Consider the following 57365-nt stretch of genomic DNA (forward strand, 5'->3'; position numbering starts at 1 on the left):
CGCCTCGCCGCGCGCGGCGGTCCGGCTGCCCGCGGCCCGGCGCCCGCCCTGGCCGGCGGAGGCGAGCGCGGAGGCCGAGCCGGCCGGGACCAGGTCCGCGGCCGAGCGGACGCGGTCCAGCAGCGCGGGGGCCGCGGCCACCAACGCCAGTCCGGCGAGGAGTCCTTCGGCGGGCATCAGGCCGCTCCACAGTCCGGAACAACGGGCACATCCCCGGGCATGCCGGGCTATTCGCTTGCGCCACAGCGCCGAGGGGTGGCCGTCCCAGGACCCGAGCAGGCCGTGCAGCTCCTCGCACCGGGGGCGTGAGTCCAGCGCGCGCACCACCACGCGGGCGGCCTCCAGCTGCGCCTTCATCCGCTGCACCCGTACCGCGGTGTGCTGCGGCGACAGCTCCAGCGCCTGGGCCACTTCGGCCCGGGTCAGCTCACCGGCGCACTCCAGCCACCACAGCGACAGCAGGCCCCGGTCGTCGGGCTCCAGCCAGCGCGTGGCGCGCGCGGTCTCCCGGCGCTGCCCGGACAGCTGGAGCCGCACCATGGTCAGATCCACGAAGTCGGCGCCCGGGTCGGCGAGTTCCCGCGCCTCCTCCACCCCGCCGGGAGCGGTCTGCCGGGCGTGCCAGTGGGCGCGCACCTGGTTCATCGCGATCGCCACGAGCCAGGAGCGGAAGCTCTCGGGCGTACGCAGCCCGTCGAGCGCGTCGAGGGCGCGCAGCATGGTCTCCTGGACGACGTCGTCGACGTCGACGGACCCGTTCAGGGCCCTGCCCACGACGTTGTAGACCAGCGGGAGGTACGCGCCGACCAGGGCGTCCTGGGCCGCCGCGTCGCCGTCACGGGCGGCGGTGACCAGGGCCGTCAGTTCCCTCGTGCGCTCTGTACTCATCAATGCTTCCCTGTCCTCGACGCCGGACGGTGGTGTCCGATACCTGGGAGATCGCTCGGCGGGCCTCGGATAACGGTTCTTCGAAGAATTCGCCGGACCGTTTCTCCGGACGGGGCTGGGTGGTGACTGGAAGGTCTCGGACGGTTCAGGCCGCGCGCTGTCCGAGAGACTCACGAGCGCCGCCCGGACGCGCAATGGGGAACATCACACCGGGTACGGAGTGCGGGGGAACGTCGGCGAATCTCCCGAATGGGGCGGTCGGCAGCGCGGATTCCGATATGCGCACCCGGCCGGACGGTGCCCGGCGGGTGCGAACTACCCTGACCGCACACCGGCTTGCCGGGCCCGGCCCCGGCGGAGCCTCGCACCCTGGGGAGTGGACCCGCTGTGACACCCGACAGCTACTTCGAAGCCATCGACGACCGCCGCTACAAGCCGACGCCGCATGTCGGCGGCGCCTGGCACCGCGACGAGCAGCACTTCAGCCCGCTCGGCGGGCTCGTCGTGCACGCCCTCGACCGGCATCGCGCGGCGTCACCGGACGACGGTCTCGTGCTGGCCCGCGTCAGCTACGACATCCTGGGCCGGCTCGCCGTCGACGAGTGCGAGATCGAGGTGGAGACGGTCCGTCCCGGGCGCACCATCGAACTCCTGGAAGCCGTCGTGCGGATCGCCGGCCGCCCGGTGCTGCGGGCCCGCGCCTGGTACCTGTTGGCCCTGGACACCTCGGAGGCCGCGGGCGGCACGGCCGAACCCCTCACCCCGCCCGAGTCGCTGGAGCGGTGGCCGATGTCCGAGCTGTGGTCCGGCGGCTACATCGCCTCCCTGGACGTCCGTCCCGTCGCACCGCCCCGGGCGGGCCGGACGACGGCCTGGGTGTCCACACCGCTGGACCTGGTGGCCGGGGTGCCCGTCAGCCCGCTCGCCTCGTATCTCGCGCTGGTCGACACCGCCAACGGCATCGCCGTCCTGCGTCCGCCGGCCGAGTGGATGTTCCCCAACGTCGATCTGACCGTCCATCTGCACCGGCAGCCGCACGGCCGCTGGACCGGCCTGGACACCACGGTCTCCTTCGGCCCCTCCGGGCAGGGGCTGACCAGCACCGTCCTGCACGACGTCGACGGCCCCGTGGGCACGGCGCAGCAGATCCTCACGGTCCGCCCGCGCCCTGGGGCGTGAGGCACTTCGTGCGTCAGGCGCCGTCGCGGGGAGCGGTGGCCGGCGCGGGCGGGACGGGTTCGGCGGCGCCGTGCCGGCGCTGGCGGCGCGTGTACTCGGTGATGGCCCGCCACAGGTCGCGCCGGTCGACGTCGGGCCAGTAGCCGGGCGTGAAGTGGAGTTCGGCGTACGCCGTCTGCCAGGGCAGGAAGTTGGAGGTGCGCTGCTCGTTGCCGGTGCGCCACAGCAGGTCGACGTCCGGCATGTCCGGCCGGGGCAGGTGCTCGGCGAAGTCCTTCTCACCGATCAGGTCCGGGTCGAGGCGGCCGCTGCGCGCCTGCCGCGCGAGGGCGGCGGCGGTCCGGGCGATCTCGTCCCGGCCGCCGTAGTTGACGCAGGTCGTCACCGTCAGTGCGGTGCGGTCGCGTGTGCTGCGCTCGCGCATGTCGAGCAGGTCGACGAGGTCCTGCGGGAGGCTGTCGGCGCGGCCGTGCCAGCGCATCCGGACGTCGAGGTCCTGGAAGGGGTACGCGCGCGTCTCCTGGCGCAGCAGGTCGAGGATCGCGCCGGTCTCCTCGGGGTCGCGTTTCCAGTTCTCGGTGGAGAAGGCGTACAGCGTCAGATGCCGCAGGCCGATCTCCAGGGCGCCGTGGACGACGTCGCGCACGGCGGCGGCGCCGGCGCGGTGGCCCTCGTGCCGGGGCAGGCCGTGCCGCTGCGCCCAGCGGCCGTTGCCGTCCATGATCACGGCCACGTGTTCCGGCATCCGGTCGGCCGGGATGCGCGGCGGCCGCTCCCCGCTGGGGTGCGGTGGCGGGGTGCGGAAGGCCGGGCGGCGCAGGGGGCGGGGCGGGACCGGCGGGAGGTGCGGCTCGACACGGCGTGCGGGCGGCGCCTGCACGGGGGTCAGGGACCAGGCGAGGGCGGCGCGCGCCCGGGCGGGGGCCAGCAGCCGGGCGGTGGTGAGGAACGGGGGCCGGGGCCGGGCGCGCAGCAGGGCGGGGCCGGCGGCGTCGACGGCGTCGAGCTGGGCGAGCAGCAGGTCGGCCAGGGCGGCGACGACCGTCGCGGGGCCGGGGTGCATCCCGCGGGTGAGCGCGGGCTGGCTCACCCACCGGCGGCCGAGCTCCGTCAGGTGGGCGACCAGCTCGGCGACGGCCGGGCTCCAGCGCAGACCGGTCAGGTCCTCCTCGGCTCCGGGGCAGCGGTCGAGGGCTTCGGCGGGCAGCAGGAGGTCGCCCTGGGGGAGGTCGGCGGACAGGTCGGTGAGGATGTCGGTGAGACGCATCCCGTCGAGGAGCCGCTCGTAGGACTCCTGCCGGTCCAGGCGCAGGGCGACGGGCACGCCGGCCCGGTCGAAGAGGTCGCGGACCTGCTCGAACCAGGGCAGCAGATTGCCCCGGCCCCAGGCACGCCAGCCGCTCCAGTCGGCGAAGCGGCGGCCGTGCGCGTCGACCGCGACCTCGGTCATGGCGTCGTGCAGCCCGCTCAGGTCCAGACGCCAGCGGGCCGCGGTGTCGACCAGGGCACGACGGACGGGGTCGGGGCTGGTCCCGGCGGTCAGTTCACGCTGCAGCGCGTCGATCCACCGTCGCGTCCGGGCGGCCCGCTCGCCCGCGGTGGCCGTGCGGTCGTCGGCGAGGTCGTCGATGGCGTTGGCGGCGGCCCACAGGGCCCAGCAGGCGGGGCGCAGGGCGGCGGGCACGAGCTGGATCAGCGCGTACTCCGCCGGGTCCTCACGCCGGGTGCGGTCACGGCACAGCCGGTACGCCGACCGCAGCGCCGGGTCGTCACCGATCACCGCCGCTACGGATCTGGTCGAGCGGTGGGCCGTTCGCGGGGCGTGCCGCCGCCGGCCTGAAAAGGTGAAGGACACGCAGTTCCCAACGACTGCGGCAGGCCGAGGTTTTTCCGCTGATGAACGGGGCGCGTGCGAGCGTGAGTTGTCAGGGGTGCGGAGGGGGGAGCCCACGGCGGCGACCGCGGCCCACGGGTGGGTGGCGCCGGTGCCGGGTCCGGCGCGGGCCGGGACGCCGCGGTCGCCGTCCCACCGATCCGCCGGGGCGGCCACGTGTTCGCCCGGGTCAGATCCAGCCTCGGCGCGTCGCCTCCATGGCCAGCTGGAAGCGGGTCTGCGCGCCGAAGCGCCGCAGGAGCCTGGTGATGTGGCGTTGCACCGTGCGTTCGCTCCATCCCAGGGCGCGGCCCGCCGACTTGTCGGTGGCTCCCGACGCCAGCAGGGTCAGCAGCTTCTCCTCCTCCGCCGTCAACCGCTCGAGGACGTCCTCGGCCGTGGGCGGCGCCGACGGCCTGATCTGCACGCTCCGTTCCCACATCGCCTCGAACAGGGCGACCAGCGCGTCGAGCAGAGGCGACGGGTGGATGACGTACGAGGCGGTCACCGCGTTGTCACCGGGGCGCAGGAGAGGGAGCATGGCGATCCGCTCGTCGGATATCGCGAGCTTGGTCGGCAGTCCGGTGGCGATGCGGGCCTGCTCCCCCAGGCGTATCCCCGTCGACACGTCCTCCAGCCACCCCGGCAGCTCCAGCACCGAACTGTCGTACAGCACACGGTATTTGATGCCTCTGGCGAGCAGTTCGAGCTCGACCGGGTTGGGTTCGGAGTGGCCGGCCGCCGCGGCGTACGGCGGGCAGTCGAAGCCCCGTACCTGCGTGCGGGACGCCCGCTGCACCTGCGCCCAGTTCCGGTTCACCTCGTCGCGGCCCGAGATGACCTCCACGAGTTCACCGGGATGCGCGAAACGGCTGCCGGCGCGGTACAGGGACATCAGCCCCGAGAGATGGGAGCGCACGCCGTTCAACGCCCGCTCCCGCTCACGCAGTACGGCCTCCAGGGCGCTGTCGGGCGGCAGCGCGGCGTAGACGACGGGACGTCCCTGCGCGGTGGAGGCGAGACCGAGGTCGACCAGTGACCGCAGGGCGCGGCTGGTGACGCGTGGAGGGAGGTTGCAGTCCGACGCGAGATCGGCGGCGGTGGCGCGCGTCCTTCGGATCAGGGCGTCGTACACGGCTTCGTCCCGCTCGTCCAGGCCGATCGACTCGAGCACGGTGGGTGCCCTCGCTTCCTGTCCTCGACACCTGTCGTCTTCCTGACGGCTGACGGGAAGTCGCCGCCGGTCGATCTTGTCAGGAGTTCGCGGCGGATGTCAGCGTTCTCGAGCCACGTGATCGGCTCGACCCCACGACGCGGACACGCGTCGCAGAAGGAGTGCCCCATGCCGCTCCCGGCCCGTCCGCCCCGCGGGCAACACCGGTACAGATCGCTGTTGTCCGTGCTCGGCATATGCGCCACCGCTCTGACCGCCGCTCCTGCGATGGCGCAGGACTCACCTTCCCCCGCGTCCGTCACGGCGGCCGCACGATCGAAGATCGACCCCACGGTGCTCAAGCGGATGAACGCCGCCGAAGCGCGCGGCGACGGACGCGTCGAGGCGGCCGTCGTCCTGCGCGGGAGCGACGCGAAGCTCGCCTCGGGCGCCGGCGGCGCGGAAGTGCGCCGCGCGCTCGCCCGGGACACGAAGACGGACCAGGCCCCGGTGGCCGACCTGGTCGAGGCCCGGGGCGACCGGGTGCTCAACACGTTCTGGCTCAAGAACATGGTGCTGGTGAAGGCCACACCGGACACGCTGCGCGAACTCGCGGCGCTCTCCCCGGTCGAGCGGGTCATCCCCAACTTCACCCTGCAGACCCCGCCCGGTGAGACCGTGGACAAGGGCGCCAGGGCCGTCGCCCGTGCCACGGCCGGAACGACCACCTGGGGCCTGGCCAGGATAGGCGCCGACAAGGTGCAGTCCGACCGGAAGATCACCGGCGCCGGTGTCCGCGTCGCCGTCCTCGACACCGGCATCGACGCCGGCCACCCCGATCTCGCGGGCAAGGTCACCAGCGCCGACCCCGGCGACCCCACCCACCCGGGCGGCTGGATCGAGTTCGACGCCGACGGCCGGCCCGTCCCCGGTTCCGTGCCGCACGACAGCGCGTACCACGGCACCCACGTGGCCGGCACCGTCGCCGGCGGCGACGCCTCCGGCACCAGGATCGGCGTGGCACCCGGCGCCGATCTGATGGGCGGGCTCGTCATCCCCGGTGGCCGCGGCAGCCTCGCCCAGGTCATCGCCGGCATGCAGTGGGCGATCGCCCCGTACGCCGCCGACGGCACCCCCGCCGGGAAGCCCGCCGACGTGGTCAGCATGTCCCTCGGCTCCGACGGCTACGCCGACGAACTCGTCGAGCCGGCCCGCAACATCGCGCGCGCCGGCGTCTTCCCGGCCTTCGCCATCGGCAACGAGTGCCTTCAGGGCTCGGCCAGCCCCGGCAACGTCTACGAGTCCGTCTCGGTCGGCGCGACCGACGCCGACGACAACGTTGCCGACTTCTCCTGCGGCGAGGTCGTCCACAAGAGCAACTGGAGTGCGCCGCCCGCGGAGTGGCCCGACACCTATGTGGTGCCCGACGTCTCCGCCCCCGGTGTCGACGTCCTGTCGGCGCTCCCCGACGGCGGCTACGGCACGCTCGACGGCACGTCGATGGCGACCCCGCACGTCTCCGGGACCGTCGCCCTGATGCTCCAGGCCCAGCCGGACCTGACCGTCGACGATGCCCTCGCCATCCTCACCGGCACCTCCCACGCCGACGACCGCTACGGCGCGCTGCCCAACCCCCGTTACGGGCACGGCCGTATCGACGCCTACGCGGCGGTGAACGAGGCCGCGCAGCGCAGCGGGGTCCGCGGCACGGTCACCGACGAACGCAGCGGCAAGCCGCTGGCGGGTGTCACCGTCGCACGCACCGACACCGGCCGCACGGTCACCACGGACGACTCGGGCCGCTTCTCGCTCCGCCTCGCGCCCGGCACCCACGAACTGGCGCTGTCCCGCTTCGGGTACGTGGACACCACGACCCGGCAGCGGGTGCGCGCCGACCGCTACACCGACGTCCGTCTGGAGCTGCCCCGCACCCGGTGGGCCACGGTCAGCGGGACGGTGACGTACGGGCCGACCGGGACGACCGTGCCGGGCGCCACCGTGACGATCCAGGACGTACCGGACACCCTGTCGGCGGTGACCGACCGGAAGGGCCGCTACACCATCCGCGACGTGCCCGCCGGTGAGCGCCGCGTGGCGGCGACCGCCCCCGGCATCTCCCGGTCCCGGCCGCTGTCCGTGACCGTGGACGGCCGTTCCGGCGCGCGGCACGCCGATCTGGCGCTGCCCCGCCCGTCCGCCACCGAGCGCGTGTCCCTGACGAGTCAGGGCAAGCAGCCCAACAGTGACGCCTGGTGGGCCGACCTGAGCGACGACGGCCGGGTCGTCGCGTTCGCCAGCCCGGCCTCCAACCTGGTGGCCGGGGACACCAACGGCACGCTCGACATCTTCGTCGCCGACCGGGACAAGCAGACCACCGCACGCGTGTCGGTGGCCTCGGACGGCACCCAGGGCGACGACTTCTCCCTGACCCCGACCCTCAGCGCGGACGGCCGGTACGTCGGGTTCAGCAGCGGCGCCACCAACCTGGTGCCGGGCGACACCAACCGGGAGACGGACGCCTTCGTGCACGACCGGACGACCGGTGTCACGGAGCGGGTGTCGGTGGCCTTTGACGGCACGCAGGCGAACGGCCTGAGCTCGGCCCCGTCGCTCAGCTCCGACGGGCGCTACGCGGTCTTCAACAGCGAGGCCGACAACCTGGTGGCCGGGGACACGAACGACACCACCGACGTGTTCCTCCGCGACCGGAAGACCGGCACCACCGTCCGGGTCTCCGGAGCGGCCGACGGCACACCGGGCAACGGCCCCTCGCGGGAGCAGACCGTCAGTGCCGACGGCCGGTACGTCGCCTACCAGAGCACGGCGGACAACCTGGTCGCGGGTGACACCGACGGGACCGCCGACGTCTTCGTGTTCGACCGTCTGACGGGCACCACGACCCTGGTCGACGGACCCGACGGCGCGAACACCGCGCCGCGCATCAGCGGCGACGGCGGCACGGTCGCCTTCGACAACGACTGGCGGCTGTTCGTCCACGACCTGCGCACGGGTAAGAACGAACGGGTCGACGTCGCCGGCGACGGCACCCCCGGCGACCAGTGGTCCTTCGCGCCCTCCCTGAGCGCGGACGGCACGAAGGTGGCCTTCTACAGCTACGCGGCCAACCTCGCCCCCGGTGACGCCAACGGGCAGGTCGACGTGTTCGTGCGCGACCGGAAGGGCGGCACCACGATCCGGGTGTCGGACGGACCCGAGAAGGCGGGCGGAGACGGCTCCTCCGCGCTTCCCGCCCTCAGCGGCAACGGGCGGTACGTCGCCTTCGAGAGCACGTCGGCCAATCTGGTCGGCGACGACACCAACCGCCATTCGGACATCTTCGTCCACGACCTGGTCGCCGGCCCCGAGGCCCGCTTCGCGCCGAACGACCTGGCGGTGACGCCGTCCCGGGCCCGTCCCGGGGCGCCGGTACGGGTGTCCGCACGCGTGAAGAACGTCGGCGAGGCGAAGGGGACGTACACCGCGGTCCTGACGGTGGCGGGTGAGCCCGAGCAGCGGCAGGATGTCACGGTCCGTCCCGGTGAGGAGGTGACGGTGCGGTTCACCGTCCGCCGCGACACCGTGGGCACGTACTCCGTCGGAATCGGCCCGCTGGCCGGAGAGTTCGTCGTGCGGCGATAGACGCGACGGACGACCCGGACGCGTCACCGACTGCCGCCCGCGACCACCGGTCGCGGGCGGCAGCCATGAATATGGCGAATGCGCGCATAGCTCGACCCGAAACTATGGGGTCCAACCACATACGCCTCTGATCTGCCCGTTCCTACGGTGTGGCGACACGCAAACATCCCGTCGAACGTCAGGAAGTGGTGCCGATGTCGTCGCCCGCGACTGCTCCGCCCGCCCCGAACAACCTCAAGCGCATCGTCGCCGCGTCCCTCATCGGCACCACCATCGAGTGGTACGACTTCTTCCTCTATGGTTCGGCCGCCGCTCTCGTCTTCAACAAGCTGTTCTTCCCGGAGGAGGACCCCCTGGTGGGCACCCTCCTGTCCTTCCTCACCTACGCGGTGGGCTTCGCCGCCCGGCCGCTGGGCGCGCTGGTCTTCGGGCACTACGGCGACCGGCTGGGCCGCAAGAAGCTGCTGGTGCTCAGCCTGCTGATGATGGGCGGGGCGACCTTCGCGATCGGTCTGCTGCCGACGCACGCGAGTGTGGGCAGCGCGGCGCCGGTGCTGCTGACGGCGCTGCGCCTGGTGCAGGGCTTCGCGCTGGGCGGTGAGTGGGGCGGTGCGGTGCTGCTGGTGTCGGAGCACGGGGACGCGCGCCGGCGCGGCTTCTGGGCGTCGTGGCCGCAGACCGGGGCGCCCGCCGGGCAGTTGCTGGCGACCGGTGTGCTGTCGCTGCTGACGGCGGTGCTGTCGGAGAGCGCCTTCGGCAGCTGGGGCTGGCGCGTGCCCTTCCTGCTCTCCGGTGTGCTGGTGATGGTCGGTCTGTGGATTCGTCTCTCTGTCGACGAGTCCCCGGTGTTCAAGCAGGCGCTGGCGCAGGCCGAGGCCCGCAAGAGCTCCGCGAGCGCCACCGCCGAGAAGATGCCGCTGGTCGCCGTGATGCGCCATCACTGGCGGGACGTGCTGGTGGCGATGGGCGCGCGCATGGCGGAGAACATCAGCTACTACGTCATCACCGCGTTCATCCTCGTGTACGCCACGACATCGGCCGGCGTGTCCAAGCAGACCGCGCTGAACGCGGTGCTGATCGCCTCCGCGATCCACTTCGCCGTCATCCCGGCCTGGGGCGCGCTGTCCGACCGGCTCGGCCGCCGTCCCGTCTATCTGATCGGCGCGGTCGGAGTGGGCCTGTGGATGTTCCCGTTCTTCTCCCTCATCGACACCGGCGGCTTCGGCAACCTGCTCCTCGCGGTGACCGTGGGCCTCGTGCTGCACGGCGCCATGTACGCGCCGCAGGCCGCGTTCTTCTCCGAGATGTTCGCGACCCGGATGCGCTACTCCGGTGCCTCCATCGGCGCCCAGTTCGCCTCCGTCGCGGCGGGCGCGCCCGCTCCGCTGATCGCCACCGCGCTGCTGAAGGAGTACGACAGCTCCACACCGATCTCCCTGTACGTCATCGCCGCGGTGCTGCTGACGGTCGTCGCCATCGTCGTGGCCAAGGAGACCCGCGACCGGGATCTCACCGACGTCGAGCCCTCGGACGGTGAGGTGCACGCCAAGGCCCCGGCGGCCGGCGCGCCCCTCGTCTGACCCGGCCGACGCCCGGTCGGGCCGACCCCCGTACCCCGAACGCCGGGGGTGCGGGGGTCAGCGCTGTGCGGGTCCGGAGAGGCGGTGCAGCCGCAGCGCGAGCTGGATCTCCAGGGCGCGGGCCGGGCTCTGCCAGTCGTCGCCGAGGAGGCGGCCGACGCGCTCGAGGCGCTGGGCGACGGTGTTCACATGCACGTGCAGGTCGTCCTTGGTGCGGGCCGGGCTCATCCCGCAGGAGAAGTAGGCGTCGAGGGTGCGCAGGAGGTCGGTGCCGCGGCGTTCGTCGTAGGCGACGACCGGTCCGATCGTGCGGCCGACGAAGCCCGCGACGTCGCGGTCGCCGGCCAGGAGCAGGCCCAGGAACCCGAAGTCCTCGGCGGCCGCGCCGTCCCCGGGGCGGCCGAGCAGCCGCAGGGCCTCCAGGCAGCGGCGGCCCTCCTCGTAGCCGGCGGCCACGGCGTCCGGGTGGGCGGCCAGGTCCTCGACCGGGGCGGAGGCGCCGACGGTGACCGCCTCGTGGACGGCCGTGCCCAGATGGCGGGCGGTGCGGCGGGCGAGCGCGGTGGCGGTGTCGTCCCCGGTGAGGGGCAGCAGAAGCACGGTGCCGCCGTCGCGGGCGGCGGCCAGGCCGTGCCGGGTCGCGGCGAGGTGGGAGGCGGCGGACCACAGGCGCCGGCGGGCGTCCGCCTCCTGTTCGGCGTCGGCCGCGACGGCGTCGAGGCGGGCGGCGAGGACGACGTGCCGGGCGTCGAGGTCGGCGTGCAGCCGGGCGGCGCGCTCGCGCAGCAGGCGCGGGTCGCGGTCGCGGGCGTCGAGCAGGTCGTCGAGCAGTTCGCCCCGGACGCGCTGCTCGGCCTCGGCGGCGGAGCGCCGGGCGAGGAGCAGCAGCGAGGTGACGGTCGCCGCCCGCTCCAGGGTGCTCTGGTCGACGGGGTCGAGGCCGGGCTGGCCGCGCAGCACGAGGGCGCCGAGCAGTTCGCCACCGGCCACGACGGCCGCGACCCAGTCGTCGCGGTACCGGACGGCGTGGCCTTCGGCGCGGGACGCCTCCAGGGCCGCGGCCGGCACCGCGGTGGCCTCGGTGAACTCGACGGTGCCGTCGAGCACTTCGGAGACGGCGGCCGCCACGTCGTGGACCCCGCCGCCGTGCAGGACGAGCTGCGCGAGCCGGTCGTGGACGTCGGAGGCGCGCTCGATGACTCCGCTGCGGTCGCGGATGATCTCGTTGGCCCGCTCCAGGTCGGCGAGGGCCGAGCGGGTCTCGGAGAGCAGGTTGGCCGTGTCGATGGCGGCCGCGGCGAGCGCGGCGAAGGAGCCGAGCAGCGCGATCTGCTCCCGTTCGAAGACCCGGGCGCGCCGGTCGGCGGCGAAGAGGACGCCGATGACGTGGTGCCCCAGGGTCAGCGGGACGCCGAGGATGGCGACCAGTCCCTCGTCGCGGACCCCGGCGTCGATGGCCAGGGTGTGCTGGAACCGGTCGTCCTTGAAGTAGTCGTCGGTGACGTAGGGGCGGGCGGTCTGGGCGACGAGTCCGCCGAGGCCCTCCCCCATGCCGAGCCGCAGCTGCTGGAAGCGGGCGGCGACCGAGCCTTCCGTCACCCGCATGTAGGTGTCGCCCCTGGCCGGGTCGTTGAGGCTCAGGTAGGCGACGTCCGTGCCGAGGAGGGACCGGGCGCGCTGCACGATGGCCTGGAGGACGGCGTCGAGGTCCCGCAGGCCCGCGAGGTCGTGGGCGGTCTCGAAGAGGGCCGACAGCTCGGCCTCGCGTCTGCGCCGGCCCTCCAGCTCCGAGCGCACGCGCAGCGCGAGCAGCTTGGCCTGTTCGAGGGCGACGATCTGCTCGGTGGGGCGGCCCTCGGCGCGGGCGAGCAGCACCGGCTGCTCGTAGGCGTCGGCGGACGCGCCCCTGGCCAGCAGTTCGAGATACGGGGTCTCGGCGCCGGTCAGGGGCGCTCCGGCGGCGGAACGCTCGGTGGAGGGCTGCACGTGATCGCTGGACATGCCGACAGGATTGCTCATCGCACCGTCACCTCGTCAGCCCTGTGGACAACTCCGGATTCCGCCGGTCCGGGGCGTCGCCGTGCCACGGCTCAGTGCGCGGTCCAGCCGCCGTCGAGCACGAGCGAGGTCCCGGTGACGAAGGAGGCCTGCGGGGCGCACAGATACGCGACCGCCTCGGCGACCTCCTCCGGCTCGATGAGCCGCTTGACCGCGCTGTCCTGGAGCATCACCTCGGCCAGCACCCGTTCCTCGGGGATGCCGTGCGCCCGGGCCTGGTCGGCGAGCTGCTTCTCGACCAGGGGGGTGCGCACATAGCCCGGATTCACACAGTTCGAGGTCACCCCGTGGGAGGCGCCCTCCAGGGCCGCGACCTTGGACAGGCCCTCCAGCCCGTGTTTGGCGGCCACATAGGCCGACTTGAACGCGGAGGCGCGCAGCCCGTGGACGGAGGACACGTTCACGATCCGGCCCCACCCCTGCCCGTACATATGGGGCAGGGCTCCGCGGATGAGCCGGAACGGCGCCTCCAGCATCACGGTGAGCACGGTGTGGAAGGTGTCCGGCGGGAACTCCTCGAGGGGGCGGACCAGCTGGAGCCCGGCGTTGTTCACCAGGACGTCGGTGCCGGCGGCGGCCTGCTCGGCGGCGTCGAGGTCGGTGAGGTCGAGGACATGGGGCTCGACGGCGCCGCCGAGGTCCTGGGCGTGCTCGGCGAGCGAGTCCAGGCCGGCCGCGTCCCGGTCGACCGCTCTGACCTTGGCCCCCGCGGCCGCGAGCCGGAGCGCGCAGGCGCGCCCGATGCCGCCTGCGGCACCGGTGACCAGGGCGGTGCGCCCGCCGAGGTCGAGCGGGGAGGGCGAGGGCGAGCCGTGGGCGGGAGGGATGCTGGGCGAGGTCATGGGCTCGACCCTAGGCAGCACCCCTCCCCGGCCACATATGGCCACGACCCATACTTCAGTCGGATTCCATAGGTTCGGCTTCCATAGGTTCGGCTTCCATAGGTTCGAACCACGTGGGTTCGTCGGCCAGGGCTTGCTTGATCCGGAACAGCTGGCTCTCCTTCATCCGGGGCAGGGCGTCCACCTCGAACCAGCCCACCTCCAGGGACTCGTCGTCGTTCACCCGTGCCGCACCGCCGACCGCACGGCAGCGGAAGGTGATGTCCATGAACTGGCACATGTCGCCGTTCGGGTAGGTGACCTCCTGGCCGGACCGGACCAGGACGACCCGCTCGGTGACGCACCGGACGCCGGTCTCCTCGTACACCTCGCGCACGGCGGCCGCCGCGGGCTGCTCGCCCGGTTCGGGGATGCCGTTGACCACCGTCCACTGCTGGTTGTCGGCCCGCTGCCCGAGCAGGACCCGCCCCTCGTCGTCGAACACGACGGCGCTGACGCCGGGGAGCCACAGCAACTGGTGGCCGGCGGCGGCGCGGATCGTCCGGATGAAGTCAGGAGTAGCCATGCCCCGACCCTAATGGCGCCGCCCCCGCCTCCGGGGTGCCGGCAACGGGGGCGGAACGGGGAAGCGGACGGTCAGGCGGTGCGGGTGCGCCGGGTGCGGAGGCCGGAGCCGATCGCCCAGCCCAGTCCGCCGGCGGCGACCAGTACCAGGGCGATCTCGGGCAGGACGCCGAGCCGGGTGGCGGGGGTCTCGGTGGAGCGCAGCGGCACCTTCTGGACGAGGGAGTCGGCGACGAACATGCCGGTCCGCTGGGTGATGGTCCCGTCCGGCATGATGATCGCGCTGACGCCGCTGGTCACCGGGACGGTGACGGTCCGGCTGTGCTCGACGGCCCGCACGCGGGACATGGCGAGCTGCTGGTAGGTCATCTCGCTGCGGTCGAAGGTGGCGTTGTTGCTGGGCACGGAGATGATCTGGGCGCCGTCCTCCACCTCGGAGCGCACCGCCCAGTCGAAGGCGGCCTCGTAGCAGGTGACGAGGCCGACCTGGGTTCCGGCCATGGTGAACACGCCCGGTTCGCGGCCCCGGCTGAAGTCCTTGCGGACCATCGAGGTCCAGTCCTCGTTGATGGCCCCGACGAGCGAGCGCAGCGGCAGGTACTCGCCGAAGGGCTGGATCTGCCGCTTGTCGTAGGTGTCCACGGGCCCCTTCTCCGGGTCCCACAGGATCTGCTCGTTGAGCAGCCTGCCGTCCCGCTCGACGACGCCGCCGACCGAGACGGGCACGCCGATCGCCTTGGCGGCCGTGTCGATGACGGCGCGGGCGTCGGCGTTGGCGAAGGGGTCGATGTCGGAGGAGTTCTCCGGCCACAGCACGAAGTCGGGCCGGGGGACCTTGCCGCCCTTCACCTCGGCCGCCAGGCGCTCGGTCTCCCGCGCGTGATGGTCGAGGACGGCCCGGCGCTGGGCGTTGAAGTCGAGTCCGGCGCGGGGCACGTTGCCCTGGATGACCGCGACGGTGGCGGTGCCGTCCTCCGCCGTGTCGCTGACCAGGGGCCGCGCGGCCACGGCGCCCACCACGGGCACCGCCACGCTCAGCAGGGCCACGGCCGCGGCGGACCGCCGTACGGCGCGGGTGCGCCGGTGGTCGACGGCGAGCCGTACGACCTCGTGGAGACCGAAGCCGCACAGGACGACGGCGAACCCGAGCACCGGGGTGCCGCCCACGGCGGCCAGCGGCAGGAAGACTCCGTCGGCCTGGCCGAACGCGATCTTGCCCCAGGGGAAGCCGTTGAACGGCGCCCGCGCGCGGGCCGCCTCCCCGGCGATCCACAGGGCCGCCGCCCAGAGCGGTGAGCCCGGGAGCTTCGACACCGCGGCGATCCCGGCGCCCACCAGCGCCACGAAGACCGCCTCGATGGCCACGAGCGCGAGCCACGGCCCCGGGCCCACCTCCACACCGGTCCACACCAGCAACGGCAGCAGGAAGCCGAGGCCGAACAGGTAGCCGAGGCCGAGTCCCGCCTTCCAGGTGCGGCCGCGCAGCACCCAGCCGAGGCCGGCGAAGGCGGGCAGGGCCAGCCACCAGAGGGTGCGGGGCGGGAAGCTGATGTAGAGCAGCACTCCGGAGAGCGCGGCGGTGAGGGCCGGAACCAGACGCATGAGCCGTGCCGCGCGCGGCGAGGGCGCGATCGGCGGCTTGAGCTGGTCCGACTCGTCCACGGAGGTTGCGGTGACGGTCACTCCCGGAGTGTACGGCGGCCGGGCGCGCGGCCGACAGTTCGGCCGGGACGGCGAACGGCCCACCGGCCTGGCGCCTTCTCCCCCGCCGCCGGCCCTCTCCGGCGGCCCCGCGTCGGATGGCCTGTGCACGAGACGTCCACAAACCGGCCGCGTGCCGTTACGGTATGCCGCAGCCCCGGTCGCATCCGGTTCAGGTCCGGTGGGACGGGGTCCGTCACAGGTCGGGGGACCGGGTTCAGGGGGCGGGGTGGGTTCCACGGGGATGACGTCCGGGACGGGTCCGGACGAGGACGGCGACAGACGAAACGTTTCTGACGCGACGGGCGTCGTGGTGCTGGGGGCCTGCGCCGCCTGGTCGCTGATCTCGGCGGCCGTCCACGGCGGGCGCCCCGAGGGCGTCCTGCTGGCGGTGCTCGCGGTCGCGGCCGGCTACGCGGTGGGGCGGATCGGCGGCGCGCTGCTGCCGGTCGCCGCACCCTGCGCCGGCGCGCTGGCCGGGGTGACCCTCACCCTGGCGGTCCCGCAGCTGGCGCCCGGCCCTCAGCTGGTCGCCCCGCTGGGCCACGCCGGGGCCACGGCCGCCGTGCTGACCCTCTCGGCGGGCGCCGCCTGCTGCGCGGCCTGGTCGGCACGGTCACCGCTGCCGCGCCTCGGCCTGCGCGTGCTGGCCGCCGGGATCGCGGTGACGGCGGCCGTGCTGGGCTCCACCAGCGGCTTCATCCTCTGTACGGCCGTCCTGCTGTGCTCGCTCGCCGCCGCCCAGGTGCGCCGGGGCGTGGGCATCGCGGGGCTGGCCGTGGTGGCGCTCGCGGTGACCGGGCTGACCTGGGCGGTCGCGGCCAGGGCGGTGCCGGGCGGGCTCGGCGGCTGGCTGGAGGGGCAGCTGACCCGGCAGCGGGTCGAGCTGTGGCACGAGGCCCTGGGACTGGCCGGCCACGATCCCGCCCTGGGCGTGGGTCCTGGCCGCTTCGGGGAGGCCGGCGGGACGACCGGTGGCCTGGTGCTCGCGGACGCCCGGCCGCACTCGGCGCCGTTGCAGCAGGCAGCGGAGCAGGGGCTCGTCGGTCTGCTGCTGCTCGCGGCGGCCTTCTGCTGGATGCTGTTCGCCCTGTGGCGCACCCGGCGGCCGACGCCCGTCGCCCTCACGGCGGGCGCGACACTGACGGCCGTGGCCGCGATCGCCGCCGTCGGCAACGCGCTCAGCTTCACGGCGGTGTCGGTGGGCGCGGGGCTGCTGGCGGGGCTGGCGACGGCACGGCCCCTGACGCTCGAATCCTCCCGGAGCCGTGAGGCACCCGCACGCGCGAGGGACGGTCATCCCGTGCCGTGAGCCGGCGGGGTCAGAGCGCGGTGCCCGCCGTCCGGGCGCGCAGCCGGTCCTCGATGACCCGGACGGCGTCCTCGGCGTCGTCCACGGTCACGGTGAAGGAGTGCCCGTCCCCCAGTCGCAGGACCAGCCCCTCACCCCGGCGTACGACGACGGCGGTGCCCTTCTCCGGTCGCCATCGGTAGCCCCAGCCGCCCCAGTGGCGCGGGGTGACCATGGGCACGAAGTCGGCGCCGACGACCTGGGAGAGGGGGATGCGGCGGCGGGGCACGCCGATGTGCCCGCAGCGCACCTCCAGGCACTCCTGGTCGACCTTCAGCGCGACGTGCACGAAGGCGAGGGTGCCGAACAGGACGAGCAGTCCGGCCGCGATGCAGCCGACGACGGCCATGACGAGGGGGGCGAGGCCACCCGTCCACGCGGAGTCGACCGCCAGCTCGATACCGAGCGCCATGCAGGCGGCGCCGACGAGCGCGAGCAGCCACTGGACCCTGTTGGTCGCCCGCCCGGTCCAGACATCGGGATGCGGCTTCCTGCCGTGGGGGTGGTCCCTCATGGCTATGAGGTTACTCAGATTCCGCTGCGGTGGTACCGCGCTGCACAGCGTGACTGCTCCGACCGGCCCAGAGCGGACCCGGCCGGTCCGCGCGGCGGCGGGCGGTCAGCCGGCCGGGCTGGTCGCCTGGAGCAGACGGCCTTCCGCGTAGGTGAGGGCGGCCTCCGGCAGGGTGCCCTCGCGACCGCTGAGCAGCACGGTCAGGGTGCCGGTGGCGGCGGCCCGCGGGGCGGGCTGCTCGCCGAGCCGGCGCAGTGCCTGCGCGGCGACCGCTCCGGCGGAGCCGTGCAGGACGAGCGGCGGGAAGCCGGGGCGCTGGACGGCGGTGCGGATGCGCTCGGCGACCAGCTCGTAGTGGGTGCAGCCCAGGACGACGGTGGTGACGTCCTCGGGGGTGAGCGCGGCGGCCGCGGCGACGGCGGCGTCGATGGCCGTCTCGTCCGCGTGTTCGACGGCCTCGGCCAGTCCGAAGCAGGGGACCTCGGTGACCGGCACCCCGGCCGCGAAGTCCCTGATCAGCCCGCGCTGGTAAGGGCTGCCGGTGGTGGCGGGGGTGGCCCAGATGGCGACGGGACCCCCGCCGGCGGCGGCCGGCTTGATCGCCGGGACGGTGCCGACGACCGGTATGCCGGGTTCGAGGCGGGCGCGCAGGGTGGGCAGGGCGTGCACGGTGGCGGTGTTGCAGCCGATGATCAGGGCGTCGGGGCGGTGCGCGGCGGCGGCCTCGGCGACGGCCAGGGCACGCCCGGTGAGGTCCTCGGGGGTCCTCGGTCCCCAGGGCATGCCGTCGGGGTCGAGGGAGAGGACGAGATCCGCGTCGGGTCGCAGCCGCCGTACGGCGGCCGTCGCCGCCAGCAGGCCGATTCCGGAGTCCATCAGCGCGATCTTCACCCGGCCACGATAGACGATGGGCCCTTACGGGCGGCTGTCGTGGGGCAGACTGCGCGCGTGAGCGCCTTCGCGTGGATCGCCGCCGGCTCCCTGTCCGCCTGGCTGTGGCTGCTGCTGTGCCAGGGCTTCTTCTGGCGTACGGACGTCAGGCTCCCGCGGCGTACGGATCCCGGTGAGTGGCCGTCCGTCTGTGTGGTCGTGCCCGCGCGGGACGAGGCGGTGGTGCTGCCCGCGAGTCTGCCGTCGCTGCTCGCCCAGGACTATCCGGGGAACGCGGAGGTCTTCCTCGTCGACGACGGGAGCGGGGACGGCACGGGCGAGCTGGCCCGGCGCCTCGCGCGCGAGCACGGTGGCCTGCCGCTGACCGTGGACTCCCCCGGCGAACCGCCGGCCGGCTGGACCGGCAAGCTCTGGGCCGTGCGCCATGGCATCGCTCTGGCCCGCGCGCGGGAGCCCGAGTACCTGCTGCTGACGGACGCGGACATCGCCCATGCCCCGGACAGTCTGCGGGAGCTGGTGGCGGCGGCCCGCGCGGGCGGCTTCGACGCCGTCTCGCAGATGGCCCGGCTGCGGGTGGACAGCCTGTGGGAGCGGCTGGTGGTGCCGGCGTTCGTGTACTTCTTCGCCCAGCTCTATCCGTTCCGCCGGATCGGCCGGAGGGGAACGCGGACGGCCGCGGCGGCGGGCGGCTGTGTGCTGCTGCGGACCGACACGGCCGTCCGGGCGCGGATCCCGGACGCCATCCGGGGCGCCGTGATCGACGACGTGGCGCTCGCGCGCGCGGTCAAGCGCGGCGGGGGCCGGATCTGGCTGGGGCTGGCGGACCGGGTCGACAGTGTGCGGCCGTATCCGCGGCTGGCCGACCTGTGGCGGATGGTCTCGCGCAGCGCCTACGCGCAGCTGCGGCACCAGCCCCTGCTGCTGCTCGGGACGATCGCCGGGCTCGCGCTGGTCTATCTGGTGCCGCCGGCGGCCCTGGCCTGGGGCGCCGCCACCGAAGAGGGCGTGACGGCGGTCCTGGGCGGCCTGGCGTGGCTGGTGATGACAGGGACCTACGTGCCGATGCTCCGCTATTACCGGCAGCCGCTGTGGCTCGCTCCGCTGCTGCCGGTGACGGCCTTCCTCTATCTGCTGATGACGGCGGATTCCGCCGTCCAGCACTACCGGGGGCGCGGCGCGGCCTGGAAGGGCCGCACCTACACACGTCCCGGCGCGGTGCCCGACGAGGGCTGACGCCCGCGCCGGCTACTTGCGGCCCGGGGTCCAGTTCATGCCCCAGCCGTAGGCGTGGTCGACGGTGCGCTGGGGGCTGACGCCGCGTTCGGGGACCAGGTAGCGGGCCTCGCGCTGGACGACGAGGTCGTCGCCGTCGCGGGTGATCAGGGCGAGGGCGCACACCGTGGAGGGGACGGTGCACTCGTCGAGGGAGAAGTCGACCGGGGCGCCGTGCTGCGGGGTGAGGGTGACGGTGGCGTTCAGGTCGGCGAAGGAGCGGGCGCCCTGGTAGATGGTGACGAAGACCAGGATGCGGCGGAAGGCCTGCTTGTGGTCGAGGTTGATCGTGAGGTTCTCGCCAGTGGCCATGGCGCCGGTGCGGTCGTCGCCGTCGAGATGGATGTACGGCGGCTGGTGCAGCGCTCCGTAGGCGTTGCCGAGTGCCTGGATGACTCCCTTGCGCCCGTCGGACAGCTCGTACAGGGCGCACAGGTCGAGGTCGAGGTCGTCGTGCATGGCGACCGGGCGGCCCAGTTTGCTCGCCCAGCCGGAGAACTGCTTGCGCACCTGCCAGTTGAGGTTGACGCGCATGGCGCCCGAGGTGCCGCCCTGCTTGGTCAGGGAGACGGACGGGGACGACTTGGTGAGCGTCACCTTGCTCAGGCTGACGGGGGGCGCCTGGGGGGCGGGCGGCGGGACCGGCGGCATGGCGGGCGGGGCCACGGTCACCGGCGGCGGGGGCATCGTGACGGGCGGGGCCGGCGGGGTCAGGGGAGCCGCGGGCGCGGCGGCCTGCTGGGGTTCGTCGACGGTGATGCCGTAGTCGGTGGCGAGGCCCGCGAGGCCGGTGTCGTAGCCCTGGCCGACGGCGCGGAACTTCCAGGCACCCTGGCGGCGGTAGAACTCGCCGAGGACGAAGGCCGTTTCCACGGTGGCGCCGGTGCTGTCGAAGCGGGCGACGACGGTGCCCCGCGCGGCGTCCCTGACCTCGATGTAGAGGCCCGGCACCTGGCCGAAGGCACCGCCGTCGGCGGACGCGGCGAGGATGACGGTCTCGATGGCGGGTTCCACGCGCGGGAGGTCGACGACGAGGCGGTCGGTGACCCGGCCGCCGGCGTTCGTCTTGCCCTCGTGCCGGACGGCCCCGGAGGCGTGCGCGGGCTGGTTGTAGAAGACGAAGTCGGCGTCGGAGCGGACCTTTCCGCCGACCAGCAGCAGGGCCGAGGCGTCCACGTCGGGGGTGCCCGGCGCCGAGTGCCAGCCCAATTCGACCGTCAAAGCCGCGGCCGGCACCGGAACATTGGACCCTTTCGACATTGTCATGTCCGCCCCCATCACGTGATCTTCGCGCACCGGGGGTGTCCCGGCGGCCCGTCGAGTTCTCCAGGGACAACCTATTCCGCGCACCCGGGAACCCTGGAGAGGGGGAGGGCAAGACCGGAGGTCAACCGCCGGTAACGCCCTCGGAACTCGGCCTTTACCTGATCCGAACGCCGAATGCCGTCCCTTTTTGCCAAGTTCGCTCGCATTGGGGATCCGGCGTCACTCGGGAACCGTAAAACAACCCTCTTATCGGTCTCCCCAACCAGCACATCGTGGGCTTACCTTATGTGCCATGACCTCCCCCCGCTCCACGTATGGCGGCGGCTACTACTCCGCCTCCTTCCCGGACACTCCGATCTACGACTCGCTCGTGGCCGAGCGGGGCACCCCGCAGATCGCCCCGATCCGGGTCCCCGCCGCGTACGACAGCCCGGCCAGTCATCTGCCCGCGCTGCCGTCCGCGCTCCCCGCCCTCCCGGCGGGCCCGTCCCAGCCCTCCTACGGTTACCCGCAGACGCCGCAGCCCGCCCCGCTGCAGCAGGCACCGGCGGCGTACATCCCGCAGCAGGCCGCCCCGCGGGGCTACCCCGGACCGCAGGCTCCGCAGCAGCCTCGCCCGGTGGCTCCCGGCGGCATGGGCTACGAGGCCATGCGCCCCGCGGCTCCCCGGCCCGCCGCGCAGCAGTACCAGGACCCGTACAACAACCAGCAGCAGTACCGCGGCTACTGATCCGTCCCGGGGTCGTCGGTGCCACCTGGCACGATGACCCCATGGGACACCCACAGCTGCAGTCGATCCACGTCCACCCGGTCAAGGCGTTCCGGAGCATCGAGCTCCGGGAAGCCGTCGTGGAGCCCTGGGGGCTGGCCGGCGACCGGCGCTGGGCGCTGATCGACGCTGGGGGAAAGGTCGTGACACAGCGCCGGCACCCGCTGCTGGCGCGCGCCGCCGCCGAGCCGATGCCCGGCGGCGGCGTCCGCTTGTCCGCGCCCGGCATGGACACCCTGACGGTGGCCGTGCCGCGCGCGACGGGCACCGTGCCGATGGAGATCTTCGGCGACAAGGTGGAGACGGTCCCCGCCGAGGACGACGCCGCGCACCACTGGTGCAGCACCTACCTCGGCACCGAGGCGCGCCTCGTGCACCTGGACTCCCCCGCCACGCGCCGGCCCGTCGACCCGGACCACGCGCTGCCCGGCGAGACGGTGAGCCTGGCCGACGGCTACCCGCTGCTGCTCACCACCACGGCGTCCCTAGACGCCCTCAACTCCCTGATCGCCCGCGGGGACCACGCCGCCGAGGGACCGCTGCCCATGAACCGGTTCCGGCCGAACGTCGTCGTCTCGGGCACCGCCGCCTGGGCCGAGGACGACTGGACGCGCCTCGCCATCGGGGAGGTCGCCTTCCGGGTCGCCAAGATGTGCGGGCGCTGCGCGGTCACCACCACCGACCAGCGCACGGGCGACCGCGGCAAGGAACCCCTGCACACCCTCGCCGTACACCGGCGCGTGGGCGGCAAACTGATCTTCGGCCAGAACCTGGTTCCCTTGGGCCCGGGCACGATCCGGGCCGGTGACCCGGTCGAGATCCTCGGCTGAGAAGATCTGTGCGAGTCCGGCGGATCGCGGGAACCGGCGCCGGGGGGCCGCGCGTTGGGCATGCTGTGAGATGTGTGTGAAGCGCGCGGGGGCGTGACGGAGCCGGAAGGGGGGTGACCGACGATGCGGGCGATCACAGGACTGTGGCGCTGGCGGCACAATCCGCTGCGCCGCCGGACCGACGTGGCCGAGGGCTGGGTGGCCCTGCTGGCGATGCTGTTCATCGTCGTCGCCGCGCCCACGGCCGGCTCCGTGGTCGGCGGCCTCGCCCAGGATTCCCTCCAGGAGTCCGTGCGGCAGCAGCGCGCGTCCCGGCACCAGGTGTGGGCGACCGTCGTCCGCAAACTCGACGGGACACGGCTCGACGTGGACCCGGAGACCACCACGGGACGCGGGGTGCGGGCCCGTGTCCTCGCCGACTGGACCGCCGCGGACGGCACCGCGCGCCAGGGCGCGGTCACCGTGGACCTGGCCGGCCCCGACCCGGGCACCCGCTTCCCGCTGTGGATCGACCGTCAAGGCCGCGTCGTGTCGCCGCCGCTGGACTCCGCGACGGCGTCGGCGCACGCCGTGATCGCCGGGTTCGGCGCCGCGCTGCTCGCGATCGCCCTGATAGAGGCCGCCAGACGCCTGATCGTCTGGCGCATGGTCGTCGGCAGATACCTGAGTTGGGACCGCGCCTGGGACAAGGCCGGGCCCGACTGGGGCCGGACCGGCGCCGGCAGCTGACCGCCTTCCGGCTCTGGTCAACCCACCGTCCGCGCGCACGCTACGGTGGACCGGCCGAAGTCCTCGGCAGGCAGACCCGCGTACTACGAGGTGGGGGCACGTCAACACCATGGCACAGGGCACGGTCCAGGTGACGCACACCGGCACTTCGCGGTGGCGGCGCCGCACGGGTGAGTACGCGTCGCTCGCCGCCGCCCTGGAGGCCGCGGCCGACGGTGACGTCCTCACCGTCGCCCCCGGCACCTACCGGGAGAACCTCGTGGTGCAGCGGGCGGTCACCCTGCGCGGCCCCGAGGGCTCCCCCGGCTCGGTGCGCATCGCGCCCCTGGACGGCGTGCCGTTGACGGTGCGCGCCTCGGCGGTGGTGCTGGACCTGCATGTGGAGGGACAGGACGCGGCGGCGCCCGCGCTGCTGGTCGAGGAGGGCACTCCTGAGCTGTCCGGCATGCGGATCGTCACCCGCTCCTCGGCCGGGATCGAGGTGCGTGGCGGCGCCCGGCCCACGGTGCGGCGCTGCACCGTCGACAATCCGGCCGGCGTCGGTATCGCCGTGCTCGACGGCGGCGGCGGGGTGTTCGAGGAGTGCGAGGTCGTGGCGGCCGGCCAGGCCGGCATCGCGGTGCGCGGCGGCGGGCATCCCCGCCTGGACCGCTGCCGGGTGCACCACGCCTCCGGCTCGGGCCTGACGGCGACCGGGGACAACTCCGCGCTGGAGGCCGTCGGTTGCGAGATCTACGAGGTGCGGGGCTCCGGGGTGCAGATCACCGGCCGGGCCACCGCCCACCTCACCGACTGCGACGTGCACCGCACCACGTCCGACGGGGTCACCCTCGACACGGACGCCGTGCTGACCCTGGCGGACTGCCGCATCCACGACGTCCCGGAGAACGCGGTCGACCTGCGGTCGCGCTCGGTGCTCACCCTCACCCGCACGACGGTGCGTCAGTTCGGGCGCAACGGCCTGTCCGTGTGGGACCCGGGCACCCGCGTCGACGCCAACCAGTGCGAGATCTTCGACAGCACGGGCGACTACCCGGCGGTCTGGGTCAGCGACGGCGCCACCGCGGTGCTGGACTCCTGCCGGGTGCACGACGTGCCGGACGCGTTGTTCGTCCTCGACCGGGGCTCGCGCGCCGACGTCGTGGACAGCGACCTGTCCCAGGTGCGCAACACCGCGGTGTCCGTGAGCGACGGCGCCACCGCCCAGCTCGACGACTGCCGTATCCGGGACGCCGCGACGGGCGCCTGGTTCCGTGACCACGGCAGCGGCGGCACGCTCAACAACTGCACGGTGGACGGCACACAGACCGGGGTGATCGTCACCAAGGGCGCCGACCCGACGATCGAGCGCTGCACCGTCGACTCCCCGGCGGAGGCCGGCTTCTACGTCTCGGCGGGCGGCCGCGGCACCTTCCTGAACTGCCGGGTCCGGGGCAGCGCCGGCTACGGCTTCCATGTGATCGACGGCTGCCGTACGACGCTGCGCAGGTGCCGCACCGAGCGCTGCGCGCGCGGGGGTTACGAGTTCGCGGAGGGGGGCGCCGACGGGCCGGGGTCGGGCCCGGACGTGGAGGACTGCACGAGCGACGAGAGCGCGGGCCTGCGGCAGCCTCCCTCGGCGCCGGAGCCCGTGGTGCAGACCGCGCACCAGTCGCCCGGCGGCCTCCTCGGCTCCGTCCCGGTACCGCGCGCCGTCGACGAGGAGGCGGCCGCCACCGTCCCGCTTCCCGAGCAGGCGACCCGGACCTCCCAGGACGTCCTCGGTGAACTGGACGCGCTGGTCGGCCTGGAGAGCGTCAAGCGCGAGGTGCGGGCGCTGACCGACATGATCGAGGTGGGCCGGCGGCGCCGCGAGGCCGGGCTGAAGGCGGCCTCGGTCAAGCGGCATCTGGTCTTCACCGGCTCCCCCGGCACCGGCAAGACGACGGTCGCCCGTCTCTACGGCGAGATCCTCGCCTCCCTGGGCGTGCTGGAGAAGGGGCACCTGGTGGAGGTGTCCCGGGTCGACCTGGTGGGCGAGCACATCGGCTCCACGGCGATCCGCACCCAGGAGGCGTTCGAGAAGGCGCGCGGCGGGGTGCTGTTCATCGACGAGGCGTACGCGCTGTCTCCGGAGGACTCGGGCCGGGACTTCGGCAAGGAGGCCATCGACACCCTGGTGAAGCTGATGGAGGACCACCGGGACGCGGTCGTCGTGATCGTCGCGGGCTACACCGCGGAGATGGAGCGCTTCCTCCAGGTCAACCCAGGCGTGGCGTCCCGTTTCTCACGGACCATCACCTTCAGCGACTACGGCCCCGAGGAGCTGCTGCGCATCGTGGAGCAGCAGGCCGAGGAGCACGAGTACCGGCTGGGCCCGGGCGTAGCCGAGGCGCTGCAGAAGTACTTCACGGTGCTCCCGAAGGGCCCCGCGTTCGGCAACGGCCGTACGGCCCGGCAGACCTTCGAGGCGATGGTGGAGCGGCACGCGGGCCGTGTCGCCCAGCTTCCGGAGCCCAGCACGGACGATCTGACGCTGCTGTACACCGAGGACCTGCCGGAGCCGGCCTGACCCGGGCGGGACGCCGGCCTCCGGTCAGCTCTCGGGGCGCTGCCCCGGCACCTCCGGGTGCAGCCGGCCGAGCAGCCGTTCCCGTTCCTCCGCGAAGGCGGGGTCGGCCTGGTAGTCGCTGTGGCCGTGGATCGGCGCGGGCAGCGGGTGCTCGGGGGTGCGCCCGTAGGCCAGCGGATCCCTGAGGGCCTCGCGGTCCACGGCAGGGCCCGTGTCGCCGGGCAGCCGGACCGGCCCGCCGATGGGGTCGGTGCGCCGGTACAGGTTGCGCCAGCAGTCCACCTCGGCGTGCAGCGAGGCGAGCGCGTCGGGGCCGAAGTGGGCGGGGAACCAGCGGCCGTAGAGGCGTTCCAGCGGGGAGCCGTAGGTGAGCAGCGCGACCCGTCTCCGGTCGGCCGGGGTGAGCTGCCAGGCCGCGGCCGCCGCGAGGACGCTGCCCTGGGAGTGCCCGGAGAGGACCAGGCGGCGGCCCTCCTCGGCACGGGTCCAGGTGGCGATCCGCCAGGTCAGGTCGGGCACCGCGCGTTCGGCGTAGCAGGGCGGCGCGAAGGGATGGGCGGCGCGCGGCCAGAAGGTGCCGACGTCCCAGAGGATGCCGATGGTGCGGCGGGCGGAGGCGTCCTTGTAGGCGCGCCGGCCCCAGGTGACGAACAGCAGGAAGCCGAAGCCGATGAGCCAGGAGCCGAGGGCCTGCGCGGTCTGGGCGGCACCGTGCACGACGGCGTAGGAGTCCTCCGCGGTCTCGCCGGGGGTGTCCCCGGTGGTCAGCGCCCCGACGAGGGCTCCGGCCCCGAGCAGCAGGGTCGCGACGGCGGTGACGGCGACGACGAGGGGCGCGCGGTCGGTGAGGGTGGCCATGGCGCGGGTGCTCGCGATCCGGCGGGTGCGCACGAGGTCGTGCGGTTCGTCGGCGTAGTCCGCCTCGACGGCGGCGAGTTCGGCGCGGCGCAGCAGGAAGGCGCGCCGCGCCAGCAGGCCGAGGAGCAGCAGCAGGAGGACCAGCAGCGGAGGGATGACGGACGCCTGCCAGGTCAGCACGACGGGCGGGCCGGGGATCGACGCGCCGGTCCCGTCCAGCCAGTCCGCGACGCGCTGGGAGACGCCGCCGGACATCACGCCGCCGAGGGCGCAGGCCAGCATCACGACGGCGGGTCCGCCGAGGCCGCGCATCGCGGCGCGCGGGTCGGGTGCCGTGCGGTGCAGGAGGTGCGCGACGACGGCGAGGGTGACGGCGGTCAGGCCCTGGAGGAGGGCGAGGGCACCGAAGGTGGCGTCGCCCGGGAGGCGGCCCGCCGACTGCCAGCCGGGCCGCTCCCAGCCGGCGTAGACGAGGGTGAGCACGAGCAGGGCGAGGGCGGCGAGCGGCAGGCGGCGGACCAGGTGGGCGTCGAGTTCGCGGTCGATCCGGTTCTCGCTGCGGCCCCGGCGGCCCACCACCCACACCACGGCGGCCACGCCCACGACGAGGGCCGCGTCGAGGAGCCGGCCGAGCACGTCGAGCAGCGGGGGGCCGCCGGGGCGGCGGTCGAAGCGGGCCGCGGCGGAACCGACGGCGGCGGCCACCGTCAGCAGTCCGGCGGCGGTGTGCGCGGCCCGCAGCCGGGCGACCAGGCGCCGGCCGTACCAGAAGCCGGGCCGGCCCAGGGCGGTGCCGCCGGCCGTCTCGTCGGGTTCGGGCTGCTGGGACATGGGCTGCTGGGACTCGTACGCGCTCCAGGTGCGCCGGGAGAGGTACCAGAGCAGTCCGGTGAGGGCCGTGGGCACGACGGCGGCCAGGGCGAGTCTGCGGCCGGGTCTGCTCCACCAGCCGCCGTCCGACAGGAAGCCCAGCCAGCTGTGCCGGTCGGCGCAGGCGTCGGTGCCGGCGCACTGCCAGGCCGTGAGGTCCAGGGCGACCTCGCAGGCGGCGGCGACGAGGAGCACGGTCAGGGTGAGCCCCGCGAGCCGGACGAGCAGGCCGTACAGACGGATCGTGCGGGCGCGGTCGCGGGCGGCGGGGCGCATCCAGTGGGCGAGGTTGACCACCATGAACGGCAGGAGCAGGAGCCACAACGCGCGGGCGCTGTTGCCGGAGGTGAGGTTGCACCAGACGTACGCCTCGGGCACCGGCCGGCCCCGGTAGTCATCGGGCCGGTCCTCGGCGTCGACGTCGTCGGCGCGGCGGAAGACGGCGGCGGTGTCGTCGCCGGTGATCCGCTCGGTCCGCGGGTCGTCGAGCATCTGCTGCGGTGTGGTGCCGCCGACGCCGTGGACGAGGAGCTCCAGGGCGATCCTGGCCTCCCCGGCGCCGGGACCGCAGGTGTCCGGCGGTCCCGGCGCCGTGTCCTCGCTCTTCGTCGAGGCGGGTCGCTGTGCACGATCCATCTCCGGCACCTCCCCCGTGACGAGCCTTCGCGTGTGTCCGTGCGGGCACAGGATCTCCGTTCCCGAGCCCTCGTACACCTGCCGTCACGGAATCTCCCCGGAGCGTGTGCGGCCCGGGGTGGACGGCCCGCCGGAATGTGGCATGCACGCGTCGGGGCGGCCGGTGGCGCGGGTGGGCGCGGCCCGTGCGAGGATGGGTCGTCCCGCGCCCCGGCAGGGGCGAGAATGTCCTTGTCGGACAGGGTGGCGGGGCAGGTCGGACGGCAGCGGCGAGAGGACCGGAGCGTACGTGAGCGAGAATCAGAACCTCCTCGCGGAGCAGCGACGCGCCCTGATCCTGGACGAGGTACGGCGCCGCGGCGGGGTGCGGGTCAACGAGCTGACCCGCAAGCTCGGCGTGTCGGACATGACGGTGCGCCGGGACCTCGACGCGCTCGCCCGGCAGGGCGTGCTGGAGAAGGTGCACGGCGGCGCCGTCCCGGTGGTCGAGGCGAGCACCCACGAGCCGGGCTTCGAGGCCAAGTCGGGGCTGGAGCTGACGGCGAAGGAGGACATCGCGCGGGCGGCGGCCGAGCTGGTCGCGCCGGGCAGCGCGATCGCCCTGTCGGGCGGCACGACGACGTTCGCGCTGGCGCATCGGCTGGTCGACGTCCCCGATCTGACGGTGGTCACCAACTCGGTGCGGGTGGCCGACGTCTTCCACGCCGCGCAGCGCACGACCGGCCCCCGGCAGGGCGCGGCCACGGTCGTGCTCACCGGCGGGGTGCGCACCCCGTCCGACTCGCTGGTGGGCCCGGTCGCCGACCAGGCGATCGCGGCGCTCCACTTCGACATGCTGTTCCTCGGTGTGCACGGCATATCGGCCGAGGCGGGCCTGTCGACGCCGAATCTGGCGGAGGCCGAGACCAACCGGCGTCTGGTGCAGTCGGCGCGGCGTGTCGTGGTGATCGCCGACCACACCAAGTGGGGTGTGGTGGGGCTGAGTTCGTTCGCGGGACTGGAGCAGGTCGACACCCTGGTCACCGACTCCGGGCTGGACGCGGGCGTCCGCGCGGAGATCGCGGAGCATCTGCGGCTGGTGGTGGCGGGCGAGCCCGATGAGGGTGCAGACATCTGACGAAGCGCCAACTAGGGTGACGCTGCCCGGTGCAGCATCACCCACAGGGGGTTGTCGTCCATGGCTCATCTGCTGCGTGAAGTGGGGCTCGACTTCGTCGGGGCCGCTCCCGTACGGCATGTCTTCGCACGGGAGACGGCCGCGCCGCCCGAGGCGGTGTACGCGGCGCTCGCCGAGGACGTGGCGGGCTGGACGCGGTGGTTCTCGGCGGTGACGCTGGCGCGGCCGATCGACGGCGGGGCGCGGCGGGAGATCCGGCTCAGGGGCGGCGGCCGGTTCGAGGAGACGGTGCTCGCCGCCGAGCGCCCCGCGGTGTACGCCTACCGCGTCGATCTGGCGAACGCGCCGGGATCGCGGGCGATCGTCGAGGAGTGGCGGCTCACCCCGTCCGGTGCCGGCACCCGGGTCCAGTGGACCGTCGCGGTGGACGGCACGGCCCCCTTCCGGGCCTCGGTGCGGCTGGCGCGCGCCGGTTTCGCCCGGGCGTTCCGGGGCGCGGTGACCTCCCTGGACCGGCGGCTGGCCGCCTCGGCGTCCTGAAGCGCGCCCTGAACCGGCGCCCCGCGCGGGCTCACTCGGGCCAGACGCCCGTGGCGAGCATCTGATCGAGGGCCGCCGCGTACGGCGTGATGTCGAGGCCCTGCTCGGCGAGCCAGGCGTCCGAGTAGTACTTGTCGAGGTACCGGTCCCCCGGGTCGCACAGCAGCGTCACCACGCTGCCCCGGCGCCCCTCGGACACCATCTCGGCGACGATCTTCAGCGCGCTCCACAGGCCGGTGCCCGTGGAGCCGCCCGCCTTGCGGCCGATGGCCCGCTCCAGGGCGCGTACGGCGGCGACGCTGGCGGCGTCGGGCACCTTCATCATGCGGTCGACGGCGCCGGGCACGAAGCTCGGCTCCATCCGGGGCCGGCCGATGCCCTCGATCCGGGAGCCGCAGTCGCAGGTGACATGGGCGTCGCCGGTCGTCCAGCCCTCGAAGAAACAGGAGTTCTCCGGGTCGGCCACGCAGATGCGGGTGTCGTACTGCATGTAGTGGACGTACCGGGCGAGGGTCGCCGAGGTGCCGCCGGTGCCGGCCGTGGCGACGATCCACGCGGGCTCCGGGAACCTCTCGAGGCGCAGCTGGCGGAAGATGGACTCGGCGATGTTGTTGTTGCCCCGCCAGTCCGTGGCCCGTTCCGCGTAGGTGAACTGGTCCATGTAGTGGCCGCCCGTCTCCCCCGCGAGGCGGGCCGACTCCTCGTACATCCGCCGGGAGTCGTCCACGAAGTGGCACCGGCCGCCGTGGAACTCGATGAGACGGCACTTCTCGGCGCTCGTCGTGCGGGGCATGACCGCGATGAAGGGCACGCCGATCAGCTTGGCGAAGTACGCCTCGGAAACGGCCGTCGAGCCGCTGGACGCCTCGATCACCGGACGGTCCGGCCGGATCCAGCCGTTGCAGAGGCCGTACAGGAACAGCGAGCGGGCCAGCCGGTGCTTGAGGCTGCCGGTGGGGTGCGTGGACTCGTCCTTGAGGTACAGGTCGATGCCCCACCGCTCGGGCAGCGGGAAGCGCAGCAGATGCGTGTCGGCCGAACGGTTCGCGTCCGCCTGCACCTTGCGCACGGCGTCTTTCAGCCAGGCGCGATAGGCGGGATCGCTGCGGTCGACGTCGAGGGTCACGCCGGACGGGGTCTGCTGGACGGTGCTCACGGCGCTGCTCCTCGGGCTCGCGGCAGCGGCGGACCACGCTGCCGTCCCTTCGAGCATAAACATCTTCCGCACGCTTCTCACCTGCATAAACACACCTTTGAGAGCCTCAAAGGCACCCCTGGGTGGGCGCTCGCGGCGCACCCGGTGGGGGCGCATCCGCACGAGTGCTCCGAGCGCCCCCGGCGAGGGGCACGCGCGCACTGGTGCGCGACGCGGGACGGGGGCAGACTGCACCCGACGGGGTGCACACTGGATCACGACCGGGGACCCGGACCGGTCCCGCGCGGAGCGGGCCGGCCACCGAGACGCACGAGGGGGCGGGGCATGGCGGAGGACGAGTTCACGGCCAAGGGCGTGCGGATCGGGAAGCGGCTGCGCTCCCTGACCCGGGCCGGACAGGTGCGGATAAGCGACGGCCGGGTGCAGCTACTCACCAGCTACGGCAGCGAGATCGACAGCGCGCCGGTGCAGTCGGTCCGCGCGTCCCGGCCCTGGTTCGCGCCCGACGACCGGGCCCTCGCCGACCTCAACGGCAAGCGCTACTCACTGACGTTGGGGGATCACGACCCCGCCCCGGGCGAGCCCGGACCGCCGGCCGCGCGCCGGTTCATCGAAGCCGTCCGAAGGGCTGCGGGGCGTGACGACTGAGTCACCAAGAGTTGCGTCCCCGCGCCTCCTGCGCCACGCTGGTCTCACGTCACTCTGGGTTTACCGGCGATAACGCTGCGAACCAGCCCGCCGGCCACGACAGCAGGCGGCCGTTTCCTTCAAGCACCCTGCTGGATCCGTACTCCGTGTTCTTCCGGACCTCTTCAGTCGGGGAGTCGCAGCCGTGATCAGTTACCCAAGCAGGCACTGCGCGGTGGAGCTCCAAGCCCTGCCGTCGCGGATCGGCCAGGTCCGCAGAATCGTATCGGCGCAGTTGCGCTACTGGCATCTGGACCCGTTGATAGACCGCGCTGCGCTCGGCGTGACCGAGCTGCTGACCAACGTCCATCAGCACGCACGGCCGGACAAGACGTGCACCGTGGAGATCGAGCTGCTGCTCGACCGCCTGACGGTGTCCGTGCACGACCACGACCCGCGGCTCCCGGTCGCCGCCGGCCCCGGGGACACCGAGGCGCTCGCCACCTGCGGGCGCGGGCTCGCGATGGTCGCGGCCCTCAGCGAGAGCTGGGGCGTGCGGCCAAAGGGCGAGTCCGGCAAGGTCGTGTGGTTCTCGCTCCCGACGCCCGGTGCGGCGCCGTCCGCGACCGCGCGGCCCCCGCGCCGCGTCACCGTGGAGCAGCCCGTGCGCCGTCTCGCGGCGGTCGGTCCGCCGGTCGACCTGCGTCGGCCGGAACGCGCTCCCGCCCGGTCGGCCGTTGCCGGCTGACCGGGCGGTGAGGGGGGACAGAGGGCCGCCACGCCGGGGCGTCACACGGGGCCGTCCTTGCCCGTGCGGCCGAACTCCTCGTTGAGGACGGACAGGCGGCGCCAGTACTCGTCCTCGTCGATCTCGCCGGAGGCGAACCGGTGGCCGAGGACGGTGATCGGCGAGCTGTCGTCGGGACGGGTGGGCCGTGGGCCACGGCGGCCGCGCCACGCCGTGCGGCGCAGCAGCGTGATGCCGCCGATCACGACGGCCGCCCAGATCAGCGGGAACAGCAGGATCCACGGGCCGGGCCCGCCGTCGGCGAAGTGTGCGAGGGTCTGCATCTGGAGTCATCTCCCGGGTCGGTCCGCACGTTCTGCGGTGATGACTCGAGCGTCGCGCCGCGAGGGTGCCCGCGTCGTCGTACGGCCAGCGGCACCGTGCGTACCCCCCGGGGAGTACGCCGTCAGCTCCCGTCGGGCCCTTCGAGGTACGCCACGTTCTCCCGGTCCTCGGCGTCGGTGCCGGCCCCGGTGCCGAACCAGGCGTCGAGGATCTCCTCGAGCAGCGGCCCCGAGGTCAGGCGCAGACTGAGGGCGAGCACGTTGGCGTCGTTCCAGCGGCGGGCGCCCTGCGCCGTGTACGCGTCGGTGCACAGGGCCGCGCGGACGCCCGGCACCTTGTTCGCCGCGATGGACGCCCCTGTGCCGGTCCAGCAGCACACCACCGCCTGGTCGGCCGTGCCGGCCGCGACCTCACGGGCCGCCGCCTGCGAGCAGACGGCCCAGCGCACGTCGTCGCCGGGGCTGAGCGCGCCGTGCGCGAGCACGTCGTGGCCCCGGTCGCGCAGCTCGGCGACGAGGAGCCGGGCGACGGGTTCGTCCATGTCCGAGGAGACGGCGATCCGCATGGCAGGAAGCCTACGACGCGAGGGCGGCGAGCGGGTCGTCGAGCACGGGCTGCCACGCCAACTCGGCGGCGCCGACGAGGCTGTTGTGGTCCAGGCTGCACGCGAGGACCGGGACGCCGCCGCTCTGGCCCCACAGGCTGCGGTCCGCGACGACCGCGCGCAGCCGTCCGGGGTCGGCGTCGAAGAGGGTGCCGTGCAGACCGCCGAGGATGATGCGGTCGGGGTTCAGGATGTTGACCAGACCCGCCAGGCCGAGGCCGAGCCGGTCGATGAGGGCCTCGGTGGCGGTGCGGACCGTCGGGTCGTCGTAGTGGCCGCGGATCAGGTCGTTGGCCTGCTGGAGCAGCGACACCACCGGGCCGGGTTCGCGGCCGGCCGCCGTGAGGAGGGCCAGTGGGTCGGCCTCGACGTCCAGGCAGCCCCGGCTGCCGCAGTGGCAGGGCCGGCCCTCCGGGTTGACGGTGAGGTGGCCGACCTCCAGGGCCAGACCCGAACTGCCGGTGTGCAGACGGCCGTCCAGGACGAGCGCGCCGCCGACGCCCCGGTGCCCGGTGGCCACGCACAGCAGGTCGCGGGCGCCCCGACCGGCGCCGTGCCGGTGCTCGGCGAGGGCGGCGAGGTTGACGTCGTTGCCGGCGAACGCCGGTCCGGTGATCCCGGCCGCGCGTACGCACTCGGTGAAGATACGGCGGACGGGGGCGCCCGCCGGCCACGCCAGGTGCAGCGGGTTGAGGGCGAGGCCGTCCGGTTCGGCGACGGCGGACGGGACGGCGAGCCCCGCGCCGACACAGCGCCGACCGGTCTCGTTCAGCAGGTCCGCGCCGGCCTCGACGACCGAGCCGAGCACCTTCGCCGGGTCGGCGTCCACGGTCTCGCAGCCCGGAGCGGTGGCGACGATCCGGCCGCCGAGGCCGACCAGCGCCGCCCGGAACCCGTCGGCGTGCACCTGGGCGGCGAGGACGACCGGGCCGTCCTCGGCGACGGACAGCCGGTGCGAGGGCCGCCCCTGGGAGCCGGCCGCGGCGGCCGGCCGGGCGTCGACCCTGATCAGCCCGAGCGCCTCCAGCTCGGCGGCGACCACCCCGGCCGTCGCCCGGGTGACCCCGAGTTCGGCGGTGAGGACGGCGCGCGTGGGGGCGCGTCCGGTGTGCACGAGCTCCAACGCGGGTCCGAGCGCACCGCGCCCCCGCTCCAGTCGCGTCCTCGGGGTGGTGGTCCCTTCCCCCGCAGGCCGGGGGTCCGCCTTGCCGCTCATGAGGGCGAGTCTCCCATGATCCCGGAACGCGGTGACCTACAGCCCGCTCACTCTCAGCGTGACGTTCAGCCGCCCCGTGAGCCCCAGCTCCGGGGGCGCGGTGCCCGGGTGCACCTTGGGAACGCCGTGGTAGACGAGCCGCGAGGGTCCGCCGAACACGAAGAGGTCGCCGCTGCGCAGTTCGAGGTCCGTGTACGGCCGGGTCCGGGTCCCGGTGTTGCCGAAGCGGAAGACGCAGGTGTCGCCGAGGCTCAGGGACACCACGGGTGCCGTGGACCGCTCGTCGGCGTCGCGGTGCATGCCCATGAGGGCGTCGGAGTCGTAGAAGTTGATCAGCGCGATGTCGTACGGCCCCGCCTCCTCGCCGAGGGCGTCGCGCACCGCCCGCCGGGCCAGGGTGCCGAGCCGGTCGGGGAACGGTTTGACCGGGGCGCCGTCGCCGTCGACGACCGTGCGGGCGTAGGCGTACGGATACCAGTGCCAGCCGAGGCACACCTGCCGGGCCGTCATGGTGCCGCCGCCGGGTGTGCGGACGGTGCGCAGTCCGGCCGGGGGGCGGGCCCACGCACGGCAGGCGTCCAGCAGCTCGCGCTGGGCCCCGGCGTCCAGCCAGTCGGGCAGGTGCACCGCGCCGGGCGCGACGACGGCGCGCTCGCGCGGGAACAGCTCGGCCTCCATGTCCCCCATCCTCCCCCACCGCACGCCGTCACGGCCGGGGGGCGGGCGGGCGGCCGTGGTCGCTTAGCCTTGACGCACGATGAACGACCGGATGACGACGCCCTGGGGCGATCTCGCGCTGACCCGTTTCCCCGAGGACCCCCGCGACAGGCTGCGCGCCTGGGACGCCTCCGACGAGTACCTCCTGGCGCACCTCGCCGAACAGGACGTGCCGCTGTCGGGCACGGTCGTGGCCGTCGGCGACCGCTGGGGCGCCCTGGTCACGGCGCTGGCGGCGCACCGGCCCACCCAGATCACGGACTCGTGGCTCGCCCAGGAGGCCACTCGGGCCAACCTCGCCCGGCACGGCGTCGAGCCCGGCACGGTCCGGTTGCTCACCACGCAGGACCCGCCGCCGGAGCGCGTCGACGTGCTCCTGGTGCGGGTGCCGAAGAGCCTGGCACTGCTGGAGGACCAGTTGCTGCGGCTGGCGCCCTCGGTGCACGAGGGCACGGTCGTCGTGGGCGCCGGCATGGTCCGGGAGATCCACACGTCCACGCTGGAGCTGTTCGAGCGGATCCTCGGTCCGACCCGGACGTCGCTGGCGAGGCGCAAGGCCCGGCTGATCTTCTGCACGCCGGAGCCGGCGGCGGAGCGCCCCGTGAACCCGTGGCCGCGCACCTACACGCTGCCCGACGGGGTCGGGGCGGCCTCCGGGAGCACGGTCGTCAATCACGCCGGTGTGTTCTGCGCGGACCGTCTCGACATCGGCACCCGGTTCTTCCTGGCCCATCTGCCGGGCGGGCGGGGCCCGCGGCGGGTGGTGGACCTCGGCTGCGGCAACGGCGTCGTGGGCACGGCGGCGGCGCTGGCGAACCCGGAGGCCGAGGTGCTGTTCGTCGACGAGTCCTTCCAGGCCGTGGCCTCGGCGGAGGCCACGTTCAAGGCGAACGGGGTGCCCGGGCACGCCGAGTTCCGCGTGGGCGACGGGATGGCGGGCGTGCCGGACGGCAGCGTCGACCTGGTGCTGAACAATCCGCCGTTCCACTCCCACCAGGCCACCACCGACGCGACGGCCTGGCGGATGTTCACGGGAGCGCGGCGGGCGCTGCGGCCGGGCGGCGAGCTGTGGGTGGTCGGCAACCGGCATCTCGGCTACCACGTGAAGCTGCGGCGGCTGTTCGGGAACAGCGAAGTGGTCGCCTCCGACCCGAAGTTCGTGGTGCTGCGGGCGGTCCGCCGGTAGCCGCCGTCAGCGGGTGCGGCGCAGCACCGAGATGATCCCGGCGACCGTGCTCACCATCGCCTCCCGTCCCACGCTGAGGTAGGTGCGCGAGTCGACGGCGTCCGGGTGGGCCGCGAGGAAGTCACGGATCGCGGTCGTCATCGCGATGTTGAGGGCGGTGCCGACGTTCACCTTGGCGATGCCGCCGACGACCGCCTCGGTCAGCTCGCCGTCGGGGACGCCGGAGGAGCCGTGCAGGACGAGGGGGACGTCCAGGGCGGCGGACAGACGCTTGAGCAGGGCGTGGTCGAGGGCGGCGGTGCGGGTCGTCATGGCGTGCGAGCTGCCGACGGCGACGGCGAGGGCGTCCACTCCGGAGTCGGCGACGAACGCGCTCGCCTCGGCAGGGTCGGTGCGGGCGCCGGGGGCGTGCGCGTCGAGCGGCGGCTGCCCGTTCTTGCCGCCGACGCGCCCCAGTTCGGCCTCGATCCACAGGCCCTGCGCGTGCGCCCAGTCCGCGGCGGCCTTGGTCGCGGCGAGATTGTCGAGGTAGGGCAGCCGGGCCGCGTCGTACATCACGGAGCTGAACCCGGCGGCGGGCGCCTGGCGCAGCAGGTCGTCGCTCTGCACATGGTCCAGGTGCAGGGCGACGGGGACGGCGGCGCGTTCGGCGGCGGCGACGGCCGCGCGGGCGAGCGGCATGAGCCGTCCGTAGCGGAACTTGACGGCGTTCTCGCTGACCTGGAGGACGACGGGGGAACCGGCGCTCTCCGCACCGGCGACGACCGCCTCCACGTGTTCCAGGGTGATGACGTTGAACGCGGCGACGGCGGAGCGGTCGGCGGCGGCGCGGGTGACGAGCTCGCCGGTGGTCACGAGGGGCACGGCCTGTCCTTTCTGGGCGGACGGCGGACGCCGGCCGGGGGCGGGCACGCCAGGAGGGGCGGGCGCGTCGGGGGAGGGCGGGCGCGTCAGGGCGCGAGGATCACCGAGCGGGTGAGGTGGCGCGGCCGGTCGGGGTCGAGGCCGCGGGCGGCGGCGACGGCGACGGCGAGCCGCTGGGCGCGGACCAGTTCGGCGAGCGGGTCGAGCCGGCCCTCGATCCACCGGGCGCCGGTGGCGCCGACCTGGGCGGCCAGCCCTTCGGGGGCCTCGCCGAACATCCAGGTCGCGGTGTTGGTGGTGGTGACGCTGATGGGGCCGTGCCGGTACTCCATCGCCGGGTACGCCTCCGTCCAGGAGAGGGACGCCTCGCGCATCTTCAGGGCGGCCTCGTTGGCGAGGCCGACGGTCCAGCCGCGACCCAGGAAGGTGAACTGCGCGCATCCGGCGAGCCCGTCGGGGAGGGCGTCGGTGAGCGCGGTGCGGGCGTCGGCGACGGCGGCCTCGGGGTGGAGTCCGAGGTGGGCGCGGAGCAGGGTGAGCGCGGTGGTGGCGAAGCGCGTCTGCACGACGGAGCGTTCATCGGCGTAGTCGAGGACGACGAGGTCGTCGGCGGCCGTCATGACGGGGGTGTCCGGGTCGGCGGTGATCGCCGTGGTGCGGGTCCGCCCCTTCGCCCGCTCCAGCAGGTCCAGGACCTCGGTGGTGGTGCCGGACCGGGTGAGAGCGACGATCCGGTCGTAGGCGCGCCCGGCCGGGAACTCGGAGGCGGCGAAGGCGTCCGTCTCGCCCTTACCCGCCCCTTCGCGCAGCGCGGCGTACGCCTGCGCCATGAAGTACGAGGTGCCGCAGCCGACGACCGCGACCCGCTCCCCCGCCTCCGGCAGCCTCCCGCCGGTGGCGGAGGCGTCCGCCGCGGCACGGGTCCAGCACTCCGGCTGGCTGTTGAGCTCGTCCTCGACATGCGTCATGCCGTCACCCTCCCGGCCAATCGACCTGAATGCTCGTTCCTGCAAGATAGAGCGAGCTTTCGAGCAGAATCAAGCAAATGACGGGAACGAGCGTGCGCTAAGGTCGCGGGAGATCGAGGAACGGAGGGCGGATGTCGCGCGACGCCCGGTGGAAGGCGCTGTTGGACCTGCTGGTGGAGCGGGGCCGGCTGGACGTCGAGGAGGCGGCCGCCGAGCTGGAGGTCTCCGCCGCCACGATCCGCCGCGACCTCGACCAGCTCGCCGCGCAGCAGATGCTGGTCCGCACGCGTGGCGGCGCGGTCGTGCACGGGGTGTCGTACGAGCTGCCGCTGCGCTACAAGACCGCGCGCAACGCCTCCGAGAAGCAGCGCATCGCCGGTGCGGTGGCCGATCTCCTCGCGCCGGGCGAGGCGGTCGGGCTGACCGGCGGCACGACGACGACCGAGGTGGCCCGCGCCCTCGCCGTGCGCGACGACCTCACCTCGAACACGCCCGCGCTGACCGTCGTCACCAACGCGCTCAACATCGCCAACGAGCTCGCCGTACGGCCCCAGTTCAAGATCGTGCTGACCGGCGGGGTGGCGCGACCGCAGTCGTACGAGCTGATCGGCCCGCTCGCGGACGGCGTGCTGTCCCAGATCACCCTCGATGTGGCGGTGCTCGGTGTCGTGGCCCTCGACGTCACGTACGGGGCGGCCGCGCACGACGAGGCGGAGGCCGCGATCAACCGGCTGCTGTGCGAGCGCGCCGAGCGGGTGATCGTGGCGGCGGACTCCAGCAAGCTCGGCCGGCGGGCCTTCGCCCGGATCTGCGCGGTGGACACCGTGGACACCCTGGTCACCGACACGGCGGCCGACCCGGACCTGGTGCGCGGCTTCGAGGAGGCCGGCCTGCGGGTCCTCACGGTCTGAGCGCCCGCGCCTCCGGTCGTCCGACGAGGCCCGTCCGCCCGTTTCCTTCTACGCTGGGGAGCGAGCGCATGGCGGGCCGAGGAGGCTGCGATGAGCACGACTCCCATCGAGGCGGACGCACCCGGGGCGAAGGGGTACGTGCCGATCGCCGACCACGGGCTGATCGGCGATCTGCGCAGTGTGGCCCTGGTGGGCATGGACGGCACGATCGACTGGTACTGCTGCGGGGCGTTCGACTCCCCCAGCGTCTTCGCCTCCATCCTGGACACCTCGCGCGGCGGATGCTTCGAGCTGTCGGCCGCGGTCCCGGCGCGGACCAAGCAGTTCTACTTCCCCGACACGAATGTGCTGATCACCCGGTTCTTCACCGAGGACGGGGTCGGGGAGATCCAGGACTTCATGCCGGTCGGCATGGGGCCGGCCGAGGCGGACCGGCACCGGCTGATCCGGCGTGTGGTGTGCGTCCGCGGATCGATCCCGTTCCGCACCCGTATCGCGCCGCGCTTCGGCTACGGCGCCGACCCGCACACCGTGCGCATGATCGACGGCGTGGCGGTCTTCGAGTCCGCGAAACTGTCGCTGGGCCTGACCTCGACCGTGCCGCTGGAGATCGACGGACCCGACGTCCACGCCGAGTTCAAGATCGCCGAGGGCGAGGGTGCGGTCTTCGCGCTGGACCAGGTCGGCGGCGAGGTGACCCCGCGGCGCTGCGCGTGGACCGAGGCGGAGGAGGACCTGCGCGGCACCGTGGCGTACTGGCGGCGCTGGCTGGCCTCCTCCAAGTACCGGGGCCGCTGGCGGGAGATGGTGCACCGCTCGGCCCTCACCCTGAAGCTGCTCACCTACGCCCCGACCGGCGCCATCGTGGCCGCGCCGACCACGAGCCTGCCCGAACAGCTGGGCGGCGAACGCAACTGGGACTACCGGTACACGTGGGTGCGTGACGCCGCCTTCGCGGTGTACGCGATGCTGCGGCTGGGGTTCACCGACGAGGCCGAGGCTTTCATGCGGTTCCTGAGCCGGCACATCACCCCGGGCGACGGCCGGGGCTCGGGGCCGTTGCAGATCATGTACGGCATCGACGGCCGCGCCGACATCCCCGAGCGGGAACTCGGCCACCTGGAGGGACACTTGGGGTCGGCGCCGGTCCGGGTCGGCAACGCCGCCGTCGACCAGCTCCAGCTCGACATCTACGGCGCGCTGATCGACTCGGTCTATCTGTACGACAAGTGGGCGCAGCCGATCTCCAGCGACCAGTGGGACGACGTGTGCGCACTGGTCGACTGGGTGTGCGCGCACTGGGACCAGCCCGACGAGGGGATCTGGGAGACGCGCGGCGGACGCAAGAGGTTCCTGTACTCCCGGCTGATGTGCTGGGTGGCGATCGAGCGGGCCATCCGTATGGCGAACCGGCGCGGTCTGCCCGCCGACCTGATCCACTGGCAGAGGTGCCGGGACACCATCTACCGGCGGATCATGAGCCACGGCTGGTCCCCGTCCCGGCAGGCGTTCGTGCAGCACGAGGACACCGACGTACTGGACGCGGCCGTCCTGATGATGCCGCTGACGAAGTTCATCGCGCCGACCGACCCCAAATGGCTGTCCACGCTGGACGCTCTCGCCGGGGAGCTGGTCTCCGACTCGCTGGTCTACCGGTACGACCCGAGGATCAGCCCGGACGGTCTGCACGGCGCCGAGGGCACGTTCTCCATCTGCTCCTTCTGGTACGTGGAGGCGCTGGTGCACGCGGGCCGGCTGGACGAGGCGCGGCTGGCCTTCGAGAAGATGCTGACGTACGCCAACCATCTGGGCCTGTACGCCGAGGAGATCAGCCACACCGGCGAGCAACAGGGCAACTTCCCGCAGGCGTTCACGCATCTGGCCCTGATCAGCGCCGCGTACAACCTGGACCGGGCGCTGGGCTGAGCGTCAGTGCCCGTGCCCGGACGCGTCGTCGTGCGGCGCGGAGTGGTCCTCCGGGGGCGCCGGGGTGCCGGTCCGGACCGTGAAGGCCGCCGTGTGGACCCTGCCCTCGTGCTGGAAGTCGAGGAAGAGCCGGTAGGTGCCGGTGCTCGGCGCCGTGGCCGTGAAGGAGATGTCCGGGCCGGGCTTCGTGGTGCCGTCGCCGGGTTCGCCGTTGGGGTGGACGTGCAGGTAGGCGAGGTCGCCGGAGCGCAGGGCGACCAGGTGGCCGTAGGCGCCCAGGTAGGGCTGGAGGTCGGTCACCGGGCGGCCGTCCCGGGAGACCTTGAGCTTCAGCTCGCCCGCCCTGCCCGGTCGCAGGGCGCCGTCGAGGCGGACCTCGTAGCCGTGGACCTTCGCGGTGCGCCGGGGCGCGGGCAGCGGCTGGGGCTCGTACGGGCCGGAGGCCGCCAGGTCCGCGCCCAGGGTGAGGCTCTCGGCGCCCTTCTTCGCCGGGGTGAAGTCGGCGAAGACCCGGTAGCCGCCGGCGCGGGGCAGGTCGACCGGGATGCTCCAGGTGCCGTCGGCGGCGCGGGCGGGGTGCAGATGGCGGTAGGTCCCCAGGTCGCGTGAGGCCACGATGAGGTGCAACTCCTTGTCGTGCTCGCGCTGGTAGGCGGTCACGGCGCGGCCCGCGCTGTCGCGGATGACGAAGCGGAGCTCGGAGCGCTCGCCGGCGGCGACCCGAGCGGTGGTGAGGTCGAGGGTGTAGCCGTTCTCCGAGATCTGGAGGCCCCCGGCGGGCTCGGCCTCGTGCCCGCCGTGGCCGCCCTGGCCGTCACCCTCGCTCTCCGGCTCCGAGGAGGCCCGCGGGTGGGTGTCGTGGCGGGCGGGCGCGGGGTCCTCGACGACGGGGTCGAAGGCCTCGCCCACGCCGTAGGCGGTGCCGAAGGTCGCGGCCAGCGCGGCGGTGAACGCGGTGATCCTCAGTCCGGCATGCATGGCGGTCTCCTGCGGGTCAGGTACGGCGTCGTGGTCGTTCGATGCACTTCACCATACCCCTGGGGGGTATCAAGTCAAGTCGGGGTCAGACTTGCTACGGCTACCCCCTGGGGGTATACATGGACTCCCGTAAGGGTACCCCCACCCCGTATCGGGGCCGATCTCGGCCCGCCGATCAAAGAGCGCAGGAGGACCTCATGTCCACGACCACGTACGCCGTCTCCGGGATGAGCTGCGGCCACTGCAGGGCCACGCTGACGGAGGCCATCGGAGGGATGGACGGCGTCACCGGTGTCGACATCGATCTCGCCACGGGTCACGTCACCGTCACCAGCGCCGCCGAGCCGGACGACTCCCGTGTCGCCGCGGTCGTGGACGACGCCGGCTACCGACTCACCGGCCGCGCCGCCTGATCCACTTCTCCCTTGGGGCCCGGAAGACACCGGGCCCCGACCGCATCCCGCACCAGGAGCAGCGATGACCACCACCGCGACCGGCCCGACGAGTGACGTGGAGCTCGTCATCGGCGGCATGACGTGCGCCTCGTGCGCCGCGCGCGTCGAGAAGAAACTGAACCGGATGGAGGGCGTGAGCGCCACCGTCAACTACGCGACGGAGAAGGCCAGGGTCAGTTTCGCCGCCGGGGTCACCGTCCCGGATCTGATCGCCACCGTGGAGGCGACCGGGTACACCGCCCGCGAGCCCGCGCCGCCCGCCCCCGAGGTGCCGGCGGACCAGGGCCGCGAGGAGGACGACGCCCTGCGGCCGCTCAGGCAGCGGCTGGTGACCGCGGTGGTCCTGGCGGTGCCCGTGGTCGCGATGGCGATGGTCCCGGCGCTCCAGTTCACGTACTGGCAGTGGCTGTCGCTCGCCCTGGCGGCGCCCGTCGTGACCTACGCCGCCTGGCCCTTCCACCGGGCCGCGTTCACCAATCTGCGGCACGGCGCCGCCACGATGGACACCCTGATCTCGGTCGGCACCTCGGCCGCGTTCCTGTGGTCGCTGTGGGCGCTGTTCCTGGGCACGGCGGGCGAGCCGGGCATGACGCACCCCTTCGAGCTGACGATCGCGCGCGGCGACGGCTCGGGGAACATCTATCTGGAGGCGGCGGCCGGTGTCACCGCCTTCATCCTGGCCGGGCGCTACTTCGAGGCCCGCTCCCGGCGCAAGGCCGGCGCGGCCCTGAAGGCCCTGCTGGAGCTGGGGGCCAAGGACGTCACCGTCCTGGGCCCGGACGGCACCGAACGAACCCGTCCCATCGCGGAGTTGGCGGTCGGCGACCGCTTCCTGGTCCGCCCCGGGGAGAAGATCGCGACCGACGGCACGGTGGTCGAGGGGTCGTCCGCGGTGGACGCCTCGATGCTGACCGGCGAATCCGTGCCGGTGGAGGTGACCGTGGGCGACCGGGTCACGGGCGCGACGCTCAACGCGGGAGGGCGGCTCGTCGTCGAGGCGACGCGGGTCGGGGCGGACACCCAGCTCGCGCGCATGGCCCGGCTGGTGGAGGACGCGCAGAACGGCAAGGCCGCCGCCCAGCGGCTCGCGGACCGGATCTCCGCCGTCTTCGTGCCCGTCGTCATCGCCCTCGCCCTGGGCACCCTCGGCTTCTGGCTGGGCAACGGCGCCGGACCCGCCGCCGCCTTCACGGCCGCCGTGGCCGTGCTCATCATCGCCTGCCCCTGCGCGCTGGGGCTGGCCACGCCGACCGCGCTCCTGGTGGGCACCGGGCGCGGCGCCCAGCTCGGCATCCTGATCAAGGGGCCCGAGGTGCTGGAGTCGACGCGCCGGGTCGACACCGTAGTCCTGGACAAGACGGGCACGGTCACGACCGGCAGGATGACGCTGCTCGCCGTGCGCACCGCCGCCGGCATCGCGGAGGAGGACGCCCTGCGGCTGGCGGGGGCGCTGGAGCACTCCTCCGAGCATCCGGTCGCCCGCGCGGTGGCCGAGGGGGCCCGGGCGCGGCTCGGTTCGCTTCCCGCGCCCGAGGACTTCGCGAACGTGCCGGGGCTCGGCGTGCGGGGTGTCGTCGAGGGACACACGGTGCTCGTGGGCCGCGAACGGCTGCTGGTGGAGCAGGACATGGAGCTGCCGGAGGAGCTGCGGCAGGCCCGGGAGGGCGCCGAGGCGGCCGGCCGTACCGCGATCGTCGTGGCCTGGGACGGGGCGGCGCGGGCTGTGCTGGAGGTCGCCGACGCGGTGAAGACGACCAGCCGGGAGGCCGTCGCGCGGCTGCGGGCCCTCGGTCTGACGCCGATGCTGCTGACGGGTGACAACCGGCGCGTTGCCAGGGCGGTCGCCCGTGAGGTCGGCATCGCGGCCGAGGACGTCATCGCCGAAGTGCTGCCGCAGGACAAGGCCGACATCGTCAAGCGCCTTCAGGGCGAGGGGCGTTCGGTCGCCATGGTGGGCGACGGCGTCAACGACGCGGCCGCGCTGGCCCAGGCCGACCTGGGGCTCGCGATGGGCACCGGTACGGACGCGGCGATCGAGGCGGGCGACCTCACCCTGGTGCGCGGCGACCTGCGCGCCGCCGCCGACGCCATCCGGCTCGCCCGCCGTACGCTCGGCACGATCCGGTCGAACCTGTTCTGGGCGTTCGCCTACAACGTCGCCGCGCTGCCGCTGGCCGCGGCCGGACTGCTCAACCCGATGATCGCGGGGGCGGCGATGGCCTTCTCCTCGGTCTTCGTGGTCGGCAACTCCCTGCGGCTGCGGTCCTTCCGGGCGGTGGACTGAGCCGGCCGGGAACGGGACGGGCGGGGAGCGAACGGAGGGGCGCCGTGGGAGCGGCGCCCCTCCGCCGTGCGCCGGCGGCTCAGCCGAAGGCCTTCACGGCCTGGTAGTAGGTCCACGCCGTGCTGTTGCAGGCGGTCTTGGAGGCGCCGCTGTAGCCGGCGCACACACGCTTGAGGTCTTCGTAGAAGGCGCTGTCCAGGCGGGACTTGTTGGCGCTGAACGTGCCCTGTGCCTTGTAGTTGCGGTAGCCGAAGTCGTGCCGGGCACAGGACGTGGAGAACGGGAAGCCGAAGGGGTTGTCCGGGGACGTGGAGCAGTAGTCGGTGGACCAGTCGAAGCCGTAGGCGGCCCAGGCCGACTGGTTGGAGCGGGCGGCGACCCAGGCGTTGTAGCTGGACGCGGACGTCTGCGTCCAGCTGGACAGGACCTGGGGCTTGTCCGCGGGGGCGGCCTGGGCGGCCGGTGCGAGGACGACGAGAGTCGCCACGGACACGGCCGAGGCGGCGAGAGCGGTGGTGAGTGTGCGGCGCATTTCCACACCTCCATGAGGCTGCGACCCGCCCGTCGGACCGCAGGTTCATGACAAGATGATTGACACCTGAACGGTCGTTTACTCCGTGAGCACTCAACAAACCGTCAACTCGCGGTCTTGACAGGGCCCTGGGGACCGGGCGTCACCGGTGAAGGAACCGCCGCAGCCGCTCCAGCGGCCAGGTGTTGACGACGTCGTCCGCGGTGAGCCAGCCGCGCTGGGCGGTGCCCACGCCGAACCGCAGGTTGCCCAGGTGGGTCACGGCGTGGGCGTCGCTGTCGACGGCGAACCGCACCCCGTGCCGCCGGGCCCGCAGGACGTCCTCGTCGCGCAGGTCGAGCCGGTCCGGATGGGAGTTGATCTCCAGCGCGGTGCCGGTGCGCGCGCAGGCCGCGAACACCGCGTCGAGGTCGGCGTCGATGCCCGGGCGCCGGCCGATGAGCCGGGTGGTGGGGTGACCGATGATGTGGACGTGCGGGTTCTCGCAGGCCCGGACGAGGCGGCGGGTCATCGTGTCGCGGTCCTGGTCGAAGTGCGAGTGCACCGAGGCGACGCACACGTCGAAGCCGGCCAGGAAGTCAGCGGGCCAGTCGACCTCGCCGTCGGGCCCGATGTTCAGCTCCACGCCGTGCAGCAGCCGCATCCCGCCGTACGTGCCGTCCAGCGCGCGGACCCGGTCGCGCTGGGCGAGCATGCGCTCGGCGGTCATCCGCTGCATCGCCATGTCCGGGCCGTGGTCGGTGACGGCGTAGTAGGCGTATCCCCGCGCGGCGGCAGCCGCGGCCATGTCCTCCAGCGGGGCGAGCCCGTCGGTCAGGTCGGTGTGCGTGTGCAGATCGCCCCGGAGGTCCTCCTCCTGGAGCAGCGCGGGCAGTTCGCCGCGCAGTCCGGCCTCGATCTCGCCCCGGTCCTCGCGCAGCGGGGGCGGGATCCAGGGCAGACCGAGCCGGGCGTAGACCTCCTCCTCGGTCCCGGAGACGATCAGGGCACCGCTGTCGACGTCGAACAGCCCGTACTCGGAGAGCTTGAGCTTCTGCCGGACGGCCAGTTCGCGGACGCGGATGTTGTGCGCCTTGGAGCCGGTGAAGTACTGCAGCGCGGCGCCCCAGGACTCCGGCGGGACGACCCGCAGGTCGATCTGGAGGCCCTGGGTGGTGCGGACCGACGTCTTCTTGTCGCCCTGTGCGATGACCTCGTGGACGTCGGGCAGCGCGGTGAAGGCCCGCATGACCGGGCCGGGTTCGGTGGCGGCGACCAGGATGTCGACGTCGCCGATCGTCTCGCGGACGCGGCGCAGCGAGCCCGCGTAGGCGCAGCGCTCGCATCCGGGCAGCCGGGACAGCGCGGCGACGACGTCCTCCGCCACGTCCAGCGCGACGTCGACGAGGACCCGGCCGCCGAAGGAGCGCAGCAGGCCGATGCCGTGGAGGATCTTCTCCTCCGTCCGGGGCCCGAAGCCCTTGAGGCCGCGCAGTCTCTCGTCGGCGATGGCGTCGGCCAGCTCGTCGACGGTGGAGACGCCCAGTTCCCGGTGGAGGACGAGGGCCTTCTTGGGGCCGAGCGTCGGGATGTCCATCAGCTGCCGGACCCCGGCGGGGACACGCGCCCGCAGTTCCTCCAGGGCCGCCATCCGGCCGGTGGAGACGTACTCGACGACCTTCTCGGCGGTGGACCTGCCGACGTTCGGGATCTCCTTGAGCCGCTGGACGTCGAGGGTGGACACGTCGGCGGGGTGGGCGGCCAGGGCGCGGGCCGCCTTCTCGTGGACGCGTGCCCTGAACGCGTCCCCTCCGGTGAGGGAGATCAGGTCCGCGTACTCCTGGAGGAGCGCGGCCACCTCATCGTTGGACCGGGCCACCTGTCCAGCGTAGGCACGGACGGGCCGGGGCGGCACGGGCGGGAGCCGCGCGCACCGCCGTCCGGCGGCTCGGACGTCACTGGCCGAGAGGGGCGGGCGGGGTCGGCGCGGCGTCCGTCTCGCCCGCGCGGGGCGTGAGCGGCGGGTGGGCGGGGGTGACCCGCTCCCTGGTGAGGGCGGCGGCGATCCCGCGGGCCAGGAGGGGGTCGGCCGGCAGGACGTGCCCGGCGAACCAGCGGGCCGCCGAGGGGTCCGGCGACGGTTCGACGAACTCGGCGCCCGCGTAGTCGTCGAGCGGCGGGTCGTAGATGTACCCGGTCACCACACCGCGGTCGACGAGCCGGTCCACCAGCGTGTCGCGGTCGTGGACCAGAAGCGGGACCCGGAAGAGGGCGGGCGGGCCGTCGTGCGCGGTCCGCTCCCGCAGCGCCGGGCTGGCCCAGGTGGTGCCCGCGAGCCGGGAGACGCCGTCCCGGCGGCGGGCGAGGTCGCCGTCGAGCAGGGCCATGCGCAGCTCCAGCTGCCCGCGCACCAGCGCGCCGTGCCGGGCGCGGAAGCCGTGCAGATCGACCCGGACCCAGGGCTCGTACGCGGCCAGACTGGGGGCGCGGCGGGCGCTGGCGGTGAGGCGGGAGGTGTGCAGGGCCATCCGGAAGTCGTCGCGCTCCATCAGACCGAGCCGCTGCATGGTCCGCCAGACGGGCCGCACCAGATGGAGGGAGCGGACCGCGGAACGGGCCAGGGGGCGCAGGGTGACGGTCAGGTCGGCCCGCAGCCTGCGCGGGGTGAGCAGGTCGTCGCGCAGCCGTTCCAGCTCGCGGCGGGTGCGCGCGTCCTCGACGGCGAGGAAGCCGCCGGCGGTCGCCGCGACGTGCTTGGAGAGGCTGAACGCGGCGGCCGTGCCGAAGGTCCCGATGGGCTGTCCGTCCACATGGGTGCCGATGGCGTGCGCGGCGTCCTCGATCAGCGGGATGCCGAGCGCGTCGCAGCGGCGCCGCAGCTCGACGACGCGGTCCGGCAGGCCGTACAGGTTGGTGGTCAGGACGGCGTCGATCTCGCGCCAGGTCGAATCCGGTACGGCGTCCGGGTCGATGTTGCCGTCCCAGCGGGAGACCGGGGCCTGCACGGGGCGCAGTCCGGCGGCGAGGACGACGAAGAGGATCACGTCGTCGTTGACCGGGGACATCAGGACGCGTCCGCCCGGCCGGCACCAGCGCCGCAGCGCCAGGTAGAGCGCGAGTCGGGCCGAGGGCGTGTAGACGCATTCGCGTCCGACGCGCCGCGTCATCATCGCGGCGAGCCGCGATCCGTACGGCATGGTCACCTCTTCCGTGAGACGTGAGACGTGAGACGTGAGAGCTTCGGCGAGGGTCCGCCCCTGTCGGACGCGGTGCGAGGGGTACGAGGGCGTGCCGGGCCACGACCGGGACCGTCCGGATCGGACGGGCGGCGGCGGGGGACGGGGTGGGGACGGCGCTCAGCCGGTGCCGGGGCCGGTTCCTCTCGTGCGCGACGTGACGGAGGTGCGCAGACCGCCGGCGGCCTTCAGCAGCCGGTCGGCGGGGTCGCGCAGGGCGGGATGGGCCAGGACGGTGTTCCGCAGGCCGCGCACGGGTCTGCGCCACATCCGCTGGGCCGCCGCGACCGGGTGGGGGCGTGTCGCGAACCCTTCGGCGACGCGCAGCTCACGGGTCTTCAGCCAGTCCTTGTACTCCTTCTCGCCGCGCCCCATGTCCATGAGGGTGACGCCGTCCCGGCCCGCCGCGTACGCCATCCGCAGATGCATCATCAGGCCGGGCGAGTAGTAGGCGAACTCGGGGTCGTACGCGGTGAACCACGCGGCCAGCACCGTGCGCGAACGGGGCCCGAAGTGCGCGGCGACGGGCCGGTCCCCCGCGTACACCACGGACAGGATGCCGGTGAAGTGGTCCTCGCGGACGTGGAAGAGGTGGTCGACCAGACCGACGATCCACGGGCGGGAGAACCGGTCCATCCGCCCCGTCCTGCGGTACTGGGCGGACTTCCAGCGCATGAGGGTGCGCAGCACGCGCGGGTCGCGTTCGTCGTAGACGAAGCGGACCTCGCCGGCGTCCCGGCCGAGCCGGCGCTCCTTCTTCAGCGTCGTCTTGGCCTGCCCCGGATACGTGGCGCGCAGCCAGGCCGGATAGTCGCCCTCGGCGGGCTTGAGGTCGAGCACGGGCGAGGCGAACGTGCCGGTGACGTAGGGGGCGAACGGCCGCTGCTCCTCGACGAGGTGGTCGAACTCGAAGACGGACAGGCCGCACGCCCGCAGCAGTTCACGGCTGTCCCAGGTGACGCCGGGCCGGTGCACCAGGGCCTGAGAGTCGGACAGCCCGAGGCCGATGGCCCGGCCCACGCCGAGGGCGTTGCGCTCGTACGGGAGGAAGCCGACGGCCTCCCCCCGCTGGTGCAGCACGGCCACCCGCGCGCCCGCGCGGTACCGGCCGACGCCCAGCGAGAACTCCGGTGACAGGAACGGGTTGGCGTACTCGGGTGTTTCGTCCATGGCCTGGTGCCACGCCTCGCGCAGCGGGCCGCTCAGGTCCTCGGGTCTGTGAATGGTGATGGCGTTCGTGGATCGCATGGCGACCGCTCCCCCCAGATGTCCCCCCGGACGCGCTTGCAGCGCGTCGCCACCGTCTCCCCCGATGTCGAACTTCGTGGCGAGGATCAAACGTCGCGAAGCATGACACGCACTGTCAAGGTACGAGAAGAATCCTTTAGCAGTACTTGGGGGTGGGCCGCCGCCGGGCCGGTGCGGCCCGGCGGCGTGCGCTCAGCCGTCCTGCCCGGCGATGTTCACCATCCAGGTGGTGCCGAACCGGTCCGTGCACATGCCGAAGAGGTCGCCCCACATCTGTTTCTCCAGCGGCACGCTCACGGTGGCGCCGTCGGACAGCTTCTCCCAGTAGCCGCGCAGCTCCGGCTCGTCGTCGCCGCTCAGGCTCACGGAGATGTTGTTGCCGGGGCGGTGGTCGTCCGTGGGGTTGTCGGCACACATGAGGGTGAAGCCGCTCGGGGTCTCCAGCATGCCGTGCATGATCTTGTCGGCCAGAGGGGTGTCCTTCTGGCCGCCGATGGACGCGTAGGTGTTGAGGTCGACGGTGCCGCCGAAGACCTGCTGGTAGAACTCGAGCGCCTGGCGGGCGTGACCGGGGAACGTGATGTAGGGGTTGAGTCGCGAGGCCATGATTCCTCCTGGAGTGAGGGAGCCGACTCCGAGGAACGTAGCGCGGGCCACTGACAGCGGCCCGCGCACACGGCCGTACGGGGCACGCGACCGGTTACAGGGTGCGCTCCATGCGCTCCGCGACCAGCTTCACGAACCGCGCGGGGTCCTTCGCCTGGCCGCCCTCGGCGAGCACCGCCAGGGTGTGCAGCAGCTCGGCGGACTCGGCGAGGCGCGTCCGGTCGTCGTCGTTCTTGAACGCCTGGTTCATGCCCTTGACCAGCGGGTGGTCGGCGTTGAGCTCCAGGATGCGCTTGGTGCGCGGCACCTCCTGGCCCATGGCGCGGTACATCTGTTCCAGGGCCGGGGTCAGGTCCTGCGCGTCCGAGACGACGCAGGCGGGAGAGACCGTGAGGCGGGTCGACAGCCGGACCTCCTTGATGTCCTCCTCCAGCCGCTCCCGCATCCAGCCGAGCAGTCCGGCGTAGTCCTCGGCCTGCTTCTCGCGCTCCCCGTCGGCCTTCTCGTCGCCCTTGGCGTCCAGGTCGATCTCGCCCTTGGTGACGGACCGCAGCTTCCTGCCCTGGTACTCGCCGACGGCGTCGACCCACACCTCGTCGACGGGGTCGGTGAGCAGCAGCACCTCGACGCCCTTGTCCCGGAACGCCTCCATGTGCGGGGAGTTCTCGATGCTCTGCCGGGACTCGCCGGTGATGTAGTAGATGTCCTTCTGGTCGTCGCCCATCCGTTCGACGTACTGCGCCAGGGTGGTCGGCTCGTCCTCGGAGTGCGTGGTCGCGAACGAGGCGACGGCGAGGATGGCCTCGCTGTTCTCCGCGTCGGTGACCAGGCCCTCCTTGAGGACCGTGCCGAACTCCCGCCAGAACGTGGCGTAGCGCTCGCTGTCCTTGGCCATGATCTCCTTGACCGTGGACAGCACCTTCTTGGTGAGCCGGCGCTGCATCATCCGGATGTGCCGGTCCTGCTGGAGGATCTCCCGGGAGACGTTCAGGGAGAGGTCGGCCGCGTCCACGACGCCCTTGACGAAGCGCAGGTAGGGCGGGAGCAGCGCCTCGCAGTCGTCCATGATGAACACGCGCTTCACGTACAGCTGGACACCGCGCTTGAAGTCGCGGGTGAACAGGTCGTACGGGGCGTGCGACGGCAGGAACAGCAGGGCCTGGTACTCGAAGGTGCCCTCGGCCTGAAGGCGGATGGTCTCCAGCGGTTCGCGCCAGTCGTGGCTGATGTGCTTGTACAGCTCGTGGTACTCGTCGTCGGTCACCTGGTCGCGCGAGCGCGCCCACAGGGCCTTCATCGAGTTCAGCGTCTCGGCCTCGGGGGTGCCGTCGCCGTCGGCGGTCTCGGGGACCATCCGGATGGGCCAGGTGATGAAGTCCGAGTACCGCTTGACGATCTCCCGGATCTTCCACAGCGAGGTGTAGTCGTGGAGCTGGTTCTCGGGGTCGGCGGGCTTCAGGTGCAGGGTGACGGAGGTGCCCTGGGGGGCGTCCTCGACGGTCTCCAGCGTGTACGTGGCCTCGCCGCGCGACGACCAGCGGGTGCCGTGCGCCTCTCCGGCCCGCCGGGTCACCAGGGTCATCTCGTCGGCCACCATGAAGCCGGAATAGAAGCCGACGCCGAACTGGCCGATCAGTCCCTCGGCGCCCTTCTCGTCCTCGGCCTCCCGCAGTTCCTTCAGGAAGGTCGCGGTGCCGGAGTTGGCGATGGTCCCGATGAGCCGCCCGACCTCGTCGTACGACATCCCGATGCCGTTGTCCCGCACGGTGAGGGTGCGGGCCTCCTTGTCGACGTCGATGTCGATGTGCAGGTCGGACACATCGGCGTCGAGCGTGTCGTCCCGCAGCTTCTCCAGGCGCAGCTTGTCGAGCGCGTCGGAGGCGTTGGAGACGAGTTCGCGGAGGAAGACATCCTTGTTCGAGTAGACCGAGTGGATCATCAGCTGGAGCAGCTGACGGGCCTCTACCTGGAACTCAAACGTCTCGGTCGGCATGGTTCGCGACTACCTCACAGGTTCGTTCACCGGAACTGACAGCAGTCACTGTAGGACACGAGGTCAGCGCGGAGAGCGGGTCCGGGGGACCTCCCGCCGGGCGGCTCAGACGAGGTGGGCGAAGACGACGAGGTTGGCGGTGTAGTCCCTGACCTGGCGGTCGTAGTCACCCGCGCAGGTGATGAGGCGGACCTGGGCGCTGGGGGTGTCCTGGTACACACGGTCGCTCGGGAAGGTGTCCTTGTCGTAGGTCTGCGCGTCATCGACCTCGAAGACGGCCTTGCGCCCGTCGGCGCGCAGCACCTCGAAGCGGTCGCCCTTCTTCAGCTGGTACAGCTCGGCGAAGACGGCGGCAGACGTCGCCGTGTCGACGTGTCCGGCGATGATCGACGTCCCCGTCTCCCCGGGCGAGGCCCCGTTCGCGTACCAGCCGACGAGGTTGGTGTCGTGGGCGGGCGGGGGTTCGAGGCGTCCGCCGGAGCCGATGGCGAGATCGGTGAAGGGGGCGTCGACGGAGATCTTGGGGATGCGCAGGCGCACCGGGTGGGACCGGGGCAGGTGCTTGCCCCCGGGGCGCGCGTCGGGTCCGGCGGACTCGGACCGCGCGGGCGCGGAGGAGGACGCGGCGGGCGGGGCGTGCGGAGCACTGACGCTCCCGCTCCCCTCGGTCCGGCCGCCGGTGAACACCGTGAAGAGGATGGTGGCGGCGATGGCGGTCCAGAAGACGACGGCCACGCGTCGCGTCCGCCGCGAGTGCGGGGACGGGGCGTCGGGACCGGCCGGGTCGGGCTGGGGGACGGAGGGACGGCCGGCGTCCATCGGGGAACCACCTCACTGGAACGGGCAGCGGACTGACTGGGGGAAGGGCGGGGCCGCCGCGACGCGCGGGGCACGTGCGGCGGCCTCGACGGCCTGCTCGGACAAGGGGTGGCTCAGGCCACGGACCCGGCCTTCTTGCGACGCATCGCGTACATGCCGGCGCCCGCGACGCCGAGGACGGCCAGACCGGCGGTCGTCACACCCGGGGTGGCGAGGCCGCCGCCGCCGGTGTGCATGCCGCCGCGCGGCTTGTCGTGGTCACCGCCGCCGCCCCACGACTCCTCGTGGTCGCCGCCCCAGGAGTCGTTCCCGTGGTCATCGCCGCCCCACGAGTCGCCCTTCTCCTCGGACTTCCAGTCCTTGCCGTGGTCTTCCTTGTTCCGGTAGGTGTCCGGGTCGTGCTTGGGGTTGTCGCCACCCCAGTCGCCGCCGTTCATGACGGAGCTGAGCGCTCCGCCACCGGTGTGGACCCCGCCGCGCGGCCCGTCGTGCTTGCCCTCCTCGTCGTGCTCCTTGCTGTAGGACTGGTCGTGGTCGTCGGACTTCCCGTGCTCGGACTTCCCGTGGTCGGACTTCCCGTGATCCTCGGACTTGTGCTCCTTGCTGTGGGACGTGTCGTCGTTGTTGTCCCAGTCACCGGTGGTGACGGCGTGAGCGGCGGGTGCGATCGCCAGCGCGGCCGTGGCCGTCGCGGTGGCGAGCAGCATGCGAACAGGGCGCATAGGTGGTTCCTCCCGTCACGGCCTGGGCGGCTGACGCTTCATCACCACTGGAGCCAGGCCTTGACGTGATCCACCGTCAGCCATGTCCACCGGGGGCACCATTCGAAGCGATCACATGGGTTAAGCGCACACCCTGACGGGCGTACGACCGGCCGTCCCGCACCCCTGTGACCAGCGACATCCCACTCTGGGTGTTTGGATCACCCGGAAGTGGTGAGACGCGGGGGATGCCGAAGCACAGCGCCCCTCCCGTCCTGCCTCCGAGAGGCTTCTCCCCCCGGCCGGGGTCCGTGCGCGCCGTCCGGGAGGCGGTGTGGTGAGCCAGGCGACCCAGACCGCTCCCGACTGGGCCGCACCGGCGCGACCTGCGGTTTCCCGGGAGCGGGACGCGTTCTTCGACAATGCCAAGTACGCGGCGATCGTGCTGGTGGCGGTGGGACACGCGTGGGAGCCGCTGCGGGACGGCAGCCGGACCGTCAGCGCGCTCTACATGCTCGTGTACGCGTTTCACATGCCGGCCTTCATCATCATCTCGGGCTATTTCTCGCGGAGCTTTGAAGCCCGTCCCGAACAGCTGAAGCGGCTGGTCACGGGGCTGCTCGTGCCGTACGTGGTCTTCGAGACGGCCTATACCTTCTTCACCCGGTGGACGGACGGGGAGCCCGATCGGCCGATCAGCCTCCTGGACCCCCTGTATCTGACGTGGTTCCTGGCGGCGCTGTTCGTGTGGCGGCTCACGGCGCCGTTGTGGCGGCGGCTGCGGTACGCCGTTCCGGTGGCGCTCGGCGTGGCGATGCTGGCCACACTGTCGCCGTCCATCGGCGACGATCTCGATCTGCAGCGCGTCCTGCAGTTCCTGCCGTACTTCGTGGTGGGCCTGCTGCTGCGGCCGGAGCACTTCCGGTGGGTGCGGCGGCGTGCGGTGCGGATCGCCGCGGTGCCGGTGTTCGCGGTCGGGCTGTCGGTGGCGTACTGGGCGCAGCCGCGGATGACCGGCGGCTGGTTCTACCACCGGGACAGCGCCGAGGAGCTGGGCGCGCCGGCGTGGGCCGGGCTGGTGATGACGCCGGTGATGTTCGTCTGCTCGCTGGTGCTGGTGGCCGCCTTCCTGGCCTGGGTGCCGGGGCGGCGGACGTGGTGCACGGTGCTGGGCACGGGCACCCTGTTCGGCTATCTGCTGCACGGGTTCGTCGCGCAGGCGGCGGGGCACTTCGGCTGGTACGACCCGGCGTGGGTCCAGGGGCCGCTGGGGGCGCTGGTCGTCACCGCCGTCGCGGCGACCGTGGTGACGCTGCTGTGCACCCCGCCCGTGCGGCGCGCCCTGCGCTGCGTGGTGGAGCCGCGGATGGCGTGGCTGTTCCGGCGGGACGCCGCGGAGCGGGACGGGCAGCGGGCCGCGCCCGCACGCGGCTGAGCCGTGCGGGCGTCAGGGCTCGCGCACCAGGGACGCGACGTGGGCGGTGACCGTGTCGAGGATGCCGGTCCAGGCGGCGTCGTCGCCGAGCACCAGGTAGTTGAGGGTCAGGCCGTCCGTCATGGCCGCCAGGTAGCGGGCGAGGACCGGGACGGGGACCCGCAGGCGCAGGCCCATCGTGTCGTGCAGCTGGTCGATCAGCTCCGTGTAGGTGGCGGCGTACAGCTCGTACTGGTGCCGGGCCAGGTGCTCGAAGCCGGGCTGGCGCAGGGCGTACTGGGTCAGTTCGTAGGTGAGCATGTGCTCGTCCGGGTGGGCGCGGACGTGGTCCCAGTACGCCTGGAAGCCCGCGCGGACGGTTCCCTCGAGGGTCGCGCGGGGGCGCAGGGCCTCCTTCACCAGCCGCACGTAGTGGCCGGTGATGGTGGTGATGACGGACTCGATCAGCTCCTGCTTGGAGTCGAAGCAGTAGTGGAAGACGCTCAGCGAGACACCCGCCTCGGCGGCGATGGACCGGGTCGTCGTCCGGGGGACGCCGTCCCGGGCCATCGCTCTGATCGCCGCCTCGGTGAGCTGTCGCCGCCGCTCCGCGGACGGCAGTCGTGCCATGAGGACCCTCTCGTGGGTGTCAGCCGCTGTGGACGCCCACCTCGTACAGGGAGTAGCCCCAGTCGGTGCCCCGGTCCAGGCCCTGGACGCGGACGTAGCGCGCCGGGGTGCCGGCGAATCTCGCGGTGTCGAGGCCGCCGTCGCCGGACGTCGTGGACCAGGCGGTGCGCCAGGTGGTGCCGTCGGTGGACAGGTCGATGCGGTACGCCCTGCCGTACGCCCGCTCCCAGTCGAGGGTGACCCGTCCGACCAGCTGGGTGGAGCCGAGGTCGACGGTGAGCCACTGGTCGTCGCTCCAGTCGCTGGCCCAGCGGGTGCTCCCGTCGCCGTCGACGGCCCGGCCCGGCTGGTAGCTGGTGAACAGGCTCCACTCCGAGGAGCTGGCCGTCGTCCTCGCCCCGCGCGCGAGGTTGGTGCCGGCCGCGTGCCGCTCGGAGGCGGCCCAGGTGCCGAGGTAGGACTCGGCGCCCCGGAACAGGTCGTCCACGGTGTCCTGGCCGCCGACGCGCCGGATGTCCTCGATCCAGTCCGGGACGAGGCCGTAGTGGGAGGCGCCGTCGGTGTTGATGTCCCAGGTGCGCTCGCCGGTCCTCTGGCGCTCGATGACGGAGCCGCCGTCGACGCTGCGGAAGGGGTAGGTCACCTTGTTCGGGGCGTCCGCGCCGCGCGGGGCGGGCCAGCCGCCGACGCCGTTCATGTCGGTGCCGTAGCCGTAGCCGACGCCGTACTTGTCGCGCAGCGCCTCGGTGCGCTTCGCCTCGGCGACGAAGTGCTCCGAGCCGTTCATGTACTGGGCGGTGAAGCCGCCGAGGCCGTAGACGCGCTCGGTCCACTCATGGTCCATCCAGCTGTGCGAGGACAGGACGCCGGGGTAGGACGCGGACTCGAAGATGTCGAGGACGCGGCCGACGGACTTGACGCTCATGTGGTCGACCTCGAGCATCATCTTGCGTTTCATCATGCCCCGGACGGCGTATTCGCCGAGCGAGGTGAGCCCGCGGACGTTGCACTGCGCGTCCGCGCTGTACGAGGGGACGTCGGTGCCCGCCGGGAGCTTCTTCTCGGCCTCGGCCGCCGTCGCGTCGCCGATCGGGTTGTCGTGCTGCGGGCCGGTGCACTTCTCGGTCTTCCAGAAGGTGCCGGTGGACAGGAACTGGCCGACGTTGATGGCGGTGCCGAGGGTGCCCGAGTCGAAGCGGACGCCGCACAAGGCGTTGTCGAACTTGTGGCACAGGAACATGCTGCGCACGCCCAGCGCGTGGAGTTCGTCGAGGCCCTTGTCGATGTCCTCCTCGTCGCACTGCGCGATGTCGAGGATCTGCTTGCAGCCGAACGGCTCGGACGTCTCGACGCCGAGGACGACCGCGAGTTTGCCCTGCTGGATGACCTGGCGGGCCTGCGCGCTGTCGGTGACGATCCGGAACCAGCCCTTTCCGGGGCCGCCGTACATCCGGTCGATGTACGCCTGGAGGTCGTACGTCAGCTTGGCCTGGAGCCGGATGGACGTCATCTCGTCGCAGGAGCGGTCCTTGAAGAAGTACACGGAGCAGATCACGCCGTTGGTGACGAGGT

General features: G+C 73.1%; 48 protein-coding genes (1 of these 48 running past the window's edge). 19 read left to right on the plus strand and 29 right to left on the minus strand.

The window, feature by feature from the left end:
* On the minus strand, positions 1–888 hold an 888-nt coding region (locus ACFV46_RS07975), incomplete at its 3' end, for an RNA polymerase sigma factor (RefSeq protein ID WP_385497428.1).
* 387 nt (positions 889–1275) lie between these two features.
* Between ACFV46_RS07975 and ACFV46_RS07980 the strand changes: the two genes are divergently transcribed.
* Entirely contained in the window at positions 1276–2067 is a 792-nt protein-coding gene (locus ACFV46_RS07980) for a thioesterase family protein (protein ID WP_385497430.1), read from the plus strand.
* A 13-nt stretch (positions 2068–2080) separates the two neighbouring features.
* Here the strand turns inward: ACFV46_RS07980 and uppS are convergent, their stop codons facing one another.
* Together uppS and ACFV46_RS07990 are read right to left on the minus strand one after the other, a co-directional pair.
* Complete coding sequence (uppS, locus tag ACFV46_RS07985) at positions 2081–3847, minus strand: polyprenyl diphosphate synthase (protein WP_385497432.1); 1767 nt, start codon at positions 3845–3847, stop codon at positions 2081–2083.
* A gap of 283 nt (positions 3848–4130) precedes the next feature.
* The gene (locus ACFV46_RS07990) at positions 4131–5114 is read right to left on the minus strand and encodes a helix-turn-helix domain-containing protein (protein ID WP_376729776.1); all 984 of its coding nucleotides are present in this window, start codon (positions 5112–5114) and stop codon (positions 4131–4133) included.
* A 225-nt stretch (positions 5115–5339) separates the two neighbouring features.
* Here ACFV46_RS07990 and ACFV46_RS07995 point away from each other — a divergent pair, with 225 nt between their 5' ends.
* Both ACFV46_RS07995 and ACFV46_RS08000 read left to right on the plus strand, forming a co-directional pair.
* Positions 5340–8732, plus strand: a complete 3393-nt coding sequence (locus ACFV46_RS07995; RefSeq protein ID WP_385497661.1) for a S8 family serine peptidase — start codon at positions 5340–5342, stop codon at positions 8730–8732.
* A 194-nt stretch (positions 8733–8926) separates the two neighbouring features.
* Positions 8927–10312 carry an MFS transporter gene (locus tag ACFV46_RS08000; protein ID WP_376729778.1) on the plus strand — a complete coding sequence of 462 codons (1386 nt, stop codon included), beginning with the start codon at positions 8927–8929 and terminating at the stop codon, positions 10310–10312.
* Positions 10313–10369: 57 nt separating this feature from the next.
* Here the strand turns inward: ACFV46_RS08000 and ACFV46_RS08005 are convergent, their stop codons facing one another.
* The 4 genes from ACFV46_RS08005 to lnt form a co-directional block, all read right to left on the minus strand.
* The gene (locus tag ACFV46_RS08005; RefSeq protein ID WP_385497433.1) at positions 10370–12313 is read right to left on the minus strand and encodes a helix-turn-helix domain-containing protein; all 1944 of its coding nucleotides are present in this window, start codon (positions 12311–12313) and stop codon (positions 10370–10372) included.
* An 89-nt stretch (positions 12314–12402) separates the two neighbouring features.
* A complete protein-coding gene (locus tag ACFV46_RS08010; protein WP_361928979.1) occupies positions 12403–13212 on the minus strand; it encodes a 3-hydroxybutyrate dehydrogenase in 810 nt (269 codons plus the stop codon).
* A 55-nt stretch (positions 13213–13267) separates the two neighbouring features.
* Positions 13268–13777, minus strand: a complete 510-nt coding sequence (locus ACFV46_RS08015; protein WP_385497434.1) for an NUDIX domain-containing protein — start codon at positions 13775–13777, stop codon at positions 13268–13270.
* Between the two features lie 71 nt (positions 13778–13848).
* Positions 13849–15459 (minus strand): apolipoprotein N-acyltransferase, encoded by a 1611-nt coding sequence (lnt, locus tag ACFV46_RS08020; RefSeq protein ID WP_385497435.1) that lies wholly within the window; start codon positions 15457–15459, stop codon positions 13849–13851.
* Positions 15460–15721: 262 nt separating this feature from the next.
* Between lnt and ACFV46_RS08025 the strand changes: the two genes are divergently transcribed.
* Positions 15722–16789: an O-antigen ligase family protein gene (locus ACFV46_RS08025; protein WP_385497436.1), complete on the plus strand. Its 1068-nt coding sequence runs from the start codon at positions 15722–15724 to the stop codon at positions 16787–16789.
* A gap of 10 nt (positions 16790–16799) precedes the next feature.
* Here the strand turns inward: ACFV46_RS08025 and ACFV46_RS08030 are convergent, their stop codons facing one another.
* Complete coding sequence (locus tag ACFV46_RS08030; RefSeq protein ID WP_151782680.1) at positions 16800–17342, minus strand: hypothetical protein; 543 nt, start codon at positions 17340–17342, stop codon at positions 16800–16802.
* Between the two features lie 105 nt (positions 17343–17447).
* Complete coding sequence (locus ACFV46_RS08035; RefSeq protein ID WP_385497438.1) at positions 17448–18233, minus strand: glutamate racemase; 786 nt, start codon at positions 18231–18233, stop codon at positions 17448–17450.
* 39 nt (positions 18234–18272) lie between these two features.
* Between ACFV46_RS08035 and ACFV46_RS08040 the strand changes: the two genes are divergently transcribed.
* On the plus strand, positions 18273–19466 hold the full coding sequence (locus tag ACFV46_RS08040) for a glycosyltransferase (RefSeq protein WP_385497439.1): 1194 nt from the start codon (positions 18273–18275) through the stop codon (positions 19464–19466).
* 12 nt (positions 19467–19478) lie between these two features.
* Here the strand turns inward: ACFV46_RS08040 and ACFV46_RS08045 are convergent, their stop codons facing one another.
* Positions 19479–20765 carry a TerD family protein gene (locus tag ACFV46_RS08045; protein WP_385497662.1) on the minus strand — a complete coding sequence of 429 codons (1287 nt, stop codon included), beginning with the start codon at positions 20763–20765 and terminating at the stop codon, positions 19479–19481.
* A gap of 298 nt (positions 20766–21063) precedes the next feature.
* Between ACFV46_RS08045 and ACFV46_RS08050 the strand changes: the two genes are divergently transcribed.
* From ACFV46_RS08050 to ACFV46_RS08065, 4 genes are all read left to right on the plus strand, one after another.
* On the plus strand, positions 21064–21501 hold the full coding sequence (locus tag ACFV46_RS08050) for a DUF6643 family protein (protein WP_151782683.1): 438 nt from the start codon (positions 21064–21066) through the stop codon (positions 21499–21501).
* 41 nt (positions 21502–21542) lie between these two features.
* Positions 21543–22370 (plus strand): MOSC domain-containing protein, encoded by an 828-nt coding sequence (locus ACFV46_RS08055; RefSeq protein WP_385497440.1) that lies wholly within the window; start codon positions 21543–21545, stop codon positions 22368–22370.
* A 123-nt stretch (positions 22371–22493) separates the two neighbouring features.
* Positions 22494–23099, plus strand: coding sequence for a hypothetical protein (locus ACFV46_RS08060; protein ID WP_376729783.1), 606 nt, complete (start codon positions 22494–22496; stop codon positions 23097–23099).
* Positions 23100–23208: 109 nt separating this feature from the next.
* Positions 23209–25650 (plus strand): right-handed parallel beta-helix repeat-containing protein, encoded by a 2442-nt coding sequence (locus tag ACFV46_RS08065; RefSeq protein ID WP_385497442.1) that lies wholly within the window; start codon positions 23209–23211, stop codon positions 25648–25650.
* Between the two features lie 24 nt (positions 25651–25674).
* Here the strand turns inward: ACFV46_RS08065 and ACFV46_RS08070 are convergent, their stop codons facing one another.
* Positions 25675–28014 carry a hypothetical protein gene (locus ACFV46_RS08070; protein WP_385497443.1) on the minus strand — a complete coding sequence of 780 codons (2340 nt, stop codon included), beginning with the start codon at positions 28012–28014 and terminating at the stop codon, positions 25675–25677.
* Between the two features lie 289 nt (positions 28015–28303).
* On the opposite strand from ACFV46_RS08070, the gene ACFV46_RS08075 reads away from it, so the two are divergent.
* Together ACFV46_RS08075 and ACFV46_RS08080 are read left to right on the plus strand one after the other, a co-directional pair.
* Positions 28304–29131 carry a DeoR/GlpR family DNA-binding transcription regulator gene (locus ACFV46_RS08075; protein ID WP_361929006.1) on the plus strand — a complete coding sequence of 276 codons (828 nt, stop codon included), beginning with the start codon at positions 28304–28306 and terminating at the stop codon, positions 29129–29131.
* Positions 29132–29191: 60 nt separating this feature from the next.
* Positions 29192–29671, plus strand: coding sequence for an SRPBCC family protein (locus ACFV46_RS08080; protein ID WP_385497444.1), 480 nt, complete (start codon positions 29192–29194; stop codon positions 29669–29671).
* A 31-nt stretch (positions 29672–29702) separates the two neighbouring features.
* Here the strand turns inward: ACFV46_RS08080 and ACFV46_RS08085 are convergent, their stop codons facing one another.
* Positions 29703–30827 (minus strand): PLP-dependent cysteine synthase family protein, encoded by a 1125-nt coding sequence (locus ACFV46_RS08085; RefSeq protein ID WP_385497445.1) that lies wholly within the window; start codon positions 30825–30827, stop codon positions 29703–29705.
* 324 nt (positions 30828–31151) lie between these two features.
* Here ACFV46_RS08085 and ACFV46_RS08090 point away from each other — a divergent pair, with 324 nt between their 5' ends.
* Both ACFV46_RS08090 and ACFV46_RS08095 read left to right on the plus strand, forming a co-directional pair.
* Positions 31152–31475, plus strand: coding sequence for a hypothetical protein (locus ACFV46_RS08090; protein ID WP_385497448.1), 324 nt, complete (start codon positions 31152–31154; stop codon positions 31473–31475).
* 184 nt (positions 31476–31659) lie between these two features.
* Positions 31660–32202, plus strand: coding sequence for an ATP-binding protein (locus ACFV46_RS08095; protein WP_376729788.1), 543 nt, complete (start codon positions 31660–31662; stop codon positions 32200–32202).
* Positions 32203–32243: 41 nt separating this feature from the next.
* Here ACFV46_RS08095 and ACFV46_RS08100 read toward each other — a convergent pair whose 3' ends face one another.
* The 4 genes from ACFV46_RS08100 to ACFV46_RS08115 form a co-directional block, all read right to left on the minus strand.
* A complete protein-coding gene (locus tag ACFV46_RS08100) occupies positions 32244–32525 on the minus strand; it encodes an SHOCT domain-containing protein (RefSeq protein ID WP_376729789.1) in 282 nt (93 codons plus the stop codon).
* 122 nt (positions 32526–32647) lie between these two features.
* Positions 32648–33091 (minus strand): RpiB/LacA/LacB family sugar-phosphate isomerase, encoded by a 444-nt coding sequence (locus tag ACFV46_RS08105; protein WP_361929019.1) that lies wholly within the window; start codon positions 33089–33091, stop codon positions 32648–32650.
* 10 nt (positions 33092–33101) lie between these two features.
* On the minus strand, positions 33102–34346 hold the full coding sequence (locus ACFV46_RS08110) for an ROK family protein (protein WP_361929022.1): 1245 nt from the start codon (positions 34344–34346) through the stop codon (positions 33102–33104).
* Between the two features lie 36 nt (positions 34347–34382).
* Positions 34383–35024, minus strand: a complete 642-nt coding sequence (locus ACFV46_RS08115; protein ID WP_385497449.1) for an alpha-ketoglutarate-dependent dioxygenase AlkB family protein — start codon at positions 35022–35024, stop codon at positions 34383–34385.
* Between the two features lie 91 nt (positions 35025–35115).
* Here ACFV46_RS08115 and ACFV46_RS08120 point away from each other — a divergent pair, with 91 nt between their 5' ends.
* Complete coding sequence (locus ACFV46_RS08120) at positions 35116–36249, plus strand: methyltransferase (protein WP_385497663.1); 1134 nt, start codon at positions 35116–35118, stop codon at positions 36247–36249.
* A gap of 6 nt (positions 36250–36255) precedes the next feature.
* On the opposite strand, the gene ACFV46_RS08125 is transcribed toward ACFV46_RS08120, so the two are convergent.
* Together ACFV46_RS08125 and ACFV46_RS08130 are read right to left on the minus strand one after the other, a co-directional pair.
* Positions 36256–37113, minus strand: a complete 858-nt coding sequence (locus ACFV46_RS08125) for a ketose-bisphosphate aldolase (protein WP_361929026.1) — start codon at positions 37111–37113, stop codon at positions 36256–36258.
* A gap of 86 nt (positions 37114–37199) precedes the next feature.
* Positions 37200–38081, minus strand: coding sequence for an SIS domain-containing protein (locus ACFV46_RS08130; protein WP_385497450.1), 882 nt, complete (start codon positions 38079–38081; stop codon positions 37200–37202).
* Positions 38082–38212: 131 nt separating this feature from the next.
* Between ACFV46_RS08130 and ACFV46_RS08135 the strand changes: the two genes are divergently transcribed.
* Both ACFV46_RS08135 and ACFV46_RS08140 read left to right on the plus strand, forming a co-directional pair.
* Positions 38213–38992 carry a DeoR/GlpR family DNA-binding transcription regulator gene (locus ACFV46_RS08135; RefSeq protein WP_376729792.1) on the plus strand — a complete coding sequence of 260 codons (780 nt, stop codon included), beginning with the start codon at positions 38213–38215 and terminating at the stop codon, positions 38990–38992.
* 90 nt (positions 38993–39082) lie between these two features.
* On the plus strand, positions 39083–40918 hold the full coding sequence (locus ACFV46_RS08140; protein ID WP_385497451.1) for a glycoside hydrolase family 15 protein: 1836 nt from the start codon (positions 39083–39085) through the stop codon (positions 40916–40918).
* A gap of 3 nt (positions 40919–40921) precedes the next feature.
* Here the strand turns inward: ACFV46_RS08140 and ACFV46_RS08145 are convergent, their stop codons facing one another.
* The gene (locus ACFV46_RS08145) at positions 40922–41896 is read right to left on the minus strand and encodes a hypothetical protein (RefSeq protein WP_385497452.1); all 975 of its coding nucleotides are present in this window, start codon (positions 41894–41896) and stop codon (positions 40922–40924) included.
* Positions 41897–42093: 197 nt separating this feature from the next.
* Here ACFV46_RS08145 and ACFV46_RS08150 point away from each other — a divergent pair, with 197 nt between their 5' ends.
* Positions 42094–42309 carry a heavy-metal-associated domain-containing protein gene (locus tag ACFV46_RS08150; protein WP_385497453.1) on the plus strand — a complete coding sequence of 72 codons (216 nt, stop codon included), beginning with the start codon at positions 42094–42096 and terminating at the stop codon, positions 42307–42309.
* Between the two features lie 64 nt (positions 42310–42373).
* Positions 42374–44635, plus strand: coding sequence for a heavy metal translocating P-type ATPase (locus tag ACFV46_RS08155; RefSeq protein ID WP_385497455.1), 2262 nt, complete (start codon positions 42374–42376; stop codon positions 44633–44635).
* Positions 44636–44714: 79 nt separating this feature from the next.
* On the opposite strand, the gene ACFV46_RS08160 is transcribed toward ACFV46_RS08155, so the two are convergent.
* From ACFV46_RS08160 to ACFV46_RS08195, 8 genes are all read right to left on the minus strand, one after another.
* Entirely contained in the window at positions 44715–45167 is a 453-nt protein-coding gene (locus ACFV46_RS08160; RefSeq protein ID WP_361929042.1) for a phospholipase, read from the minus strand.
* A 142-nt stretch (positions 45168–45309) separates the two neighbouring features.
* Positions 45310–47025 carry a DNA polymerase/3'-5' exonuclease PolX gene (polX, locus tag ACFV46_RS08165; RefSeq protein WP_385497457.1) on the minus strand — a complete coding sequence of 572 codons (1716 nt, stop codon included), beginning with the start codon at positions 47023–47025 and terminating at the stop codon, positions 45310–45312.
* 76 nt (positions 47026–47101) lie between these two features.
* Positions 47102–48343, minus strand: coding sequence for a DegT/DnrJ/EryC1/StrS family aminotransferase (locus ACFV46_RS08170; protein ID WP_385497458.1), 1242 nt, complete (start codon positions 48341–48343; stop codon positions 47102–47104).
* Between the two features lie 159 nt (positions 48344–48502).
* On the minus strand, positions 48503–49630 hold the full coding sequence (locus tag ACFV46_RS08175; RefSeq protein ID WP_385497459.1) for a GNAT family N-acetyltransferase: 1128 nt from the start codon (positions 49628–49630) through the stop codon (positions 48503–48505).
* Between the two features lie 192 nt (positions 49631–49822).
* Complete coding sequence (locus ACFV46_RS08180; RefSeq protein WP_361929053.1) at positions 49823–50236, minus strand: VOC family protein; 414 nt, start codon at positions 50234–50236, stop codon at positions 49823–49825.
* A gap of 94 nt (positions 50237–50330) precedes the next feature.
* Complete coding sequence (gene htpG / locus ACFV46_RS08185) at positions 50331–52229, minus strand: molecular chaperone HtpG (protein ID WP_385497460.1); 1899 nt, start codon at positions 52227–52229, stop codon at positions 50331–50333.
* Between the two features lie 105 nt (positions 52230–52334).
* Positions 52335–53048, minus strand: a complete 714-nt coding sequence (locus tag ACFV46_RS08190) for a class F sortase (protein WP_376729801.1) — start codon at positions 53046–53048, stop codon at positions 52335–52337.
* A 113-nt stretch (positions 53049–53161) separates the two neighbouring features.
* Positions 53162–53770, minus strand: a complete 609-nt coding sequence (locus ACFV46_RS08195; RefSeq protein WP_361929061.1) for a hypothetical protein — start codon at positions 53768–53770, stop codon at positions 53162–53164.
* 316 nt (positions 53771–54086) lie between these two features.
* Here ACFV46_RS08195 and ACFV46_RS08200 point away from each other — a divergent pair, with 316 nt between their 5' ends.
* On the plus strand, positions 54087–55184 hold the full coding sequence (locus tag ACFV46_RS08200) for an acyltransferase family protein (protein WP_385497461.1): 1098 nt from the start codon (positions 54087–54089) through the stop codon (positions 55182–55184).
* Between the two features lie 12 nt (positions 55185–55196).
* On the opposite strand, the gene ACFV46_RS08205 is transcribed toward ACFV46_RS08200, so the two are convergent.
* Together ACFV46_RS08205 and ACFV46_RS08210 are read right to left on the minus strand one after the other, a co-directional pair.
* Positions 55197–55793 (minus strand): TetR/AcrR family transcriptional regulator, encoded by a 597-nt coding sequence (locus tag ACFV46_RS08205; protein WP_361929066.1) that lies wholly within the window; start codon positions 55791–55793, stop codon positions 55197–55199.
* Between the two features lie 19 nt (positions 55794–55812).
* Positions 55813–57365: the 3' portion of a discoidin domain-containing protein gene (locus tag ACFV46_RS08210; RefSeq protein WP_385497462.1), read on the minus strand. The gene runs 511 nt beyond the window's last position; the window shows 1553 of its 2064 coding nt (coding positions 512–2064); the start codon falls outside the window, past its right edge; it ends in the stop codon at positions 55813–55815.

This window comes from Streptomyces sp. NPDC059852, assembly GCF_042731455.1.
Classification (GTDB): domain Bacteria; phylum Actinomycetota; class Actinomycetes; order Streptomycetales; family Streptomycetaceae; genus Streptomyces.

Coding starts and splice junctions, on each gene's coding strand:
- ACFV46_RS08060 (WP_376729783.1), top strand. CDS start 22,494: ATGCGGGCGATCACAGGACTGTGGCGCTGGCGGCACAATCCGCTGCGC.
- ACFV46_RS08120 (WP_385497663.1), top strand. CDS start 35,116: ATGACGACGCCCTGGGGCGATCTCGCGCTGACCCGTTTCCCCGAGGAC.
- ACFV46_RS08015 (WP_385497434.1), bottom strand. CDS start 13,777: ATGGCTACTCCTGACTTCATCCGGACGATCCGCGCCGCCGCCGGCCAC.
- htpG (WP_385497460.1), bottom strand. CDS start 52,229: ATGCCGACCGAGACGTTTGAGTTCCAGGTAGAGGCCCGTCAGCTGCTC.
- ACFV46_RS08155 (WP_385497455.1), top strand. CDS start 42,374: ATGACCACCACCGCGACCGGCCCGACGAGTGACGTGGAGCTCGTCATC.
- ACFV46_RS08140 (WP_385497451.1), top strand. CDS start 39,083: ATGAGCACGACTCCCATCGAGGCGGACGCACCCGGGGCGAAGGGGTAC.
- ACFV46_RS08025 (WP_385497436.1), top strand. CDS start 15,722: ATGACGTCCGGGACGGGTCCGGACGAGGACGGCGACAGACGAAACGTT.
- ACFV46_RS08030 (WP_151782680.1), bottom strand. CDS start 17,342: ATGAGGGACCACCCCCACGGCAGGAAGCCGCATCCCGATGTCTGGACC.
- ACFV46_RS08000 (WP_376729778.1), top strand. CDS start 8,927: ATGTCGTCGCCCGCGACTGCTCCGCCCGCCCCGAACAACCTCAAGCGC.
- ACFV46_RS08180 (WP_361929053.1), bottom strand. CDS start 50,236: ATGGCCTCGCGACTCAACCCCTACATCACGTTCCCCGGTCACGCCCGC.
- ACFV46_RS08190 (WP_376729801.1), bottom strand. CDS start 53,048: ATGGACGCCGGCCGTCCCTCCGTCCCCCAGCCCGACCCGGCCGGTCCC.
- ACFV46_RS08005 (WP_385497433.1), bottom strand. CDS start 12,313: ATGTCCAGCGATCACGTGCAGCCCTCCACCGAGCGTTCCGCCGCCGGA.
- ACFV46_RS08170 (WP_385497458.1), bottom strand. CDS start 48,343: ATGCCGTACGGATCGCGGCTCGCCGCGATGATGACGCGGCGCGTCGGA.
- ACFV46_RS08050 (WP_151782683.1), top strand. CDS start 21,064: ATGACCTCCCCCCGCTCCACGTATGGCGGCGGCTACTACTCCGCCTCC.
- ACFV46_RS08175 (WP_385497459.1), bottom strand. CDS start 49,630: ATGCGATCCACGAACGCCATCACCATTCACAGACCCGAGGACCTGAGC.
- ACFV46_RS08205 (WP_361929066.1), bottom strand. CDS start 55,793: ATGGCACGACTGCCGTCCGCGGAGCGGCGGCGACAGCTCACCGAGGCG.
- ACFV46_RS08045 (WP_385497662.1), bottom strand. CDS start 20,765: ATGTCGAAAGGGTCCAATGTTCCGGTGCCGGCCGCGGCTTTGACGGTC.
- ACFV46_RS08195 (WP_361929061.1), bottom strand. CDS start 53,770: ATGCGCCCTGTTCGCATGCTGCTCGCCACCGCGACGGCCACGGCCGCG.
- ACFV46_RS08070 (WP_385497443.1), bottom strand. CDS start 28,014: ATGGATCGTGCACAGCGACCCGCCTCGACGAAGAGCGAGGACACGGCG.
- ACFV46_RS08080 (WP_385497444.1), top strand. CDS start 29,192: ATGGCTCATCTGCTGCGTGAAGTGGGGCTCGACTTCGTCGGGGCCGCT.
- ACFV46_RS08105 (WP_361929019.1), bottom strand. CDS start 33,091: ATGCGGATCGCCGTCTCCTCGGACATGGACGAACCCGTCGCCCGGCTC.
- ACFV46_RS08055 (WP_385497440.1), top strand. CDS start 21,543: ATGGGACACCCACAGCTGCAGTCGATCCACGTCCACCCGGTCAAGGCG.
- ACFV46_RS08090 (WP_385497448.1), top strand. CDS start 31,152: ATGGCGGAGGACGAGTTCACGGCCAAGGGCGTGCGGATCGGGAAGCGG.
- ACFV46_RS08110 (WP_361929022.1), bottom strand. CDS start 34,346: ATGAGCGGCAAGGCGGACCCCCGGCCTGCGGGGGAAGGGACCACCACC.
- ACFV46_RS08115 (WP_385497449.1), bottom strand. CDS start 35,024: ATGGAGGCCGAGCTGTTCCCGCGCGAGCGCGCCGTCGTCGCGCCCGGC.
- ACFV46_RS08065 (WP_385497442.1), top strand. CDS start 23,209: ATGGCACAGGGCACGGTCCAGGTGACGCACACCGGCACTTCGCGGTGG.
- ACFV46_RS08130 (WP_385497450.1), bottom strand. CDS start 38,081: ATGACGCATGTCGAGGACGAGCTCAACAGCCAGCCGGAGTGCTGGACC.
- ACFV46_RS08145 (WP_385497452.1), bottom strand. CDS start 41,896: ATGCATGCCGGACTGAGGATCACCGCGTTCACCGCCGCGCTGGCCGCG.
- ACFV46_RS08160 (WP_361929042.1), bottom strand. CDS start 45,167: ATGCGCCGCACACTCACCACCGCTCTCGCCGCCTCGGCCGTGTCCGTG.
- ACFV46_RS08135 (WP_376729792.1), top strand. CDS start 38,213: ATGTCGCGCGACGCCCGGTGGAAGGCGCTGTTGGACCTGCTGGTGGAG.
- ACFV46_RS08100 (WP_376729789.1), bottom strand. CDS start 32,525: ATGCAGACCCTCGCACACTTCGCCGACGGCGGGCCCGGCCCGTGGATC.
- ACFV46_RS08010 (WP_361928979.1), bottom strand. CDS start 13,212: ATGACCTCGCCCAGCATCCCTCCCGCCCACGGCTCGCCCTCGCCCTCC.
- ACFV46_RS08150 (WP_385497453.1), top strand. CDS start 42,094: ATGTCCACGACCACGTACGCCGTCTCCGGGATGAGCTGCGGCCACTGC.